Source organism: Williamsia sp. (assembly GCF_036566845.1).
Lineage (GTDB): Bacteria > Actinomycetota > Actinomycetes > Mycobacteriales > Mycobacteriaceae > Williamsia.
Map to the genome: position 1 here is coordinate 1 of NZ_DATCVM010000192.1, position 42,859 is coordinate 42,859.

At 62.8% G+C, this 42,859-nt stretch carries 31 protein-coding genes and 2 pseudogenes; 18 read left to right on the plus strand and 15 right to left on the minus strand.

The window, feature by feature from the left end; genetic code table 11:
* The 4 genes and pseudogenes from drmA to VIQ49_RS18665 all read left to right on the plus strand — a co-directional run.
* Positions 1-3,422: DISARM system helicase DrmA (drmA, locus tag VIQ49_RS18650; protein ID WP_331887298.1), on the plus strand; the 3,422-nt coding region annotated here is incomplete at its 5' end.
* Positions 3,415-5,454, plus strand: coding sequence for a DUF1998 domain-containing protein (locus VIQ49_RS18655; protein WP_331887300.1), 2,040 nt, complete (start codon positions 3,415-3,417; stop codon positions 5,452-5,454). The genes drmA and VIQ49_RS18655, both read left to right, overlap by 8 nt.
* Positions 5,444-6,190, plus strand: coding sequence for a DISARM system phospholipase D-like protein DrmC (gene drmC / locus VIQ49_RS18660; protein ID WP_331887302.1), 747 nt, complete (start codon positions 5,444-5,446; stop codon positions 6,188-6,190). Before VIQ49_RS18655 ends, drmC begins: the two co-directional genes overlap by 11 nt.
* A gap of 56 nt (positions 6,191-6,246) precedes the next feature.
* Positions 6,247-7,671, plus strand: a pseudogene (locus VIQ49_RS18665) (IS1380 family transposase).
* Between the two features lie 156 nt (positions 7,672-7,827).
* On the opposite strand, the gene VIQ49_RS18670 reads toward VIQ49_RS18665, so the two are convergent.
* Positions 7,828-8,972 (minus strand): IS3 family transposase gene (locus VIQ49_RS18670; RefSeq protein WP_331887304.1). Its coding sequence is split into 2 segments (ribosomal slippage): positions 7,828-8,705 and positions 8,705-8,972, totalling 1,146 coding nucleotides; the frame shifts between segments, so codons are not numbered across the junction.
* A gap of 1,272 nt (positions 8,973-10,244) precedes the next feature.
* Here VIQ49_RS18670 and VIQ49_RS18675 point away from each other — a divergent pair.
* A complete protein-coding gene (locus VIQ49_RS18675) occupies positions 10,245-11,465 on the plus strand; it encodes a hypothetical protein (RefSeq protein WP_331887306.1) in 1,221 nt (406 codons plus the stop codon).
* Positions 11,466-11,505: 40 nt separating this feature from the next.
* Entirely contained in the window at positions 11,506-12,036 is a 531-nt protein-coding gene (locus VIQ49_RS18680; RefSeq protein WP_331887308.1) for a hypothetical protein, read from the plus strand.
* A gap of 261 nt (positions 12,037-12,297) precedes the next feature.
* Here VIQ49_RS18680 and VIQ49_RS18685 read toward each other — a convergent pair whose 3' ends face one another.
* Positions 12,298-12,804 (minus strand): hypothetical protein, encoded by a 507-nt coding sequence (locus tag VIQ49_RS18685; RefSeq protein WP_331887310.1) that lies wholly within the window; start codon positions 12,802-12,804, stop codon positions 12,298-12,300.
* A 408-nt stretch (positions 12,805-13,212) separates the two neighbouring features.
* A complete protein-coding gene (locus VIQ49_RS18690) occupies positions 13,213-19,221 on the minus strand; it encodes a DUF4011 domain-containing protein (protein WP_331887312.1) in 6,009 nt (2,002 codons plus the stop codon).
* Positions 19,222-19,562: 341 nt separating this feature from the next.
* Between VIQ49_RS18690 and VIQ49_RS18695 the strand changes: the two genes are divergently transcribed.
* From VIQ49_RS18695 to VIQ49_RS18705, 3 genes are all read left to right on the plus strand, one after another.
* Positions 19,563-19,814 carry a LuxR C-terminal-related transcriptional regulator gene (locus VIQ49_RS18695; RefSeq protein WP_414731665.1) on the plus strand — a complete coding sequence of 84 codons (252 nt, stop codon included), beginning with the start codon at positions 19,563-19,565 and terminating at the stop codon, positions 19,812-19,814.
* A 111-nt stretch (positions 19,815-19,925) separates the two neighbouring features.
* Positions 19,926-21,131: a DUF6745 domain-containing protein gene (locus tag VIQ49_RS18700; RefSeq protein WP_331887314.1), complete on the plus strand. Its 1,206-nt coding sequence runs from the start codon at positions 19,926-19,928 to the stop codon at positions 21,129-21,131.
* A 50-nt stretch (positions 21,132-21,181) separates the two neighbouring features.
* Positions 21,182-21,667 (plus strand): hypothetical protein, encoded by a 486-nt coding sequence (locus tag VIQ49_RS18705; protein ID WP_331887316.1) that lies wholly within the window; start codon positions 21,182-21,184, stop codon positions 21,665-21,667.
* Positions 21,668-21,683: 16 nt separating this feature from the next.
* Here VIQ49_RS18705 and VIQ49_RS18710 read toward each other — a convergent pair.
* The 4 genes and pseudogenes from VIQ49_RS18710 to VIQ49_RS18725 form a co-directional block, all read right to left on the minus strand.
* A pseudogene (locus VIQ49_RS18710) lies at positions 21,684-22,171 on the minus strand (DUF808 family protein); the annotation flags it as partial.
* 67 nt (positions 22,172-22,238) lie between these two features.
* Positions 22,239-22,865 (minus strand): PadR family transcriptional regulator, encoded by a 627-nt coding sequence (locus VIQ49_RS18715; RefSeq protein WP_331887317.1) that lies wholly within the window; start codon positions 22,863-22,865, stop codon positions 22,239-22,241.
* 140 nt (positions 22,866-23,005) lie between these two features.
* Positions 23,006-24,361, minus strand: a complete 1,356-nt coding sequence (locus tag VIQ49_RS18720) for a serine hydrolase domain-containing protein (protein WP_331887319.1) — start codon at positions 24,359-24,361, stop codon at positions 23,006-23,008.
* 64 nt (positions 24,362-24,425) lie between these two features.
* A complete protein-coding gene (locus tag VIQ49_RS18725; protein ID WP_331887321.1) occupies positions 24,426-26,009 on the minus strand; it encodes a serine hydrolase in 1,584 nt (527 codons plus the stop codon).
* 281 nt (positions 26,010-26,290) lie between these two features.
* On the opposite strand from VIQ49_RS18725, the gene VIQ49_RS18730 reads away from it, so the two are divergent.
* A complete protein-coding gene (locus VIQ49_RS18730) occupies positions 26,291-27,901 on the plus strand; it encodes a D-alanyl-D-alanine carboxypeptidase/D-alanyl-D-alanine-endopeptidase (protein ID WP_331887323.1) in 1,611 nt (536 codons plus the stop codon).
* 127 nt (positions 27,902-28,028) lie between these two features.
* Here VIQ49_RS18730 and VIQ49_RS18735 read toward each other — a convergent pair whose 3' ends face one another.
* The 3 genes from VIQ49_RS18735 to VIQ49_RS18745 form a co-directional block, all read right to left on the minus strand.
* Entirely contained in the window at positions 28,029-28,979 is a 951-nt protein-coding gene (locus VIQ49_RS18735) for a DUF808 domain-containing protein (RefSeq protein WP_331887325.1), read from the minus strand.
* Positions 28,980-29,490: 511 nt separating this feature from the next.
* Positions 29,491-30,654 carry a GmrSD restriction endonuclease domain-containing protein gene (locus VIQ49_RS18740; protein ID WP_331887327.1) on the minus strand — a complete coding sequence of 388 codons (1,164 nt, stop codon included), beginning with the start codon at positions 30,652-30,654 and terminating at the stop codon, positions 29,491-29,493.
* A gap of 112 nt (positions 30,655-30,766) precedes the next feature.
* A complete protein-coding gene (locus tag VIQ49_RS18745; protein WP_331887329.1) occupies positions 30,767-31,294 on the minus strand; it encodes a PASTA domain-containing protein in 528 nt (175 codons plus the stop codon).
* A 364-nt stretch (positions 31,295-31,658) separates the two neighbouring features.
* On the opposite strand from VIQ49_RS18745, the gene VIQ49_RS18750 reads away from it, so the two are divergent.
* The 5 genes from VIQ49_RS18750 (at position 31,659) to VIQ49_RS18770 (ending at position 34,509) form a co-directional block, all read left to right on the plus strand.
* A complete protein-coding gene (locus VIQ49_RS18750) occupies positions 31,659-32,135 on the plus strand; it encodes a hypothetical protein (protein ID WP_331887331.1) in 477 nt (158 codons plus the stop codon).
* A gap of 49 nt (positions 32,136-32,184) precedes the next feature.
* Positions 32,185-33,114, plus strand: a complete 930-nt coding sequence (locus tag VIQ49_RS18755) for an ABC transporter ATP-binding protein (RefSeq protein WP_331887333.1) — start codon at positions 32,185-32,187, stop codon at positions 33,112-33,114.
* Positions 33,111-33,953 carry an ABC transporter permease gene (locus tag VIQ49_RS18760; protein ID WP_331887335.1) on the plus strand — a complete coding sequence of 281 codons (843 nt, stop codon included), beginning with the start codon at positions 33,111-33,113 and terminating at the stop codon, positions 33,951-33,953. The genes VIQ49_RS18755 and VIQ49_RS18760 overlap by 4 nt, the downstream gene beginning before the upstream one ends.
* A complete protein-coding gene (locus VIQ49_RS18765) occupies positions 33,943-34,185 on the plus strand; it encodes a helix-turn-helix transcriptional regulator (protein WP_331887337.1) in 243 nt (80 codons plus the stop codon). The genes VIQ49_RS18760 and VIQ49_RS18765 overlap by 11 nt, the downstream gene beginning before the upstream one ends.
* Positions 34,186-34,311: 126 nt before the next feature.
* Complete coding sequence (locus VIQ49_RS18770; protein WP_331887339.1) at positions 34,312-34,509, plus strand: hypothetical protein; 198 nt, start codon at positions 34,312-34,314, stop codon at positions 34,507-34,509.
* Between the two features lie 277 nt (positions 34,510-34,786).
* Here VIQ49_RS18770 and VIQ49_RS18780 read toward each other — a convergent pair whose 3' ends face one another.
* Positions 34,787-35,593 carry an AraC family transcriptional regulator gene (locus tag VIQ49_RS18780; RefSeq protein ID WP_331887341.1) on the minus strand — a complete coding sequence of 269 codons (807 nt, stop codon included), beginning with the start codon at positions 35,591-35,593 and terminating at the stop codon, positions 34,787-34,789.
* A gap of 120 nt (positions 35,594-35,713) precedes the next feature.
* On the opposite strand from VIQ49_RS18780, the gene VIQ49_RS18785 reads away from it, so the two are divergent.
* Positions 35,714-36,745 carry an ABC transporter substrate-binding protein gene (locus VIQ49_RS18785; protein ID WP_331887343.1) on the plus strand — a complete coding sequence of 344 codons (1,032 nt, stop codon included), beginning with the start codon at positions 35,714-35,716 and terminating at the stop codon, positions 36,743-36,745.
* Between the two features lie 72 nt (positions 36,746-36,817).
* Here the strand turns inward: VIQ49_RS18785 and VIQ49_RS18790 are convergent, their stop codons facing one another.
* The 3 genes from VIQ49_RS18790 to VIQ49_RS18800 form a co-directional block, all read right to left on the minus strand.
* Positions 36,818-37,657: a class I SAM-dependent methyltransferase gene (locus VIQ49_RS18790; protein WP_331887345.1), complete on the minus strand. Its 840-nt coding sequence runs from the start codon at positions 37,655-37,657 to the stop codon at positions 36,818-36,820.
* Positions 37,658-37,665: 8 nt separating this feature from the next.
* Positions 37,666-39,675, minus strand: a complete 2,010-nt coding sequence (locus VIQ49_RS18795) for an OPT family oligopeptide transporter (protein ID WP_331887347.1) — start codon at positions 39,673-39,675, stop codon at positions 37,666-37,668.
* A gap of 174 nt (positions 39,676-39,849) precedes the next feature.
* Complete coding sequence (locus VIQ49_RS18800) at positions 39,850-40,650, minus strand: excalibur calcium-binding domain-containing protein (RefSeq protein WP_331887349.1); 801 nt, start codon at positions 40,648-40,650, stop codon at positions 39,850-39,852.
* 286 nt (positions 40,651-40,936) lie between these two features.
* Here VIQ49_RS18800 and VIQ49_RS18805 point away from each other — a divergent pair, with 286 nt between their 5' ends.
* Positions 40,937-41,662: a heme peroxidase gene (locus VIQ49_RS18805; RefSeq protein ID WP_331887351.1), complete on the plus strand. Its 726-nt coding sequence runs from the start codon at positions 40,937-40,939 to the stop codon at positions 41,660-41,662.
* Positions 41,663-42,125: 463 nt separating this feature from the next.
* Positions 42,126-42,389, plus strand: coding sequence for a LuxR C-terminal-related transcriptional regulator (locus tag VIQ49_RS18810; protein WP_331887353.1), 264 nt, complete (start codon positions 42,126-42,128; stop codon positions 42,387-42,389).
* 128 nt (positions 42,390-42,517) lie between these two features.
* Here VIQ49_RS18810 and VIQ49_RS18815 read toward each other — a convergent pair.
* Positions 42,518-42,859 (minus strand): Na+/H+ antiporter NhaA (locus tag VIQ49_RS18815; protein WP_331887355.1); only part of this gene is annotated, 342 nt, incomplete at its 5' end.

The window sequence follows — 42,859 nt, forward strand, 5'->3', positions numbered from 1 at the left end:
TGCCGATGACCACCGTTGACGACAGCACAATCGACGCCGACGAAGACACAGGTGGCGATCGCGACGACGAGCCCGTCAAACGCGGACTCATGATCCCCGCCTCCATGGGGTTGCGCTTCCAAATCCCCTGTGGACTGGCGACTTTCACCATCAGGGCGTCCTGGGGTGTCTACAACCCCGAAGCCACCGGTGACGTCACCGCGGCCGGGCGCGCCATTCGCCGCTTCCGTCGCACGCCTGTCGACATACCGAAAACGATCGAGGTCGCGGACCTTACACCCGGCACAACTCACGAAGTCGCGCTCGACCACGACGTTAAGCTCCGCATCGACACCTATCGCGACGACACCCTCGAACGTCTCCTGATCGAGGTGGCGCTGTGCAACGACCAGGAGACACCTCGCAAAATCCCGGTGAACGCCTGGCTCTTCCAGACACAGCTCTACGTCGAGGCCGGTGGCGCGGCCGTCTTCCTGCCTGTGCGTGACGTCACCACCGATGAACGCCCGGAGCCTGACACCGAGCTCAGCCGACTCAATCTGCAATATCGCGACAGGTTGGAGTTCGCTATTGGCCGCACCTGCTCCGCCGACTGGACCGCCCGCGCCGCGGAGCGACGGGCGACCCAGGTGCGCACCACCTGGCTCCCCATGTCCGAGACTCCGCAGACCCGCGCAGTCGAAGTCGAGGACGCGGTGCTCGATATGACCGAGCTCGCCACTGCGAGTGCGGCAAAGTTGAAAGCCGGGCTCGAGCCAATAGTCACGGCATACGGCGGCTGGCTCGACGAGCGCGAAACCCAGGCGGAGGCGCTGCCTGCGCACCTGCGGGATGAAGCACTCGACGCGGTCATCGAAGCGCGCAGAGTGCGCAGACAGCTCGCCGACGGTCTGAACTTCTTGCTCGACAACGAGGAAGCTGTGCGCTGCTTCGGTTTCATGAACGAAGTGATGGCAGAGCAGCGCATTCATACTCAGATCGCAGAGGCGCGAGCCAAGAACCCGACGCTCAGCGTCTCCGCTGCAAAGGAGCAGGTGCTCGCCGATGGTCCGAGAGCGCACTCCTGGCGCACGTTCCAACTCGCGTTCGTCCTCATGCAAATCCGGGCACTGTGCGAGCCATCGACGACGCGCCGCGCCGGCGACCTGGCGAAGGTCGAGCTACTGTTCTTTCCCACCGGTGGTGGTAAGACTGAGGCCTACCTCGGCCTCGCCGCATTCACGTTCGCAATCCGCCGCCGGCAGGGACTGCTCGAGACTCCGGACGGGCCACTTAACGGTTCAGCCGGGGTCGCCGTGCTGATGCGATATACGTTGCGATTGCTCACGGCCCAGCAGTTCCAGCGTGCCACCACGCTGATGTGCGCAGCCGAACTGGTGCGTTGCGATCGCCCCGACCTGTGGGGTGAACAACCGTTCCGAATCGGACTCTGGGTCGGCACCAACGTCTCCCCCAAACGGGTCGACGAGGCTGCCGCCGAACTCAAGCGAGTCAACGAGGGACGCGGACACCGTCTGACGGTGCTACAGATCCAGCGGTGCCCCTGGTGCGGCACGCCTATCACCCCGGCATCGGTGCGCGTCGACGACACCGTGCGCCGGGTCCACGTTTTCTGCGGGGACGATCGAGCCGGTTGTCCATTCGCGGACGGCGGCACCGTCCAAAGCGGACTCCCGGTACTCACCGTCGATGAGGAGATCTACCGCCTTGTGCCAGACTTCGTCATCGCCACTGTTGACAAATTCGCCCGGCTCGCCCGCGAAGGTGAGGCCGCCTCGCTGTTTGGTTATGTGTCACGGCGCTGCGACCGGCACGGCTACGTCCACGCCGACTACCGCCAATGCGATATCAAGGACGGCAGCAAGCACCCTTCCAAGGGTCGCCACCCGGCAGCCGCCGTCCATCCGGCAACCCGCCTGCGACCACCGGATCTGATCATTCAGGATGAGTTACACCTGATCACTGGGGCGCTCGGCACCACGGTCGGCCTCTTCGAGGTTGCGATCGACGCGCTGACGACCTGGCACACACCGGACGGAGCGGTCGCCAAACCGCTGATCGTCGCTTCATCGGCGACCGTCCGCAACGCCGCGGACCAGGTGCGCGGGCTGTACGGCCGCGGAGTCACAGTATTCCCGCCACAAGTCATCGACGCCGGAGAAACCTTCTTCTCCACGGAGGTTCAGCCCTCCGCAGAGGCGCCCGGGCGACGCTACATCGGCATCAGCACCACCGGCGTGCGGCTTACCAATGCCGAGATTCAAGTCGCGCAGGTATTGATGGCGGGTGCCCAGGAACTCATCGACACCGACGGCGACACCGCCGACCCGTACATGACGCTCGTCGGCTACTTCAACGCCACCCGAGAGCTGGCCGGCATGTCCCGCTACATGCAAGACGACATCCAGACCGCTCTGTCGAAAGGGCGGCCAGGGTCCGCGCTACCCAGGCGCGTCGGGACGGCATATGGCTCCCTCAATCTGGATGAGCTCACCTCCCGAGTCTCCAGCGCCGACATCACCCGCACACTCGACGACATGGCTGTCCCGTTCGCCCCATCGTTCGACTCGACGCTCGGCCGCAAACGCCGGCGAGAGGCACTGGACCGCCACGAGAAGGTGCCGAACCGGAAGATCAATCCCTATGACGTCATCCTCGCAACCTCCATGCTGCAGGTCGGCGTCGACGTCACCAGGCTTGGCCTGATGCTGCTGGTTGGCCAACCCAAGAACACGGCCGAATACATACAGGCGTCGTCGCGCGTCGGACGAAACTCAAAGAAGCCGGGACTGGTTGTCACTCTTGGCAACTGGGCGCGCCCTCGAGACCTGGCGCACTATGAGCAGTTCCGGCATTACCACGAGACATTCTATGCCCAGGTTGAGCCACTGTCGGTGACACCGTTCTCGGTGACGTCCATGGAGCGCGGGCTCGACGGGGTCCTGGTCAGCGCCGCCCGAGTATTGCAGGCCGCCACAGCCGATGGATTGTCCCCGGAGAAGAGTGCTGGACGAGTTGCAACGGAGCGGCCGTTCCTCGAGCAGCTGATCGAGGCCCTGGTCGCTCGTGTGCGGCGAGCATCGGACGAGCCGTCTGCCGACCGCGCCCGGGGGCGACTGCTCAACCGACTGGACCAGTGGGACAAACGCCGGACCACGCTTATCGACCAACAACTGTCGCTCGCCTATGAGCGCATCGCGGACACCAGCCAGTTTGGCACTCTCATCCGCAGTGCCGAAGAGACACGCTCCCGCAGTGACGCAAACGACGGGGCGCCCTTCATCGTCGCCAACTCGATGCGCGAAGTGCAGCCGGAGATCAATTTGTTGGTGAGCCCCATTAAGGACAACCTGCACTACAAGCCGCCTGTCACCGCACCGACGTGGGCGGCTCAAGTGAACACGGGAGCCACCGATGACTGATCCGTCCGGCGTGCTGTATGACTCGACCCGACCTCTCGACCCGATGGGTGACGCCGAAACTCTTGAAAAGGATGGCGCACGTAAGAATTTCGCCAAGGTCGGTTCCGCCCGGCCGTCATCTTTGCTCTACACCTATGGGCCGGGTTCGATCATGGATCTACCGCACTTCACGATTATGCCGTCCGGGCTCGACGACTGGGATCGCGTCTGGAAAAGGCGCGGCGGCATCCCGACCGTGCATGCTCCTCGCCTACTCGAAGTCGTCCGCGTGATGCTCGGCTCGCAGGTGGGCGAGCTACGGCCCTTCCCGTGGGAACCGAAGCCGACGATCTTCTCGCAAGAGGGCCGCGACCTCGGTGTGCCTGCCCGCGTCTTCCCACAATGGATGCGCTGCACGGGCTGCGACCGGTTGGCACCGATCAGCGTCTTCGACTACACCAACACCAAGCCTTTTCGCACTGACGATGCGATTTTCGAGCACTCTCCGTGCCACGGTCGTCGTGGTCGTGTCGCGAAGAAGGGCTCGACCCGCCGGCCCGTCGTGCCTGCGCGCTACCTGCTCGCGTGCGTGAAGGGCCACCTCGATGAGTTTCCCTACGACTGGTGGGTGCATGAGGGCAGCGCGTGCGCAAAGGCGGACGTCCCGGTGCTGAAGATGCGTGAGCGCGCAGGCGGCAAGGGTGCGAGCGCGGTCATCGTCTGCGAGTCGTGCAACGCCACCCGCCCAATGAACGAAGCCCAGGGCGACGCCGGCCGAGCGAAACTTCCCCTCTGCCGCGGGCGACTGCCTCATCTGGATGGATTCGCCGATGGCGGCTGCGCCGCCGAACCACGTCTCATGCTGGTCGGCGCATCGAACCTGTGGTTCCCGGCAACGTTGTCGATCATCGATATGCCTCGACTTGATCCGAAGGAACAGCTCGCCGACGACGCCGACCGAATCCGGGTGGCACTCGGGGACAACCTGACGAAATTCTCCGGGAAGCCCGACGTGATTCGAGCCCTGCTTGACGCACACGGGGTGCCCAACGACAGCTGGTCGGACACTCAGCTGCAGGAGCTCATCTCAGCGGCAATCAAACCGCCGATGTCCGAGGACCAGCGCCAAGAGAAGAAAGAACACTGGAACCCGATCGACCTGCTCGTGCCGGAATGGCGCTATCTGCAACGGGATCCGGCGTCAGATTTCCATACTGACGAACGCAGTGGGTTGACGCTATCACCTCGCGCGATCGCGAACGATATGCCAGCTGGCATCTCACGTGTCCTAGCGGTCGACCGGTTGCGGAAGGTCAACGCCGTCGTTGGCTTCACCCGTATCGACGAATTGGACCGCGTCAATGACGTGACCAATCGGCTTGTCTCGCTGACCCGGACCGACCGCCCGAAATGGACCGTTGCCACCGAGGACCGCGGCGAGGGAGTCTTCCTTCAACTGGACGAAGACTTGGTGCGGGCCTGGGAGGATCGGGTCGCGTCAAGCGAGCTGTGGGCTTCCCATAAGGCCGCGCACCGACGAAACTTCGGGCGTCGATTCTCCGAGACCGCTGAGGTCGTCAACCCAGAAGAACGGATGCAGCCACCGCGGTATTGGCTGCTGCACACCCTCGCCCACTCGCTCATCCGAGAGATGGCGATGGATTCCGGCTATGGGGCTGCCAGCTTGAGCGAGCGCATCTACGCGTGGCGCGGCGACGGCACTCGGCCGGCGGCTGCCGGAATACTGATCTGCACGACGGCCTCCGACAGCGACGGCACACTCGGCGGACTTGTGCGGCTGAGCGAACCCGACCTGCTGGCCGCCATCGTCAGTGGGGCGCTGCATCGCGCGGGGCGTTGCTCCTCGGACCCGGTATGCGCTGTCCGCACTCCACACGATCCCGAAGACTTCCTGCATGGCGCTGCGTGCCACTGCTGCGTGATGGCCTCCGAAACATCGTGCGAGCGAGCCAACCGCTTCCTTGACCGGCGATTCCTGCTGGCCCTGCCTGGAAGTGATCTCGGTTTCTTCGGCAGGCCCGATGACTGGTGAGGCAGTGGCCTGTCGCGAGCTGGCGACCTACCTGACTGGCAGCGAGGCAAAGGAGCTCGCCGATCGGATCGGCGACGGTGAGACGCTCAGCAGTGCCATGTCCGTTATCGGTTCAGCCCGCCGCACTCGAGTGCGTGAACTACTCCGCGCGGCCGGTCTGGGACCTTCGTCCATCTCGCTGAGCGTCGCCGTGTTGCGCTCCATCGAGGGCTCCCACGACCGACGTACGTCGATCACGCCGGTGTGGACTGCACCGAACAACCTCGCACAGCACGGTCAGCTAACCGCATCGGTCCACCACTACGTGACGCGAGCCCGTGAATCCGTCGTTTGCTCAACGTTCAACTTCCAGCGGTCGTCGACGCTCTGGAAAGCGCTGGCCGCTACAGCGAAGCGGACCGAGGTCGATGTCCGGATCTACGTGGACACCTTCGCCGCAGACGCGAATCCCGCCGTATGGAAGCCAACGACACAACAGGTCGCGGATGAGATGGGCGGCGCAATCGTGTTGAGAACAAAGCGAATCGAAGACTCTCTGGTGCGGAATCATGCAAAGTTTATTTCGGTCGACCACCAATTTCTCGTGGTCACCAGCGCGAACTTCTCCAAGAGCGCGGAACGACACAACGTCGAACTAGGACTGGTCATTGAGAATCCGATCCTCGCTGAGATGGTCGAGCGGCAGATGCACACCTTCGATCCGGACCTATTCGAAGTGGTGCGGCCTCAGCGCTGACTGTCCAAGGCGCCCGCATAGTGGTCTAATGCGGGGCGCTCGTCGCGGACCCGATGATGACACGTCAAAGCGACCGGAGGATTTTCGTTTTCGCGTTGCAAGGCTTCCGGCCGTCGTTGTCCGTCGATGCCACCGGAACGGGCATCGTGTCGCATGCCGGTACGGTAGCGCTGCTGCGAACCGCTCAGGTGGGTGGGTTGGATACCGCGCTGTCGCAGATGTTGTCGCCGTGGCGGAAACCGTTGGCGCAGTTCGATCCCGGGAAGATTGTTCTCGATCTGGCGGTGTCGTTGGCACTGGGCGGGGACTGCCTGGCCGACATCGCTGTCCTGCGAGAACATAGCGGGATGTTCGGACAGGTGCCCTCAGATCCGACCGTGTCCCGGTTGATCGCCGCGTTGGCAACCGATGCTCCGGCAGCGTTGACCGCGATCGATACCGCCCGCGCGAGCGCCCGAGCAACCATCTGGGAGCACGCCGGGGCAGATGCGCCCGATCACCGAATCGATGCCGATCACCCGATCATCGTCGATCTCGATGCCACTTTGGTCACAGCGCACTCGGAGAAAGAACACGCGGCCGCGACCGACAAACGCGGATTCGGGTTTCACCCGTTGCTCGCGTTTGTCGATCACGGACCCGGAGGTACCGGTGAACCCGTCGCCGCGGTTCTGCGACCGGGCAACGCCGGATCCAACACCGCCGCCGATCACATCGAGGTGACCGGAAAAGCGTTGGCACAACTACCTTTCACCACCGGTTCGCGGCCCGGGAAGAAAGTTCTGGTCCGCACCGATGGTGCCGGTGCCAGTCACGACTACCTGAACTATCTGCACCGCCAGCGGGTGTCGTACTCCATCGGGTTCGCCATGACAGATGCCCTGGCCACCGAGCTCGATGAGGTCCCCAACACTGTGTGGGACTGCGCTGTTGACGCCAGCGGTCAACCACGCGAGGGTGCCTGGGTCATCGAGGCCACCGGCCTGCTCGATCTGACCGGTTGGCCCGAGGGCATGCGACTTATCGTGAGAAAAGAGCGACCGCACCCCGGCGCGCAGTTGCGGTCACCGACCGCGACGGTCTGCGGTTGACCGCGTTCGTCACCAACAGTGTGCGCGGGCAGATCCAGGACCTCGAACTCCGACATCGCCGCCGCGCCCGATGCGAAGATCGCATCCGGGGCGCCAAGGACACCGGACTGACGAACCTGCCATTGCATGGGTTCGATCAGAACCGTATCTGGCTGGCGATCGTGCAACTGGCCTTGGAGTTGACTGCCTGGACGGGAGATGCTCGGCTTCACCGACCACGAAGCCAGGCGGTGGGAACCCAAACGGCTACGCCTACGGATCTTTTCGATCGCCGGGAAGATCGCCACACACGCACGGCGGACCCGTTTGACACTGTCCGCCGATGCCCCGTGGGCCGAGTTGATCATCACCGCACTGGCCCGATTGGCGGCGCTACCTGCACCCGCCTGACCTCAGGCCGTCACAATCTCTCACAGAAAGAACAACACCTCGGGGCACTGAAACCCCGCGACCAACCGAACGACATCGGCCACCCCGCCGCACCCAGCAGCTGAAACTGGCAGGTCCCCGATAGTCGGGCCACGTGGTTGTAGAGCCCACGGGTGATTAGTCGATCGCGCACTCCACGGGATGATGCCGGTGGGTGCATTGGGCAGCATACTCGGCCGGCGTCTTGTAGCCGAGTGATGAGTGCCGGTGTCGGTGGTTGTGGTCGTCTTTGAAGTCTTCGATGACCACGCGGGCCTCGAGGAGGTTGGTCCAATGGTTGCGGTTCAGGCATTCCTTCCGTAGGCGATTATTGAACGATTCGATGTGCCCGTTGTTCCACGGCGTGCCTGGTGGGATGTAAGAGATACCTACCTTCTTGTCGCAGAACTGTTGCAGCGCATGGGAAATGAACTCTGGTCCGTTGTCCATTCGCAGCACTTGCGGCGGCCCACCCCACAGTGCGAACGCCTTGCCCAACTCGACCACCAACCGGTCACTTGTGATGGACCGCTCCACAATGTTCATCACCGACAGACGAGTGTGTTCATCGATCATCGACGCGATCTTGATGGCCTTGCCGTCAATGGTGGAGTCGAACTGAAAGTCCATAGCCCACACCACCTTCGGGGCATCGGCGTCCACGAATGGCACCGACGATTGGCCGGCACGTTTGCGGGGGTGGTGGATGCGGACCTGCAGACCTTCCTCCTTCCGCAGGCGGTGAACCTTCTTCTTGTTCACATCACGGTGCTCGTCAAACCGCAACGCAGCCCAGGCCCGTCGGAACCCGTGAAGCGGGTGTTTGGTGGCGTAGGTGCGCAGCCAACCACGCAACTCGGCGTCCGGGTCGGTCGGGGTCTGCGCGATCGGGGTACCACTGTAGGTGGAGTGGGCAAGCCCAACAGCTTTGCACGCCAACCGTTTCGACATGCCCATCGTGGTGACGAGCATGTCGACGGCGCGGCGTTTGGCAGCTGGGCTCAGAATCTTCCCTTGGCCACCTCTCTCAGCGCGTCCTTCTCCAGTTCAGCGTCGGCGAGCAATCGTTTGAGCCTGCTGTTCTGATCGCGGAGCTCTTTGAGTTCCTTGGCTGCGTCGGTGTCCATGCCGCCGTAGTGACGGCGCCAGTTGAACAATGTCGCCACCGACACCTCGAGCTCGGCAGCGATCTCCTCAGAGGTTTTTCCGGCAGCCTCCAGTTCATCTCCTTGGCGCAACTTGCGCACGATCTGCTCCGCGGAGTGCCGTTTCCGTCCAGCCATGATGTTCATCGTCCTTCCAACCCCAGGTCGGGGCAACAAAGACTCCAAAACTTCGTGGACTCATCTACTGGGGACACGCCAAAACAGGCTCGGAAAATCACAATCTCGAACCGCTCAGGCAAGGCCACCAGCCCCAAGAAAGATCGAGGCTAGGCTAGAGCGGCTGCGGATTGTTCCGGGTGCTGGGTCCCTGAGCCCAGAGTGGAAGGAGCAGCTGGATCTCGCGGATGGCGCGACTGCAAAGCTGCTGATCCGGCTGGCGCTTGCGGGTGCGCCAGTCCCCGAGGTCGGGGCAGAGGTCGGTGACTATTCGTGGCCGGTCGACGCATTGTGGCAGAACGCGAAGGTCGTTCTCCTGGATGACGGTGATCGAGAATGCATGAATTGGTTGACGGACAATGGTTATCGAGTCGAGGCGCCCGACTCGCGCCGCACTGATAGCGAGTTGAGAGAACTCGCCGATGAACTGTTGTGAGGCTCATGAAATTGATCAACGGACTCGCCTGCGACGTGCAGCCGATACTTCCTGTTCCCACTATTAACATCGCGAAAGTCTCTAGGATGCCTGTTGTCCGAGGAGATTGGTATTCAACTAAGACATCGGTCAAACTGATCGTCTCAAGTCTGGCAGCGGCGAGGGTATGCTGTCGGAGTGGATGGCAGATAACGCATTGGTTTCGTGATCGTTCGCCACAACCATGGGCTGGAAGACGCGCTGATCGAATCAGTGGATCTGCCCAGGCAGCATCGATGGCGAGGACAATCCCTTACCCCGTGTCCTTAAAGGCTGCCTTATGACCGCACTCTGCGAGCAGCGGGCCGCGAAATTGAGTCATCGGTCCGCCACGTCCGGGCCGATGACCTCGGTTACGCGCTAGCAATCGATCCATGGGTGAACACCGTCGCCGCTTACCTCGTCGGTTCGAGCCGAACCCAAACTGGTAGTCTCAGAGTCCTTGTCGTCTTGGGGGAGTGGACATTGAGGGTTGACCCGGAACTACTGCGTGAGTTTTCGCGCACCGTGGCCCGTGCTTCGGATGAGCTGAGCGCGATGGATGTCCGCGGGAGATGGGAGTCAGCCGGCACAGCGTGCAATGGAACCGCAATGGTCGCGGGCATGGCATCGCAGGCTCACACCGAGAACGAGAGCGTTAAGACTCACGCGGCGAATCTTGATGCCCTCGCTTCGGCTGTGAAGTGCACCGCAGAAGTGGTAGAGCGCGCTGACGACGCAAGCTGTATCGAGATCAAAGCAATCACATCGGGCCGATCATGACCCTCGGCGTTTCCCAGGTTCGAGGTTGGGATCTGGCCAGCATGACGGTTGCGGCCGATGGTGCCGCCACCGACGCAGAAACGTTCGAGGAAGTCGCGCTGACAGTGACGAATGCTTTCACGGGTGTGCAGTCGGATTGGAACGGTGAGGCTCGCGATTTGGCTGAGGTTCAGGTCGCAGACCAGGCGTCGAGCCTCAATGACCGTGCCACGCGATGGCGAACGGCAAGTGACCGCTTGCGGACGGCCGCGGAGCAGCTGGGCCTTTTGAAGGCGGAGATCGAACGGCTCGTAGACGATGCCGCATCTAAGACCAGCATGGTTGGGCCGATCTATATAGTGGCCGACGATGGCAGTGTGTCGGTATCACCGGCGTTCGTCGCTTTGTACGCCGCGTCAACGCCCCCGGCCGGCCCAGATGTACTCGGCGAGGCCGAAGCGATGGCATTGCAACTGCAAGCTCTTCTGAAGCGATTGCTCACGAACGCCGCGGTTGCCGCCGAATACTACGACTGGCAAATCACGAATGCGCTCCTTGGTCTCGCCGACAACGAGCGACCGTTCAAACCTTCGTACATCCCTGCGCCGCCGCCGAAACCTACTGGTCCGAGGAGTTTCGCCGACCGTGGAGGTCACGGTCCTAACAGTTACAACGTGGACGATCCCGGGCTGATGGATTCCACGTATATGGCAGGATTGCGGTTCGCTGCGTTGACGGGAGCCAATCGTTCTGAACCGCTCGCGCCGGTGGCAAGCGATATGTTGCGACACTACTTCGGCAACTCAGGGGCGGAATACCGAATGGACGTCGGGGCACTACTGCAGATGCCGCGGTTCGGCGCGGAATCCGACGGCACGGCAGTATCGGAATTCGTGGGTGCGCGCGAAGCACTGCCTCCGGGTTACATAGGGCCAGTCGTTTTCGAGGGCGCGTACACCGACCAATCCACCTTTCGACCGCTGCCCCAAGAGGGGTTGGACGCCCTCGGCGCGCTCGGTGGGTTCAGCTACCAGACGAGTGGGGTTGCGGTGCCGACGGATAACGGATACTCCATCGACTACAAAACAAGTGTTTATGATTACTACGATTGGGATCCCACCGACCAGACCTTCAGTGAGCAATACTCTGATCTGAATGATATGCACCGTGCCGGCTGGGCTCAGAATTTCGAGGTTGTTGGCCGGTCTGGCTTGAGGGAGACTGAATGGCGCCCGTGACCGCTAGTGGTATAGCCTCCGAGCCAGCGGATTCTAACGGATGGCGCTGGTGACTCGTAGCGAGGGACACAGTCAGCTGGTAGACGCAAAGCGAATCTATCGGCGCAAACGCCGACGCAAGTGGGCTGCCCTGGTCGTAGCTGCGATTGTCATGATCGGCATCATCGGTGCACTCGTGTGGATCTATCTTGCAGACGATGATCCGCAGGACGTGGCGGAGACGATTCAGGTTGATATTCCTTCCGGTGCAAGCGGAGTCGTGGCCAGAGGCGAAGGACTTGAGTACAAGGGAAACTGTGCCGATGTCGAGTTCCTGATACCTGATGCCGAGTGGAAAGGCTATGTTGCCCAGTACTTTGCGGTGGACCAGATACTACCGCGATACGGTCCGCGGGCCTCGTGCGGTGGGGAACGAACGATCTGTGATGAACGTGAATATGTAGCAGGGCAGAGTGGGTTTGTCGCATCCGATCGCATCGTCGACGACGGCGGTGCTTACGCGAGGACTCTCGCGGTCGTACCATCCTGCAAGCCGGGGCTGACCAGAATCTCTTGGCGAGTCAGTCGATAGCAATCAAACCCGCGTGGAGCTCCCAGTACCTGAACCAGCGGACCAAGATAGCCAGGCATCGTTTCTGCTTGACGGAGGAGCCTGCGAACGATTAGTTTATTGGCCCACGGGGTTAGACCCACGGCGCACGGCCAGCGCGGACCTGCCAACATCAGTGTGTTCCGCGGAAGATTGCAGCGGTGTTCGATCGATGCTGCAAAGACTCCGAAGCCACTGCGTCCTAACCCAGGTCTTCCGACGTTCACGTCTGAGTACCTTGAGCTACAGGTCAAACGTGCTCCACGATATGAGTGTCTGGCCGGTTTTGCATTCCGGGATTACGAAGAGGTAGCGATATTTAGCCCCATCGTCGATGTTGTCCTTTGTGATGAACCCTGTGCGCCGATTGGGGCGGACATCTTCGACACAATCGAATGGGATGTCGTCGCACGTTGACCTGCCAGGGCCATAGCTGGACGCTGTCAATGGCTTGGTGGCGTACTGCTGCACGTACGTACGCCATTGCAGACTCGGCAGTAGAAATGACAAGCGCGAACAGCCGCCTTGAATGCGGATGAGGTCGTGGGTGGCCGAAAGCTCAGTTGCGTCCTGAGGTATCTCGACGTGAGACTCGTCGGCCGCAGCGTTTGCGATCTGTTCCTGGTTGCGGTGATACCAGGCAAAAAAGGAGGCGGTAGCGACAATGATTACCAGGAGAATCGCCGCCGGAATGGCAAGGCGTTTCCGCCGGAATGCCGATGGCCAGCAGGTGGGGTGGGTGGGGTTCATGGATCAGATGGCCTCAGGTGTCGGCTGGGTGCGAATTGCCCTGTGCCCGTGTTGTACTGGTCTCGCTGCCATGGTGTTGGCCGCGAGCGGGAAGTTCCGACGGTATCGAATGTCTCGGCCAGTCGGCTCGTTTCGGATTGTTGAGGTCCGAATACTGAGAGCTGGGACTCTTACCAGTGGAGTTCCGGTTGTAGAGATCGTAGATCTTGGTTTGGTAGGGCAAGTCGCAGCTGCTGACAGCGGCCGGTGTCGCAACACCACCGAGCATCCGCATAGTTCCCCCTTGCTGCCCCCGGCACTGTCGATCTGTCGAAAGCCTATCCCACGAAGATTAGTGAGGATGTCAAACGCCGGCGGATCGCTCCGGCGACATGACCCACCCGGGGACGTGCCGCCTGACGTCGGCGACTATGAACCCGATCGATAGTAGTCGCCGACTTGAATCAGTTGTCCCCGTTGGACACCGAGTGCGATGCAGGCATTGAGGCGGTCATTCGCCGGACCGGTCAACCGTTTCTGGTCGAACACTGCGAGTGTCTGTCGACGCAGCGTTTGGTCGTCGACCTTCTTGGTGCACACCGACATCATCGCGTTGATGATCTCTTCCGGCGCGATGTCGTTGAGTGGTCGTGTCAGACCCGTTGGTGTCGGGCGGAAGTCGCGCCAGGCCGCCGGATCGATCTCGCGGGGCCAGACGAACTCGCCGAGTTCCGATGATCGGATCAGTTCGGGCGGTACACATCGAACGATGATCTCGCGTTTGCCGGCAGCTACTCGGCTCAGATCGAAACGGCGTCCGATGCTGCGGGCAAGCCGGTCCGTCGAGATCGGTCCCTCGATATCGACGGTCTCCCGGACCGCATTGGTGATCGTGGCCCGCACGGACGGGGAGTTGATCCGGTCGAGGTCAGTTCGTGGCCCGAGGGTAGTAACCGGAGCCTCGACGTAGGCGGTCTTGTGCCCGCGGCGGTCGGAGGTGCTGGTATCCGAGATGGGTGCGTCCAGAGTGACGGCGGCATTGCGTAGCGGCGCCGCAGCCTCCTGAAGTGGCGGATCTACGGGTGGCACAAGATCCTCGGGCTTCAACCACCGAACGTGATCTGCTGCGAATGCAGGTGGGATCACTAGTTCGGTGACCGTTTCTTCTGCCCGCTCGACAGCCGCGATCGCCAGGGCTTGGGCTTCTGCCGCTTCGTCGATCGCGGCCTGACGCGCAGCCATCTGGGCCTTCGACCGCGTGATCGCTTCCGAGATTCGCTGGATCACCGCGTCGGGGTTCGTGATCAGTTCGGGTAACCACACGCGAACGAATGCACCCCAATGCATCTTCGTTTCCAGTAGTTGCGGTGTGAGGTCGCGGTCGGCAACCGTCGGGCGCCTGGCCCACAACGGTCCGTCGAGCATCACCGCCACCAGCCACGGCGTCGAACTATCTTCGCGGACAACGATATCGAGCACGAACTCCGACAGACCGTAGTTCGTTGCGACCTCAAACCCTCGTGCCTGCAGCGCCGAACAGAGTGACGCCTGAATCTGATCCAACGGAGCGTGGCCTCCCTGGCCAGCCATATCGGCCGTGTTTGCAGCCGCCTCCAGATAGCCGCGAAGATGGGCCATCCCGACAGAATTGGTTCGCGACAGATCAATATCGGAGGGCTCGAACGACGTAAACACGATCACCTTGCGCCGGGCGCGTGTAACAGCCACGTTCAGGCGCTTCTCGCCGCCGGTACGGGTTAGGGGACCGAAGTTCAACGGCATCTTCGGGTCGTTGGGTCTTTTCGAGAACGCAGTGGTGAACAGAATGACGTCCCGTTCGTCACCCTGCACGTTCTCGAGATTCTTGACAAAGATTCCGTCTTCTTTGTCGGCCCGCAGTTGGTCGATGACCAGCGGATCGCCGGACTTCTCCAACAGGTCTAGGACGAGGGTCTGCTGCTGAGTGTTGAAGGTGACGACACCGATACTCTGCCCGGCCAGATGGGCGTTCGATAGGCGTCGACGAATCTCGGCAACGATTGCCTCGGCTTCCACGACGTTGGTGCGATGGAGCACCTTGGTGTCTTCGCGGTTGAAATGACCGTCAACCCGGCGCCATTCCACACCGGCGGTGCTGTCCAGGCCAGGGGACGGCAAACTCGCCAGACGTCCTTCGTAGTACTTCTTGTTGGAGAACGAGATGAGCGATTCGTCTTGGCTCCGGTAGTGCCACGAGAGCCACAGGCGCGGAATCTGGGACTCCACGGCTTCGGTCAAAATGCTTTCGAGATCGTCGGGAACCACCTCCTCCTCTTCGCCGGTGGTGTCGTTGCCATCGTCGCCGGTGGTGGTGTTGACCTGCCCGATCGCGGTGGGCGGCATCTGCTGCGAATCACCGACGATCACCGCGGAACGGCCTCGACCCAGCGCACCAATCGCTTGCGGGACAGTGACTTGCGATGCCTCGTCGAACACCACGACGTCGAAGGTGGCCGATCCGGGCGGAATGAATTGTGCCAACGATGTGGGGCTGACGAAGAAGCAAGGCGTTGCCGCAAGGATCTGTTCGGCATAGCGGTTCATCAACTGCCGGAAGGTGGTCCCGCCGCGTTTGGTGTCGAGTTGTCGTCGGAGCTGGCCGACCTCACCGGTGAGAGCATTCGCCTGGAATGGCCTTCGGTCGAGTAGCTGCGCGGGCAACGCGGCGACCTGTTCTTGGCGCAGGTTATCGGATGCTTTTGCATAGTCGACGATTTCGCCGTCCTTGAGCGCTTGATCGAACCCGAGGAGTGCGTGCACCCGACGACGTTCGTCGAGTGAACAGACCGCCACGCCGCGCATGAACGCTATCTCGGCGTCGCCGGCACCGATGGCACCGGTGAGGAGTTCGTCCACGAACTCGTGCAGACCGGCGGCACGTAACGGGCTCAGGAACGATGTCATGGCCGACCACTGACGTAGGGGTGTAGCGCCTGCCGCAGCGATGTCCGCCGCCCACGCGTCTGAATCTCGCAACCACGCAGTGAACCAGTGGGACTGGCTGCACCAGTGATCGAAATCGGAATTGGTCGTTCCCAGGAGTCTGCGCCATTCTTGCCACGAATGCGCCACATCAACCAGGCCGTCGATATCGGATTGCTGCAGTGGGCCGACCTCAGTGAGGATCTGCCACAGCTGGGGCTGACTGCCGGCGAAGTGGCTGGTTGCTTCGATCTGATCGAACCCTGGTTGAAGTCGTTGCGCGGCATCGGTGGTGAGGGGATTCCACACCGGCGGTGCAAGCGGCCCGAGCAGGCCGTGCATCCGCGACACGATGCGACCAGCGAGTTCCCGGGTACTCGGAATCGACCGGAGAAGAGGTATGGCCGATTCCGGGTCGAGCTGCACTCCCGGAAGCAACACCGATGCGCTGTTGCGGATGAACTCTTCGGTTCTCTTCTTCTTGCCGAACAGGCCTTTGGTGGCTTCTTCCGCGGCAGGCAACAGCGTATCGACGGATCCGGCCTCGATGAAGCTGGGCAAGAAGACCGCGGTGATAGGACCGCACTGCTGCTGTAATACCGCGAGGTCGTTGAGAAGGGCTTGCCTTTCGGCGATCCAGTGCGGGCCGTGAAGTTGTCGAGCAGCAGATGAGGCGTCCGCGGATTGCCCAACCTGTCGACGTGCTTGGGGAAGAAGAAGATCGATCGCTTCCGGTGTTGGCACCCGTTCCAGCACCGACACGACGGCAGGCAGGCGCCGTGCGGTTGCCAGAGCTGTCGAGAGGCGGTGACTGGCATCGACAAATGTGCTGTCGGGTGTTTCGGCATCGCTGTGTCCGGCAAGGCTCCACGGGTTGTGCCGGTTGATCGTCACCGATCGCGCGGCCCTCTCGAACTGTTGGAGTGCAGTGGTGATCACTGGAACAGCCACAGGTGGTGCAGATACGAATGTCCGCGGAACGGGGGCGACCGGGCCGTCGTCCAGGCTGAGGAGCGTGTCGTGCGCGGACCACAGCGAGTGATCAACTCCGTTTGTCTGATGAATCTTGTTGGGATAGTCATCGAGTGGAAGATGTTTCGACCGTAGTTCGGCGAGCCGCGCTGCCCAGGCGCGCTGATTGTAGTGCGGTGAATTGTCGATCGCTTTCTTCAGTTGCGCGCGGATGACATTGGCGCTCTGGTTCTTTCCGTGAAGGTCCAGTGTGAAATCTGATAGTCCGACCTTCGCGAGTCGTTTCTTCACCACATCAAGCGCGGCTTGTTTCTCCGCAACAAAGAGTACGGACTTCCCCTGCGCCAGCGTGTTGGCGATCAGGTTGGTGATGGTTTGCGATTTTCCAGTTCCTGGAGGGCCTTCCAGGACAAACGTGTGGCCATCTGCGGCGAGCGCAACGGCTCGGAGCTGCGATCCGTCGGCCGGGATCGGAACAGGTACGTCGAGTTCGTCGACAGTAATGGACTCGATGTCCGTACCGTCGGGACGCCGCACGTCGCGAAAGGACTCACCGGGGGTGTGTGTCAGGTGGCGGACCACCGGGCTCTTTTCCAGGATGTCCCAGTGATCCTCCAGGTCTTTCCACATTCCGAAGGTGCCGAACTGGCAGATCGCGAGTGCCGCAGTCTCGTCGACCCTAAGATCCAGATTGTGTGTGACCATTGCCGCACGCACGCCCTGAAGGGCAGCATCGATATCGATCCCGCTGCCGTCGAGCGGGGGCGACTCCAGCGCGTCGATCGTGACGTTGTGTTTGAGGCGCAACCACTCGACGAGGCAGTAGTTCGGGGTCGATACTCCACTGGTGTCGATGACGATGTGAAACGAACTGCGTCCCGTGCCGCCAACAACCTTGACAGGCAACAGGAACAGTGGTGCTCGTGCGAGTTTTCCGGTGCTGGTGGTGTGCATCAGCCCACCGAAGGTCAGGTAGAGGTTCGCGTTGCCGGTTTCCTCCAACATGGTGCGGGCAGTCCGCTGAAGGTGCTTGAGCCGCGCTTGGTACGACTCCGCCGGTACTGCAGCGTAGATCCGGCCGCGGTCCCGGAGGTATTCGATCACGGTCTTGTCATCGATGTCCTGGGCACGGCGTGCGCCCTGGAGTTCGTGGATCGAGTTGATTGTGTCGTGGGGTACGAGTTCGATCTTGACGTCGTCGTGAACGAGGTCATCGAGTAGCGCGAGGCCAGAGGTGGGCACGTGGAGGTCGATGACCTCGCGTGAGGCCTTCAGATTGAGGAGACGGTTGCGGGTGCTGAGGTCGAGAAGCGATCGCTTCCACTTTTGCACTCGCGCGGGTGCGGTGTCGGTGGTATCGAACACGGCCTCAAACGAATTCGTCGGACCTCGCAACTCTGGTGGGAGGTCGAGATCGGCGTTGGAGGAGATCGGTGGCGCCGTGACTTCGGTCTTTGCGAGGTCGTCCAGGGTGGGAAGAGGGCGGATGCCGTCTTTGCGAGCCGATCCGATTGCAACAACGCCGTTCAGCGAGTCCGGATTGCTGAAATGCTTCCGTCCCTGGGCAACGGCGGATTTGAACGAACCGGTGGATGCGAGATCGTAGAACGCTGCTTCGATGGGCACGGCCTGGCCGGACTCGACCAGGTTGATCATGACGTTCTTCTCGGTGATGGTGGTGTGCGCGAGGTTTGTCTCCTCACGCATGTAACCGGCCAGTGCGTGGCCGGTGGTCAGCCAGATGAGCGGCCGGAGGCCGGCCTGCTCGAGGCACGCCGCGTAGGTGACGGATAGATCGATGCACGTTCCGAATCTTTCGTCGAGGACCTGCGCGGTGGTTCGGATCTTCTGGCCGGTGCCTTCAAACGAAGCGGGTGGATTGCTGTAGCGGATCTGTCGACGTCGAAGGGCCTCATAGATCGCGGCCGCGATCAGCGCTGCGCGTTCGGGGCCCTTCTGGTAGCCATTGAGCGCTGTCTCGCCGGTATGTGCGCCGAGGATCTCCGACGCGGCGTCCAGCACGGATCCGACCGCACGAGTGTTGGGCTGGACAAACGCGGCAAGCGAATCGAAGAAGACCGGCGCGTTGAACCACTCGTTATGTGCAAGCACCCGGATCGGAGCGTTCAGATGGATGTCATCGCCCCATAGGCGGGACACGGTGACCGAGATGGTTGCCGGATAGCTTTCGTTGAGTTCGCGCAGGTGGGGGATCTCGGGGACAAGCGCTGCATAGTTGTCCCAGAAGGCGATCCGTCCTGGTGCGAGTGCTCCGTCCAGGACCTCGCTGTGCGAGGGTGCGAGGTGCCGGCTGCCCCCGAGGAGTTCGACGGTCGCTTGGACATCAACGATGTCTGCATCCGAGTCGTTCCGGATTTCGAGACCCATCACGAGCGGCACTCCGTTGTGTACCAGTGCCAGGTTGACGGCCGGATGCGCATGGAGGTCGATGGCAAGCCCATCGGTTACCGTGCCGAACCGTTGACGGGCTTCGCGCTGGTCCACTACGTCCTCCGAGTCTGTGCGTGCGAGTGATGCCGCGAGATCCTGGGATATCGGGCAACGATTTACGTTAGGGCATTGTGCGAACGACTGTGTGTACTGCGCCGACTCCGCGAACGAGTCGCCGCCGCTCAGTGTCGTCCCCCGGGGCAGGGTAGCGGGTGGGTCTGACAAACTCATCCGTTCCAGCATTCCTGCTCGATCATGCGTTCGAAAGGACATCGATGTAGGTAAATACGCAGTCGCACAACGGATTTGATTGTCAGACCCCCGCGCTAGTTTCGCCTCGTTGTTGCCAGTCGATTCCGCGGCTGTCCCCTGAGATCGGATCCGTGATGCACACGATGGATGAGAAAGCTGCCAGGGCCACCGGGCCGAGACTGACCAAGCGTGAGATCGAGGTGTTGCGCACCTGGTTGATCTGCGACACGAAAGAGGAGGTGGGGCGGTCGCTGTTCATCGGTGCTGCGACGGTCAACACCCATATCTCGCGGATCCGCGGCAAGTATGAGGCTGTTGGTCGTCCCGCGACCACAAAGGCTGCGTTGCTCGCACGAGCCTTGCAGGACGGACTGATGACCATTGATGAGCTCTGACCGCAACCGACTCCGCCGCGACCGGGAATGTCGTTGGCCCTTGCCATGTTCCGCCGAGCCTGTCACTCTGGACAACATGACTACAGGAAAGGCGGATTCCGCCACCGTCGCGTGAGCGCCGCATTCGGGTCCTCGATCGTCGGGACCAATGAGTTTTTCGAGTTCGATTCCGATCATCACCACACCATCGCTGCTGTCCATGCGGAGTGGTTGGCGGCCGCCTTGGCCACCGGGCCGAGTGACCGAACCGCCGCCGAAGCTGCTGTCGCACAGCTCTATCGGCTTGCCTGCCGTCCGGAACCGGAGTTCGTTTGGGTACCGTCGCCGCCAGCCGGCGCCGAGCTGATCGCAGCCGAGGGGCTGGCGGACGCGGTGCCGCTGGTCTACGGCCCTCCGCACTCGGCGCACGGTGAAGTGGCAGCGGTGATCACTGCATCGAAGCGGCGAATGGCAAGGCGCATCGACCCGCAACGCCCGCGGGATCGGCGCCACCTGCGATGGACGCCACTTAGGACGCCACGGGAGGCATCTCCGACTGGACCACGGGCGAATGTCCGCCTGGGCGTTCGGGATTCGTTGCACACCACAGTGTCCGACGGAATTGCTGCCGCGATCAGGACTCTCATGCCGCCGATCGCCGGATACGTCACCTGGTACGGACAACACGAAGTGCCCTGGATTGCGCACTGCGACGCCATCCGGCGGCTTGGCCTCGCGAGGTTCAGCGTCGTCGATATCAAGATACTCGACATCCAGTCCACGCTGGCCCGTGCCACCGGGTGGTGGTGGCCGTTTGATGCGGTCTGCGTAATGGTCGAACGGCCTGTCGCACTTCACGCCGAAGCCACTCCGGACGCCCGGCACGGGCAGCGTCGATTGCACCATCCGAACGACCGGGCACTCGAATTTGCCGACGGGCAGGGCATTTTCGCACTCAACGGCACCATCGTACCGGAATGGCTGATGCGCGATCCGACCGTCGAGCGGATCTCGCGCGAACGCAACGTCGAGGTCCGCCGTTGCGCCATCGAGCGCATCGGCTGGGACACCTACATCGACGAGGCCGGGATGAAACTCGTCGACCAGGCCGACGATCCGGGGAATCACGACGGCACGCTGGCGCTCTACGCAACACCGGCGAGCTTGCGGCCACATGGACGAATACTTCTAGTCCGCAACGGCTCTCGGGAACGCGACGGAACCCGCCGACGCTATGGTCTGCCGGTACCCGATGGCACCACCTCTGCCCTGGACGCCGCCGGCTGGACCTACGGCATCAGCGGCGCCGACTATGCCAACCTCGTCCGCCGCACATGACAACACCATTCCCCATCGACACACACCCCAACACAATCAAAGGTGACCCCATGAACTCCACCATGACCCTGTCCGACCTCACCGCGTACACCGGTCTCGACGTCTTCGACTACCTCGACAAAGAGATGTCGATTCCCGTCGTCGACGGACTGCAGGCCCAAGGCGATCTGATCGTCGTCCCCGCGGCCTTACTTCCGATGGTCGGCCCACTCGCAGACTCGCGACCTGCGCCGGTGCCGCGCACGGGAATCGAATTGCTGCGCAGCGCCGCCGGCGGTAACCCGCACAACCTCGTCGCCGAAGAAGGGCATTGCACGTGGACATCGCGCGTACGTGACCCTCGCGGCCTGGCACTCGGCATCGTCGACACCCAGGTGATCGCGTACCTCATTCATCCCGAACACGGTGCCACCGGCATCGCCCCGGGCCGCTACGTGATCGGCCGGCAGCAGGAGTTCGACATGACAGTCCGGCGGATGGGACCGCCCGCGATTGCCGACTTCTCCGCGCTGGGAGCGCGATTTGTCGCCGATTGACGGGTCTCGCGCGACGTCAGTGCGCGGCCGCGGACTTCATGCGCTTCGGGATCACGTGCATGATCGCTACGATGATCGCACCCAGAATCAGGCCGACGATCGCGGACGCGGCGGTGCCGAGGATCCAGGAGAGGACTCCGCCGAACCAGCCGTGGACGAGATCTTCACCTCAGTGTTCGAGGTGGTGGAGTTGATCGGTGGGGCCAGTGGAAGCCGGCTTCGCCGAAGTTGACCAGCAGGAGATGATCATGTTCTCCGCCGAGGAATTCAGGTCGGTGCGGCTAGCATCGCCGACCATCTTCTTTTCGAAGTCCGGCCCCCGCTCTGTGGTCTCTTCATCATCGCCGTGGTGACCGCTGATCGCTTCGTAGACCTTCTCGGTGCCTTCGTAGCAGAGGAACCGCGGCACCGACGATCGATATGCACGGCAGCGCCTCCGGTAAGAACTGGCTCAGCACCATCGCTACTGGATAGGGTGATCAGGAGCTTGTTGCGGGTCGATCCGGGGACCGGGAGCTACCGATCATCGGCAAGATCGCGCGGCCGGAGGGGTTGGTCCGCAACGGGTTTGCTAACCGTCGGTCTCAGTCCCGTAGTCGCGGATGATCTCTTCGAGGATGGTCTGGGTGCGATCGGCGTGGGTTTTCACCGGAGTGATGGTGTCGGGCCAGTCGTTGATCTCGGTGAGCATCCAGTCGACCCAGGAAATGATGTGGGTGAAATGGCCGACCATGTATTTGGCTGACATCGCCAACACGTGTTGGCGTTCGGGGAATGACCCCGCGCCGGGAGTTTTCAGGAGCCGGGCGTTCGCGACGAAGACTTGTCGTTTCATCTCGGCCTGTGTGCGGACCGTGTGCAGAGTGTTCCGGAGGTCGTCGATGGACCCCTCGTCGGCTATGCACACCCGGAGGAGGCCTTCGAACTCCATGGTGGATGCCCGCGTCTCGGTGGACATCCACTCGGCGAGAGCTGCGCGGCCTTCGGGGGTGATCGAATACATCGTCCGGCTGCGCTGTGTGCCGGTGGGTTCGGTGCGGGCGGTCACCAGACCGCGCTCGACAAGTTTCTTAGGGGCGTTGTAGCGCTGCCGATCGGCGCGCGGAACGATCTCCGACATCCCTCGGCCGATTTGTTCGGCCACCTCGTAGGCCGACCAGTCCCGGGGCGCGAGTATGCCGAGGATGGCATACGACATCGTATTGAGGTCGCCTTGTGGCACAGCAACCCTCCCGGACTGGCAGTTTAACGAAAGCAGCCGATAGCTTAGCAACAGGAATACAAGGCGCCCGATCGCACCATCGGGCGCCTCATATCGCCTGCTCAAGCGGTGTGAGGCTACCCGCCGCTGGTGTCGTCGGCCGTGTCGTCGATGTCGCCGCCGGTGCTGGTGTCCGGTGCGCCATAGATGAACGGGACGAGCTCCATGGCAACCCTCGCGGCTGCAGCGTTGCCGTCGATGGTGGGGGCGAGGTTTGCCCACACCACCAGGGTTACGTCGTTGGCCGGGTCGTAGCCCATGAACGAGTTGTACCCCGGCATCTCTCCGATGTGCCCATACATCGGACCCATCTGAGCGATCCCGTATCCGTATCCGGCGCCGTCGGGCTTGTTCGGGTCGGTGGGCTGCACGCTATCGATCCGCAGCTGCTGCGTCGCTTCATCGAGTAGGTCGCCGCTACCCATCGCTTTCACCCAGGTGGCCAGGTCGTTGGCGGTAGCGATGCCCTGACCGGCCGACCACGTCCACGACGGGTTGTCGTTGGTGGTCACGCGCGGCGCCACGGTGCCGGCCTCGATGGCTGCGATCCGCTCGGGGGACAGTGACTCTTTGCCTTCACCGAGTGTCTCGATGTTGCCGCTGTAGGAGTAGCCGCTGGCATACGGCGCCGGAATGGCGGTGTCGGTGTTGGCGGGGAAGGAGCTGCCGGTCATGCCCAGCGTGCTGAAGAACCGGTCCTGGAAGATCTGCGCGATCGGTTTACCGTCCAGCTGTTCGGCGATGAGCCCGAGCAACACGGTGTTGGTGTTCGAGTAGTGATACCCCTGATCCGGAGCAAAGTACGGGGGATTGGCGAACGCGAGGGCCAGCAATTGCTCTGGGGTCCACACCTTTTGAGGCTCGTTGTCGAGGGCCTCGTTGAGTGTGACCGTCTCGGTGTAGTTGTACAGGCCACTGCGCATGTTCAGGAGCTGGCCGACAGTGATGTTCTCGCCGTTGGGGACATCTGGCCGGTACTTGCTGACGGGGTCGTCGACCGAGATCTTGCCCTCCTGCACCATCTGCATGATCGCGGTGCCGGTCCAGGTCTTCGTGTTCGAGCCGATGCGCACCTTGGTGTCGAGGGTGGGTGCATCGGTGGAGTCGATGGCGGTGGTGCCGAACGACTTGACGTACTCACCTTGGGGGGTGCGGATCAGCACCATCATGCCGATCTCGCGGTACTCCGTGGCCATATCGTTGACGAGCTTGTCCATGGCGGCGGTGTCGAACGGCACGAGTGCGCTGCTCGACGACCCGCTGGCGCTGGTCGACGCGCTCGCCGTGGTGCTCGACGAGGACGAATCATCCGAATCCGATGAGCACGCGGTGGCGACCAGCGCGGCCGACAGCAGCACGGCCAGTGCCGCGGGCTTGGCGCGACTCGTTCGACGCCGACGCGTGGCCCGCGGAATTACTTCTAGTGGGGACATGACTTTCTCCTCGAGTGGTGATTCCATGGACCACGCTGCGGTGTTCTCCACAGCGAGGGGGCACTCATTGCGGCGCTCGTGTGAAGGTGCCGAGGCCGTCTTTGTCGAGATACTCGATGGTCAGGGAAGTCGCCGGTCCGCCGGTGACGGTGAACTCGGCACCTGTTGGGCCCGCGGCGTTTTCGCCGACCGGTTCGAACCAGTAGGTGTCGCCGGTGTAGTGGGTGAGCGGGTAGCTCTGTTGCAGGTCTTTGCCGATGGTGAGGACCAGGTTGTTGCCCTCGGCGACCACTTCGGCCTGCCCGTAATACGGACTGGTGTACATCCCGGTGTAGTCGGTGGCCGGTCGCGCCGGCGCGGCATCGGCGGGAGTAGTGGTGTAGTCGACGTCGGAGCGTTCGCTGTCGATGACCATCTTGAACTGCTCGGCGATGAACGGAGCCCAATCCACCGTCAGCTCACCGTTGGTCACGTAGTCGAGGAACTGAGCGGTGATGGTCTCCGACACCCCTACCGGAGCCGTGTTGGCCAGCACCACAATCCCGAGCTGTTCACTCGGCAGCATCTTCACGTCGGTGCTTGCCCCGAGTGCGAACGCACCGGCGTGGCCGATCTGTACCCGACCTCGGTCATCGGTGTTGACGTTGAAACCGAGGCCGTAGAAGCTGTCTCGCGCACCGGGAGTCTCGGACGGATGGGCGAAGGAATGGGCCTGATGGGTGACCTGCAACGCCGCGGGATCGACGATTTGTTTCCCTTCGAACTCGCCGTCCGCCAGTTCCATCCGAATCCACTTGGCCATGTCGTCCACCGAAGAACTCGCGCCGCCGGCCGGCGCCTGCTGCTCGGGATCGCGGACGTACTTCGCCTCCCAGGTCTTGGCGGCCGGATCGACCTGCACATGGTTGGACGCATGATTGGGCGTGTTGACCCACTCGTCGAACGAGGAGGTCGTGTTGTCCATGCCGAGTGGTTCGTAGATCTTCTGCTTCGACAACTCTGCCCACGTCGTGCCTTCGGCATTGGCGGCGGACATGCCGGCGATCGAGAAGCCGTAGTTTGTGTAGTCGTAGTTGTCGCGAAACCGTTCCAGCGGAAGCTGATCGAGCCGATCGAGGATCTCGGGGTAGGTGTAGCCGAGGTCTTCGAGAGTGTCGCCGGCATGATCGGGAAGGCCGGAGCGGTGCGACATCAGATCGGTGTAGGTCGCGTTGGCGGTGACGTACGGATCAGCCACGGCGAAGCCCGGTTCATGGTTCTTCACCGGGTCGTCCCACGCGATGCCCCCGCTGCCGACCACCGATGCCACCACACTCGAGGCCACCGGCTTCGACACCGATGCCAGCTGGAACATGGTGCTTGTGTCGACGGGGGCCGGGTCGCCCGCCTTCCGGACCCCGAATCCCTTGGAGTACAGCACTTCGTCCTCATAGACGACCGCCACCGCGACTCCGGGCGCCCCGGTGTTTGTCATGATGGTCTCGACGAAGCCGTCGAGTTGGTCGACCGCGGCGTCGACGTCGTCCCGATCGAGCTGCGCGGCCGCCGGCACCCCCGGTGGGGTGTCGGCCATCGAGCTGGTCGACGAATCCTTTGACGATGAACTGCATCCTGACAACGCGAGCGCTATCACGGTGCCGAAAGCCATTGCGGTGCAATAATATATCCGGATCTGGGAACGCCGGTGCGCGGGAAGTGTGAGTGCGGTACGTCTGACCATGGTGCTCCATCCGGCGGATCCGGCGCCAGTGGCGGCGCTCGGACAACGTTCCAGCAATGGCGGTGCTCGGCCCGCCGTGCATCGACAGTACCGCAGAAAGATGCAAATTGCAGTATGCAAAGTGCAGCAGGGGGAGTAGATTGCCCGGTGATGGAACGCTCGCGCGATGCGCTGCGCGGCGTCGACCCGACGCGGAAAGATGGTGCCCCATGCCCAAACGACGTCGACGGACGTACTTGGCCCGCACGGTTTTCGCGGTCACCACGGTCTCGGCCATGTTGTTCGCGACCGCCTGCTCGGACGACTCGTCGGACTCGTCGTCTGAATCGGGCCAGGGCCAGGGCATCCCCGAGGCGGCGACCGCGATCATGGACACCGACCCGTACACGGCAGCGCGGTGGTCGTATCTCGTGGTCGACCCGGAGACCGACGAGGTCATCTACAGCAACCAGGCCGACACGTTCATGTTCCTGGCGTCGCAGACCAAACACTTCACTGTCGGAACGGTTTTCAACAACCTCGGCGTCGACAAGACCGTCACCACCCCCGTCTATGCGACGTCGGCACCCGTGGGCGGAACGCTGACCGGCGACCTCGTCCTGGTGGGTTCCGGAGATCTGGCACTGGGCGGTCGCAATGCCGATCAGGGCAAGTTCGACTTGGCCACCGACGGTATAGATCACGTGTACGCCGACGCCCTCCCCGGGGCAGTGCTGGCGCCGGGCGATCCGCTGGCCGGACTCGACGCGATGGCCGAACAGGTGGCCGCATCAGGAGTTACCCGTGTCGACGGTGATGTGTTGGTCGATCCGCGACTGTGGGAAACCTACGACACCGTTGAGGGCCTGGTGCCGTCGATCTTTGTCAACGACAACCTGGTCGACATCCAGGCCCAGCCCGGGGAGCCGGGGCAGCCGGCGACCATCCAGATGCTGCCGGGCAACGGCTTGTTCACGATTGACTCGCAGGTGACCACCGGTGCCGCCGACAGCGACTCCACTCTCAAAGTCGAGGCCGACGACGCCAATCCGACGCTCCTGCACGTCACCGGTTCGGTTCCGGCGGGCAAGACCTCGCTGACCGTCTACCGGATCACCGACGCGTCGAGCTGGGCCCGTCAACTGTTCATAGAAGCGTTGCAGCGCAAAGGTATTACTGTCGCGTCGACAGCGAAGGTCAACAACGACGCCGCACTGCCGCCGTCAGGTAGCTATCAGGACAACCTGCGGCTCGCGACGCTCGACTCGGCGCCGCTCGGCGAAGCGGGCGGCATGATCCTGGCGACGAGCTACAACACCGGAGCCAACACCTTCGTCTGCCTGCTGGCCGTGGAAGCCGGTTCCGATCAATGTGCCGATGGCCTGCCGGCGATCCGCGATCTGGCCGCCGAGGCCGGAGTTCCGGCGTCGGACTTCGTGATCATGGACGGCCAGGGCGGCGACCCGTCGTCCGCGACACCCACCGCCGTGGCGACCTGGCTCAAGTGGGTGAGCGCTCAGCCCTGGGCAGACACCTTCTGGGCCGGACAGCCGATCCTCGGTGAACGCGGTTCCCTCTCCGGCGTCGGTGCGGACAGTCCGGCGAAGGGGAAGGTGATCGGCAAGACGTCGACCTCCGCCGATGTGGAGCCCGGCACTGAACGATTGGTGGTCACCACGCAGGGACTCTCGGGCTACCTCGACGTCGGCGACGGTCGCCGACTGCTGTTCGTGGTGGCCGTGAGCAATGCGGTCTTCCCCGACCTGCCGCGCGGGGTGTTCCAGGTCGGCGACGACGTCGGCATGGTGGCAGCCGCTTTCCAACAGGCACAGGAGAAGTAGTGATCGCGTGAGCTTGGGCCCCACTGCGCCACAAACCCACTCGTTCTGGTCAAATCCACGACCCGCAAACCCCTGGGTTTGACGAGAACGGGTGGGTTTGCGGCGAGGGGAGCTGGACTCGACTGAATCAGTGCGCGGCGGCGGGCTTCTTCTTGCGCTTCGGGATCACGTGCATGATCGCGACGATGATCGCGCCCAGAATGAGCCCGACGATCGCGGACGCGGCGGTGCCGAGAATCCAGGAGAGCACTCCGCCGAACCAGCCGTGGACCAGTTCTTCACCCCAGTGTTCGAGGTGATGGAGTTGGTCGGCCGGCCAATGGAAGCCGGCCTCGCCGAGGTTGACGAGCAGGATGTGGCCGCCCACCCACAACATCGCGGCGATACCTACGACGGTCAGGAGGCTCATCAGTCGGGGCATCGCCGAGACGAGCCCGCGACCGACCTTCTGGCTCAGCGTGGACTTCCGTTTGGCCAGCGCCAAGCCGACGTCGTCCATCTTCACGATCAGGGCCACAACGCCGTAGACCAATGCGGTGATCAGGAGCGCGACGGCGATGAGCACCAGCAGTCGGGTGACAAACGGTTCATCCTCGACCGACGAGAGGGAGATGATCATGATCTCCGCCGAGAGGATGAGGTCGGTGCGGATGGCGCCGCTGATCATCTTCTTCTCGAACTCCGGCCCCCGCTCAGTGGCCGTCTCGTCCTCACCGTGGTGACCGGCGACCGCTTCGTAGACCTTCTCGGCGCCTTCGTAGCAGAGGAACGCGCCACCGACGATCAAGATGTACGGCAGCGCCTCCGGTAAGAACTGGCTGAGCAACATCGCAACCGGAAGGATGATCAGCAGCTTGTTGCGAATCGACCCGAGCGCGATCTTGCCGATGATCGGCAGCTCTCGGTCCGGGGTGAATCCGTGGACGTAACGAGGGGTGACCGCGGCGTCGTCGACCACCACACCGGTTGCCTTGACGCTCGCCTTACCGGCAGCAGCCGCGACGTCGTCGAGTGTTGCCGCAGCAGCTCTCGTGATCGCAGCGACGTCGTCCAGCAGTGCGACGAGACCACCAGCCATGGCAGAGGCTCCCTCAGATCGGCGGAATTGTGTTCACTCGAACAATACGTGGTGGCGGTGCAGGTGGCGGCGCGACATATGGCCACCGGGCTCGCCTTGGGGAAACTCTCGTTTCATGGCCGAGCTGCACGGTCCGATCGAGCGGATCAAGAAGGGCATTGCGGTGGTGCAGTGACCAGACGGGAGCTCAGAATAGTGCATCGGTCGGACAATTCCAGAGCGTGGAAAACCAGGCTCGACAGTGCGTTCGAAACTACATCGATGCAAGTTAAAGTCACAGTCGCACAATGGATTTCGATGTCGGAGGGTTCCGATAGCTTCGCCTCGTCACTGGCAGTCAACACCCTGGCTGCCGATCACGAGAACGGATATGCCATGTATGCGACCAAGGAGGCTGCGCCCGACCCGGCGACCGCTGCCGGCCCGAACAGCAATGTGATCGGCCATGGAACCGAGAGTCCCGCATCCCCGTCCAACACTGCGTGGGGGTTGGACGGGGAACATCGGACGGCTACGTCTCGCAGGCCACGCCGTCGCGGTCGCGGTCGAGTTTGGTGCTGTATCCGGGTTGGCCGGCGTAGATCGGGGCTGCGCCGGCAGCACGAACTTCGGAACAGTTCGCATACGAGACCGAGGGGGTGTCGACGAGGGCAGGAGGGGTGTACGCCGGTGTGGTGTAGGCCGGTTCGGGTGGCGGCGTGTAGGCCGGCGCAGGTGGTGGGGTGTTCACGGGGCGGACCTGCGCCGGAGTCGTCGTCGACGGAATCGGGGTTTCGGTCTGGGTGTCGACGACGGAGGAGGTTTCGGGAACAGCGGCGCCGCAGGTGCTGAGAACACGAGCGATGGCGTCCTTTTCGGCCTGGGTCACCCACAGGTTGTATTCGGCCTTCACGTCGACCTGGCGCGCCACATACGTGCAGCGGTACGACGTGTTCGGCGGTAGCCACGTCGCGGCGTCGCCGTCGCTTTTCTGCTGGTTGGCGGGGCCGTCGGTGGCCTGCAGGTTGCGTGGATCGTTGGCGAAGTCGATGCGCTGAGCCGGGGTGAGCTGCTGCGCACCTTTCTGCCAGGCGTCCGACAACGCGACCACATGGTCGATCTGCACCGCGCTGGATGTCTGTTGACCGCGGACGAAGTTGATCGTGGTGGCCGTGTACGGATCGGCCAGGGTGCCCGTCTCGACGGCACATCCTTGCGAGCCTGCTTTGAACACGATGCCACCCAGGTCGCGGCGCAGGATGTCGTTGCGGGTGTCGCACCCGTTGCGTCCACCTTCGACGGACACCGCATCGGTCCAGGCGTCGCCGAACAGCGTCCGGTCGTACCCGGTCTTGGGTGCGCGGCCCTTGACCGGCAGCGCGTTGAGCTTGGTCATCGCGGCATTGGCGCCGGGTGCGGCAGTCACCTGCGCGACGGCGGTTGCTGTCGGCAGCGGCTTCTCAGTGGTCGTGGTCGGTGCCGATGAGGCGGAAGCGGTGGTGCTGATTACCGCGGGTGTCGAGTTGGCAGCGTTGCTCGGCTTCTCATCCTCGGCGACAGAACCAATGACCGCGAACACTGCGAGCAACGCAACAACACCGCCGGCGATCCACGGCCATTTCCGTTTCTTCGGTGGCTGAGGTGCGCCCGCGGGTGGACGGTCCCAACTGGTTGGCATGTCAAAGGGGGCGGGCATGGTGAGGGGGCCTTTCACAGGTGCGTCGACGGGGGGAGTCGGCGGCAGTCAGTTGGGTATATCTGCCGGTGCCCCGAGTGTTACCGGGACACAGTGCTGGTCGCAGAATCGGTCAGCAGCCGCTGGTTTCGCCGATTTTCACGACGGACAGAACCGGCTCACCTTCGGTGATCGGTGTTCCGGCCTCGGGTGTTTGGCCGACGACCACCCAGTTGCTGTCGATGATCTGGCTGCGGCCTTCGCCACTGGCGTCATCGCTGCGAGAGAAGAAGACACCATTCTCCTGAATGAGATTCTGCGCAGCTTGCAGGTTCATGCACACCACTGCGGGCATGATGCCCCCGGATACTGCTGCCGGCGTGGTGGCTGTTTCGGCCGGCGTGACTGCCGGTGTTGAGGCCTGAGCCGGGACGACGGTCGTCGGCGCTTCGACGGTGACCGTGCTCGGAGCCGCTGTCGCCGTCGCGACCGCTGAAGTGGTTGCAGGTGCGGACTGGTCTGTGTCGTCGTCGGCGCAGCCGGCGACGGAAGCGAGGGCAAACAGCATGACAACTGCGCCGATGCCGCCGGAGATCCACGAAATCTTGGACTTCTGTGTGGACGCAGATTCGGAAGTGTCGCGCGGGGGAGGCGTACTCAAGATGTTTGTTCTTCCTGATGGTGCCCTCCGGGCTGCCGAGGCTGACAGGCGTCGAGGGCGAAATGGGTGAACACGCGGGAAGCTCACGGGTGCGGTGGGCTATCGGCTGCCTCGCGAATGTTCGGTGTCGTCAACTAGTTATAGCTGCCGAGTTTCGCAGTGTTACAAGCGGTCCCGGAAATCGGTTGCCGCCGGAGGTGGGTGTCGTACGTTCAGGCTATGGGCGCGAAATGTCCGAAATGCTACTCGCTGAAACGTCCGCAGCCGACATCGCAACCGCGTGCGCACCGCACCATTGGACCCACCATCCGAGCACGCCGATGAAGGCAACGCCTCCAGGCGGCCAGGGCCATCCAGGATTCCCGTGCACCAGCGTAGCGCCGCGACCGCTGCAAAGAACGACTGGTGCAGCTCGTGTGCCAGGGCCGCGGATGCGACCGAGGCCGACTGGGTGGCGACCGCCCACAAGAACCAGGTTCCGGCGACTCGCCCCAAACCCGATGCGGTGGGCCCGCTTTCGGTTGATGCGACGGTCCAGCCGACGGTCACGTATCCGAGCAGCACCCATGATTTCGCGGCGATGATCATGAAAGTGATTGCCGCCCAGTCGATATTTATTGCGGAGAACCGTGCGCCGAGTACGCCGCCGGCAGCCGTGAACGCAAGGAAGCTGAACCCGTCGTCCCGGACCTGTTTGCCTACCCGGCGGACGAACGCTGTGGTGGTCCGGAAAGACGATGCGTTGGTACCCAAACTGGTTGGTGCCGCGAAGCTGCCGATGACCTGGCAGATGGGTTTCCTCTTCCCAATTCTGACGGAGCATTGCCGTACCGAGATGTAGTACGTATGCTACAAATAATCGAATACTGACAACTGGGAGGGGAGGGCTCATGACTTCGAGCAGCGGGGTGGTTCTCGATGTCGAGGGACTGCGAATGCGGTACGGCGCAACCGACGTTCTGCGCGACGTGACATTCCAGGCACATCGCGGCGAGGTGCTGGTCATGCTCGGCCCCAACGGGGCGGGCAAGACCACCACCATCGAAATCTTGGAGGGTTTCCGTCGGCGCTCGGCGGGCCGCGTTGCGGTCCTGGGTGTCGACTCCGAACAGGGCGACGAACAGTGGCGCGCTCGGATCGGTGTCGTGTTGCAGTCCTGGCGCGATCACGCGAAGTGGCGGGTACGTGAGCTGCTCGCCCATCTCGGAGCGTATTACCGCCCCTATTCCACCGCGCGGGTTCAACGTCCTTGGGACACTGATGAACTCATCGAACTGGTCGGCCTCACCGAGCAGGCGCGCGCGAAGATCTCCACGCTGTCCGGCGGCCAACGGCGCAAGCTGGACGTGGCGATCGGTGTCGTCGGGCGGCCCGAACTGCTGTTCATGGACGAACCGACCGCGGGCTTCGACCCGGCGGCGCGGCGCGACTTCCATGATCTGGTGCACCGGCTTGCCGACCTCGAGGACACCACTGTGCTGCTGACCACGCACGACCTCGACGAGGCCGAAATCCTGGCCGACAGGATCCTGATCCTGGCCGGCGGCCGGATCATTGCCGACGGCTCGCCCGATGAGCTGTCCCGGTCGATCGCAGGCGAAGCGCAGGTCAGCTGGACCGTGGGCGGTCAGCGCTTCGTTCACGCCACCACCGAGTCGACCAAGTACGTGCACGAGCTGTTCAAGCAGCACGGGGAGAGCGTCGGTGACCTCGAGGTGCGCCGCGCCACTCTGGAAGACACCTATATGACCCTGGTCAAGCGCGCCGAGTCCGGCGGAGCTACCGAGCCCGTTCGCACCCTTGCGGAGGTCACCCGATGAACGTCCCCGCAACCCGGGTCGGTCTGGCCCGCGGCGGAATCGAACTGCGGCAGATGTACACCAACGGTCCCGACCTGATCGGTCAGTTCCTTACGCCCGCAATCTCGCTCGTCGTGTTGTTCCTGCTGCGTAACAAGATCTACGGAGACAGTGGGCTGTCCGTCGCCGAGCTGGCCGTCCCGGGCCTGCTCGGGAGCATCATCGCGTTCAACGGCATGTACGCGCTGCTCAACGTGCTTGTACTGGACCGCGAGGACGGCACGCTGTTGCGCGCCAAGGCGGTGCCGCGAGGCATGATCGGCTACTTCGTCGGCAAGATCGTGGCCTCCGCCGGATCGGTGATCGTGCAGGTGGTCGTCGTGCTCGGGGTGGGCATGGTGATCATCGGCGGGTCCTCGCTGTCCGGTCCAGGCGCGCTGGTGACCTTCGTGTGGGTGTTGGCCCTGGGGCTGCTGGCCGTGCTGCCATTCGGCGCGATCCTGGGCAGCGTGCTCGACACACGGACGGCCTTTCTGCTGACAATGCCGCTGATGGGATTGATCGCCATCTCGGGCATCTTTTATCCGATCACTGCGCTGCCGGGCTGGCTGCAGGCCATCGGCCAGTCGTTCCCGATGTACTGGCTCGGGCTCGGCATGCGCTCGGCGCTGCTGCCCGACGAGGCGGTCGCAATCGAGATCGGGGAGTCCTGGCGCCACGTCGAGACGGCGGCGGTGCTGGGTGCCTGGGCCGTCGTGGGCCTGGTCATCGCTCCGGTAGTGTTGCGGCGCATGGCGCGTCACGAATCAGGGTCGAGCATGGCTGCACGACGGGATCGGGCGATGCAGCGTGCCTTCTGAGGTCATCTACAACCGGATCGCGATGCTGCGGGCCGAGCGGGGCTTATCTCGGCGGGAGTTGGCCGAAGCACTGGGTGTCCACTATCAGACCGTGGGTTATCTCGAGCGCGGCGAATACAGTCCGAGCCTGCATCTGGCGTTGCGGATCGCCGCGTACTTCGAGGTAGCGGTAGAGGTCGTGTTCTCTACCGAGCCCTTTCCCCGGCTGGGGTCGGGCTCCGCAACCGCATGACTGTCGCCGTCGTGTCGGGAGAGACAGCGTTGTTCAGCGATAGCCCAGATCAATACGCCGCCATCAGGCGCACTGACCCACTACTTTGCGGGCAAGGACGAGATTCTGCAGACCTCGTTCGAACACGTGCTGGACACGACCAACGACCGTATCGACCGATCGGTGGGAAAAGCCGCCGGGCTGAAGGCATTACGCAAGATGTTCGCCGAGATCATGCCGTTGACCGAAGAAGCGCGGTTGGAGGCCCGTATCGCGGTGTCGTTGTGGCAACGAGCGTTGAACGACCGGGCCATGGAAGTGGGCTCCTACGGTCGAGTCGCCTGAACAACGAGTTCCGGAAGATCGACGGGGTCTGGAAGATCACGCGCACGAGAACCGCGAATGTGTTCATCGCTCCGCTGCCCACGCACTTCGCCAGCGACCACCTGCGCGCTACTCCAATGGTTGGTATGCAGGGCGTACGGACAAATTGGGCTGCGTACACAATCGTTGAACCAGTCGATCGTCAGAACAATCGGGAATTCCCTTACCGGACCTGATGTGTTCGTTTTCAGGCGCAAGCATCGCCCGACTGCTATTCGCGACTTATGTCGCGAAGGGGCTAGGTCAGAAAGCGTCGGCGGTACGCGGCGGGAGTCACCCCGAAATTTTTGCGAAACGTCTCGATGAAGGAGCTTGTCGTCCGATATCCGACGCCGGCTGCGACCTCTTCGATGGACTCACCCCGGGCGAGCAGCGTGAGCGAGTGGTTGAGACGTGCTCGGTTGCGCCACTTGCCAAGTGTCAGTCCGGTCTCGCCGATGTAGATCCGGGCCAGGGTTCGGGGACTGATCGCAGCCGACTCTGCGAGTTCGACAAGTGTGCGTTGGTCGGCGGGATTTGCGAGTAGTTCATGCGCGATGGTGGCGGCGCGGCTGTCCCGGGGGATGGCGAGGGTGTCTTCACGGACCTCCGATGTGGCGATCAGCTCTGTCAGCAGCTCGCGGGCTCTTCGCCGCTCCCGCCGGGGACGCTCGAGGTCGCGCAGATGTTGGACGAGTGTGGCCATCAACGGGCTCGCAGCAACCACGTGCGGTTGACGCCACCGTTCACCGGTCGGGCGGAGTGCGGTGCCGGAGAACATGCACATCAGCTCGCCCTCACCCAGCAGCGTTGCCGCATGTGTCACCTGTGCCGGAATCCACGCCATGTGCCCGTGATGGAGGCTCAGATTTCGGCCGTCCACATGCAGATCGAGCCGCCCTGCACGCGCCCACATGAGCTCGTCGGTGTCGTGCCGGTGCGGCTCGAAGTGCAGGCCGGCGTCGCACGTGTCGCGGGTGACGAAAAAATCTTCGATTGACCCGTTTCCGGTATCTGTCTCGATCGTTGCTGTGTTGGCTGCCAAGCGATACGGATTTTCGGTCATCACCGTGTCCCTTTTCCCGTCCTCGCGTCTGGATTGCCATATTTTAAGGTGGTGAAAGTTAGGTTAGCCTCATGCCCTGAGTCGGGCAACGGCACCGCCTCTGATTGATGAGGAGTCACAGTGTTCAGTACCCGTAGCGGGCCCAACGTCGCCTTGGTGACGGTCATTGTCGCAGCGCTGATCGCGCTTGTGGGCTGTAGCTCGTCAGGAACCGATGACGGTGCGGCGACGGAGGCCGGCGACGGAACCTTCCCCGTCGTCGTCGAGCACTCGATGGGGGAGACGACGGTTCCGGAGCGGCCCGAACGGATCGTCGCACTGGGTGCCGGTACGGCCGGCGAGATCCTGTACGCACTGGGCGTGGAACCCGTTGGGCTCGAAGCATTTCCCGGCTTCGGTGCGGCCAACGCCGAGGGCGTGCAACCGTGGGTCGAGCCTCTCCTCGACCCGGAAGTCACGACGCTGCTCCCCGCAGGGGCCAAGGGCATCGAAAAGGTGGCGGCACTCGATCCGGATCTGATCCTGCTCACCTACGGCGAGCTCGATGAAGCCACGTACGAACAGCTCAGCCAGGTTGCGCCGACGATCGCGTCGCCGCAGGGGCAGTGGGAGCTCGATTGGCGCCTCGAACTCGAAACCATCGCTCGGGCAGTAGGTCTGACGGACGAAGCGGTGGAGCTGGAAGCGCAACTCACCAGGGGCATCGAGCAGATCAAAACCGAACATCCAGAACTCCAGGGCGTCAACTACACCTTCGTCGAGGTCCACGACGCCGGGTTGTGGCCGTATCTCAGCGCGGATCCGCGCAACCAATTGATCCGCGAACTGGGCTTGGTGTCCTCGCCTGGCGTTGTAGCGCTGGACAAGAGTACTGACGGCGCATTTGTTGGTGACATCTCGCTGGAGCGTGCCGCCGAGATCGACGCGGATGTGATCATTGCGTACCCCTCAGCAGGCGACGCCGAATCTCTGTACTCGGTACCAGTTTTCCGGGAGTTGGGTGCGGTTCGTGGTGGTACCGCGGTGTTCTACGGGCAAGAGAAGGACATCGTGTTCCTGGCATCGCTTCAGCCATCGCCGTTGACGATTCCGCTCTCACTCCAGCGAGTTGCAACCGACGTGTCGGCAGCGCTGAAAGCGGGCAATCCCTAGGTCTTTGGGCCGTGGGCACTCGCATTTCGGGCGTGACGGGCAATTCCCAGAAAGCTCTTCGTGCGACGCCGATCACGCTGTCGCGCTTAGGCTCCAGCACGCGGCGGGGTATCGCACCTCCGAGTCAAATGTCAACGCCGCGAAGGCCTCAGCCAGCTGATCGGTGACCTGAGCACGGGCCTTCGCGTCGACCGTCCCCATCTGGACGCCCACCCGACCGAACGTGGTGACATATCGCAGCATGTCATCGAGGGGCAGACCGAGTTCGACGTCGAGGGGTTCGACCGTGACGTCACGCCAACCGCTCGCGTCGAGAATCGGGGTCACGAGGGCTGGGTCGGCGAAGGCAAACTGACCCGGCTCGGTCGGGACACTGGCCGGCCGCGGTGGCAGGTCCGGCAGCAGCGATGCGGTCGCGCGTTCGGCGATCGACATGATGTCGGCGGGGTCTGGGTTGCGCCACACGATCATTCGCAAACTGGCGTCGTCGGCAGCGGCCAGACGAATGTTGCGGAACGCCGCCACCGGATCACCGAAGAACATCACGCCGAAACGGGAGACGACGGTGTCGAACTCCGCCTCGGCGAATTGATGGGTCTGCACGTCCGCGCAGACGAACTCCGCCGACAGACCTTCGGCGCGGGCCCGCTCGCGTGCGACGGCGATCATCGGTTCCGAGATGTCGACCCCGACCGCCTCGCCCGCGCGGCACACGGCCAAAGTTGTGCTCCCGGTACCACATCCGATGTCGAGGACGCGCTGGCCGGATACGTCCTCGACCTGATCGACCAAGAACTCTTCGAACGGCCGGTACAACCGATCGAGCAGGTCCTGGTTGTCGATCCAGGCACGTCCGGACGGGCCGCTCCAGCGCGCGGCCTGGTCGGCGGCGACATGCCCGTTTTCGGCCACCTGCAGACCTACTTGGTGGTTGCCGGTTCGTCCTCGACCGGCCGGCTCGCGATCTGCTGAGTCTTCTTGTACAGCCACGCAATCAGGACGACGAAAACGATCACACCGAGGTATTCGGAGGTGGTCTCGAACCCGTCGCCGACGATGCTGAGCGGGTTCTCCTCGCCGGTGGCCGCGACGATGCCGGCGAACAGAACGCCGAACAGGCTCTCGCCGACGATCAGGCCGGTCGCCAACAGGATGCCCATGCGCTTCTTGCGTTCGACGTCGCCGCCGGACTTGTCAGCCCACTTGTTGTAGAACGTGCCGAGGATGGCGCCGATCGGGATGACCAGGGTCAATGCGACCGGCAGGTACATGCCCATACCGACGGCCAGCGGGGGCAGCCGGAACTTGCTGTTGGTGGTCCGGCCGAGTACCTCGTCGACGATGATGACACCGACACCGATCAGTGCGCCGATGCCGATCAGGTTCCAGTCGAGGTCACCGCCGAACACGCCCTGTGCGAGCGAGGAGATGAGCGCGGCCTGGGGTGCGGCGAGGGCGTCGTCGCCGGCGCCCGGTGCGCCGACAAATCCGAATGCGGTCTGCATGAGCTGGAGGATCGGGGGAATGATCGCGGAGCCGAAGATGACGCCGATGACCAAGGCCACCTGCTGTTTCCATGGCGTCGCGCCGACGAGCTGACCGGTCTTGAGGTCTTGCAGGTTGTCGTTGGAGATCGTCGCCACACCGAAGATGACGGCGGACACGAACAACGTGAATGCGATCAGCGCGGTGTTCTGGGCGTCGTTCGCGTCGCCGTAGACCATCTTGATGAGAAGCGCGGCGATGATGACGACCAGGATGCCGACACCGGAGATGGGGCTGTTGGACGAACCGATGAGGCCGGCCATGTACCCACACACGGCGGCAACAACGAGTCCGATCACAAACACCAAGATGACGCTGACCGCGATGATTCCGCCGGCGGTGCCGTGAAGGGCGGTGTTGTGCACGAAGTCCCACAGCAGCAGCCCGATGGGAACCAACGCAACGAGGATGACCAGTCCGACGTAGGTGATCGGGATGTCCTGCTCGGTGATGTCCACCGACTTGCCGCCCTTGCGGGCGCGGGCAGACACCATCGCGTTCTTGATGCCCTTGACGATCGGGCCGATGATCTTGAGCAGCGTCCAGATCGCTGCGATCGCAATCGCGCCCGCACCGACGAAACGGACGTCGGAGGAGAAGATGCTGCTGACACCGTCGAGGAGGTCTTCACCGGCGGGCAAGGCGCCGTTGGACTGGATGGGCAGGATGATGCCGAACGAGATGATGAGGCCGACCAGCATGGCGATACCGACGGTGAGCCCGACCAGATGCCCGACACCGATGAGGGCGAGGGACAGACTCGCGCCCCACATGGTGCCGCCGGCACCGACCTTGATCGCTCCGGCCAGCGAGTTGCTGATCACCTTCAACGCGGCGAGCAGCGAGAACCCCGCAGCCGCAATGGAACCGATCAGGATGATCCGCAGGCCACCCTTGTTCTCGTTGGCGCCCTGAGTCGTGTCGCCGACGCGCAATACCTCGGCGGCCGCCACCCCCTCGGGATAGGGCAGATCAGATCCCGTCACCAACGCTCGCCGCAGAGGGATCGAGTACATGACGCCGAGGATGCCGCCCAGGGCGCAGACGCCCACGGTGATCCAGTACGGGAAACCGGTCCACCAGCCGACCATGATCAGGCCGGGGAGCACAAAGATGATGGCCGACAACGTTCCTGCCGCCGACGCGATGGTCTGAACGATGTTGTTCTCGACGATCGAGTGGTTCGCAAAATATCGCAGGATGCTCATCGAGATGACCGCCGCCGGAATGGCGGTGGCGAAAGTCAACCCCACCTTCAAGCCGAGGTAGACATTCGCTGCTGTGAACACCAGTGTGATTAGACCGCCGAGGATGATTCCCCGCAGCGTGAGTTCACGCAAACCCGGTGTTGTGGTCTGGGTTGTGGTCACATCATCGGTCGCCATCGGGGTTACCCTTCAGGCCATGCGGGTGTTGATCGTTCACCGTCATAGATTGGGACGTTAGTTGACCCTGACACTCACAGCTTGATGAATTGGCGATCGAGCAGGCCTCAATTCTGTGACATTCTCCGCGCGAGCCCGCAATCCGGACATCTGCGATAAATCGGACGTTGTCCGTTATTCGCAGGCCATGCCGTCGCCGTCACCATCCAGTTTGGAGCTGTATCCGGGTTTACCTGCGTAGATGGGTGCCGCTCCGGCGGCCCGGACCGCGCTGCAATTCGGGCAATAGGCCGACGATGGTGCATCCACGGCAGGAGCATCGGGGACCGGTGTGTCGACCACGGGCGCCATGGGTGCCGGCGTGTACACGGGAGTCGATATCTGCGGAACCTGTGGAATCGGTGTCTGAGTTGTGGATTCGGGCACGTCGGTGGTTGTCGATGGCGTCGGCGAGACTGCACCGCAGTCGGTGAGCACTCGTGTGATGGCGTCCTTTTCGGGCGGTGTCACCCACAGATTGTAGGTGGCCTTCACGTCGACCTGCCTGCTGACGTAGGTACAGCGGTAAGACTTGTTGGGCGGCAACCACGTTGCCGCGTCTCCGTCACTCATCTGCTGGTTGATCGGGCCATCGGTGGCCGTGGAGACCTGGGCTATCGGAGTTGCGGTCGTGGCCGACTTTTCGGGGGTGGTGGTGGCCGTCGTTGTGGAAGTCGATGTGGCGCTGCTGGATTGCGCGGGTTTGACCTTGGCGGTTGTGGTCGTGTCATCCGTTGAGATCGATCCCGATGCCACCAGCGCAGCAATCACCGCGACGGCGCCGCCGGCGAACCACGGCCAGCGCTTCTTCCTGGGTGGCTGTGGTTGCGGGGATCCGGTGGGTGGTCGTTCCCAATTGGACGGCATGACAAACGGGTCGGGCAGGGGGTAGGGCCTCTCGATACGGTGATTCCGGCTGGCCGCCAACGGATTCACCCCCAAAAACCGTGCGAAGCCAGACGTGGGCTATATCACCTGACGTCGGCGACTCGAAATCACACCAATTCTGTTCGCGCAGTGCAACCCTCGGTAGGCCTCTTGTTGGACTGACATGCGCCAGATCAGCTGAAGCAATCCGCGCCGGATCGAGGGCGATTGTGGGCGCGGCCCCGGCGTCGAGGTCGTGCACGCGGGCAAGCACAACCAGATTTGTCGGTGGCCGGGGATACGGTCGGCGGACGAGTTGCCCATGGGGAGTGGGCAGCGCTATCTAGGGGGAAGCATGTCAGCAGGGGTTGATTCTCGTGTCGGTGCGCTGGTGGGTGCGTGTGAACGGGATCTGGGGGATGCGGCGGAGTGGATCACGCCGCGCGGCTATCCGGACGGATTGGCGTTGTGCATCATCGATGCCATCTATTCGACGGGCGCGCGTCACGTGACCGTTGAGAACATCTTCGAGCGGTACGGCATCTACCGCGCGGCGCAGGGTGGTGACATCGCGGAGGACGGGGCACCGGAGTTGCTCGGAACCTTTCACGAGCTGGGTGACGCGTCGGAATGGGCGAACACGATCGGCAACCGGAGGCCGACATCATCGACGCCCGGTGCGCCGCTGAAGGCGCAGGCGGTCAAGGATGCTGCGAGTCGACTGGTAGACCTGGGTATCCCCACCGCCGCTGACCTCCGGGAGGTGGCCGACTCGGATGCGCTCGATGCAGTCAAGAAGTCGTGGCTCACGGTGCCGGGCCAACGATCGGGTGTGACGTGGGCGTACGTGCTGATGCTCGCCGGCGTCTCGGGGGTGAAGGTGGACCGCTCCATAGTCCGGTATGTCGCCCGGATCTTGGATGTTTCCGTCGATGAGGTGGCTGTTGCGACAGCGAGCGAACTCATTCGCGACGTGGCCCAGGTCAAGGGCTGGGATCCGGAGTACACCGAGCAGGCGATCTGGCGATTCGCGTCGAAGCGACCGGTGCGGCAGCCTGCCGTCCCGGTAGCTGCAGACTGAATCCGCGTTTTCTCCACCGGGTGGTCTGCGATCGCCCGGTGTGGTGCGTGATTTGAAATCTCAAACATAATGCGAATCAAGGATGAATGTGTTTTCATTCTTCTGTAGAAAGAAATGGGTCGCTCTTTATCTAAATGCTGGAGAGTCGCATTCCTGTTCGTGAAGTATCGAGCTCGCATTTGTCAGTGGGTCTTTGGGTCCGAAATGTGGGAAAACGGCGTCAGAATTGAGCGTGACGATCATCTTCTTCAGCAGGCGTGAAACTGGCCAGGGCGGATGATCGGTGGTCTGCTTGCAAATCCCAGGGCTACAGGATGATTCGTATCATTGTTTCCGTTGCTAACTGTGCCCGCAATTATCGGGGTAAGTACACCCTCGACTAGAAGTTGCCTTACGGTGCCGCTAGGTTTTATGGGAGACAGGCAGTCAACACTCCGGCCGCCGCCAAGAGATCGGATCGCGCATGTTCACGATGAAAGAGGAAGCCGCCGAGATAGCAGCCCGGCCGAATTTGAGTGCGAGAGAGACCGAGGTCCTTCGTACGTGGCTTGTCTGCGACTCCAAAGACGTCGCTGCGCGCACGCTCTACATCTCGCCTGCGACCGTGAACACCCACATCGCTCGGATTCGTGAGAAATACGATGCGGTCGGTCGGCCCGCAGCATCCAAGTCGACCCTGTTGGCCAGGGCCCTGCAGGACGGCCTGATCACGGTCGAGGAACTCTGACCGAGGAGCATCATCAGCGGCGGCCTGTCCATTTTCGGTCCCCTCAGGGGTGACGGAGGGTTATCTGCCCTCGGCAGGTCCTGAAGGGGACGATTGTGGGGGCGCCGCCGAGGCGTGGAAGCGCTTGGCTAGCTGTTGCTTTCGTTCTGGTCGAGATCTTGGTAGATGTCGGGGATGCCGTCGTGGTTGTCGTCGCGTTCTTCCAATTCCCGGACGTTGCGGTAGTGGCGGTTTCGGATCCGCAGCAGGATCGATGCGACCAGCGCCGCGGCCAGGGAGCCGGTCAGGACACCGATCTTCACGTATTCCTCGCGGTGTGATCCCTCGCCGTACGCGAGGTCGCCGATCAGCAGTGAGACCGTGAAGCCGATGCCGGCAAGCATGGAGATCCCGAGCACGTCGATCCAGCGGATGCTGGTGTCGAGGGTTGCGCGGGTGAACGCAGCCAGCAAACGGGTGGTCCCGAAGAC

What these genes read in the sequence shown, in the direction of transcription:
- VIQ49_RS18695 (WP_414731665.1), top strand. Translation starts at nt 19,563, where the DNA reads ATGGATGAGAAAGCTGCCAGGGCCACCGGGCCGAGACTGACCAAGCGT.
- VIQ49_RS18795 (WP_331887347.1), bottom strand. Translation starts at nt 39,675, where the DNA reads ATGGCGACCGATGATGTGACCACAACCCAGACCACAACACCGGGTTTG.
- drmC (WP_331887302.1), top strand. Translation starts at nt 5,444, where the DNA reads ATGACTGGTGAGGCAGTGGCCTGTCGCGAGCTGGCGACCTACCTGACT.
- VIQ49_RS18675 (WP_331887306.1), top strand. Translation starts at nt 10,245, where the DNA reads ATGACCCTCGGCGTTTCCCAGGTTCGAGGTTGGGATCTGGCCAGCATG.
- VIQ49_RS18685 (WP_331887310.1), bottom strand. Translation starts at nt 12,804, where the DNA reads ATGAACCCCACCCACCCCACCTGCTGGCCATCGGCATTCCGGCGGAAA.
- VIQ49_RS18680 (WP_331887308.1), top strand. Translation starts at nt 11,506, where the DNA reads ATGGCGCTGGTGACTCGTAGCGAGGGACACAGTCAGCTGGTAGACGCA.
- VIQ49_RS18760 (WP_331887335.1), top strand. Translation starts at nt 33,111, where the DNA reads ATGAACGTCCCCGCAACCCGGGTCGGTCTGGCCCGCGGCGGAATCGAA.
- VIQ49_RS18705 (WP_331887316.1), top strand. Translation starts at nt 21,182, where the DNA reads ATGAACTCCACCATGACCCTGTCCGACCTCACCGCGTACACCGGTCTC.
- VIQ49_RS18725 (WP_331887321.1), bottom strand. Translation starts at nt 26,009, where the DNA reads ATGGCTTTCGGCACCGTGATAGCGCTCGCGTTGTCAGGATGCAGTTCA.
- VIQ49_RS18740 (WP_331887327.1), bottom strand. Translation starts at nt 30,654, where the DNA reads ATGCCCGCCCCCTTTGACATGCCAACCAGTTGGGACCGTCCACCCGCG.
- VIQ49_RS18715 (WP_331887317.1), bottom strand. Translation starts at nt 22,865, where the DNA reads ATGTCGTATGCCATCCTCGGCATACTCGCGCCCCGGGACTGGTCGGCC.
- VIQ49_RS18655 (WP_331887300.1), top strand. Translation starts at nt 3,415, where the DNA reads ATGACTGATCCGTCCGGCGTGCTGTATGACTCGACCCGACCTCTCGAC.
- VIQ49_RS18755 (WP_331887333.1), top strand. Translation starts at nt 32,185, where the DNA reads ATGACTTCGAGCAGCGGGGTGGTTCTCGATGTCGAGGGACTGCGAATG.
- VIQ49_RS18735 (WP_331887325.1), bottom strand. Translation starts at nt 28,979, where the DNA reads ATGGCTGGTGGTCTCGTCGCACTGCTGGACGACGTCGCTGCGATCACG.
- VIQ49_RS18780 (WP_331887341.1), bottom strand. Translation starts at nt 35,593, where the DNA reads ATGACCGAAAATCCGTATCGCTTGGCAGCCAACACAGCAACGATCGAG.
- VIQ49_RS18805 (WP_331887351.1), top strand. Translation starts at nt 40,937, where the DNA reads ATGTCAGCAGGGGTTGATTCTCGTGTCGGTGCGCTGGTGGGTGCGTGT.
- VIQ49_RS18730 (WP_331887323.1), top strand. Translation starts at nt 26,291, where the DNA reads ATGCCCAAACGACGTCGACGGACGTACTTGGCCCGCACGGTTTTCGCG.
- VIQ49_RS18720 (WP_331887319.1), bottom strand. Translation starts at nt 24,361, where the DNA reads ATGTCCCCACTAGAAGTAATTCCGCGGGCCACGCGTCGGCGTCGAACG.
- VIQ49_RS18810 (WP_331887353.1), top strand. Translation starts at nt 42,126, where the DNA reads ATGTTCACGATGAAAGAGGAAGCCGCCGAGATAGCAGCCCGGCCGAAT.